The sequence below is a fragment of the Paenibacillus terrisolis genome, from assembly GCF_056171975.1.
This window is the reverse complement of the sequence record NZ_JBKFGG010000029.1, coordinates 1-57,671: the sequence shown is the minus strand read 5'-3', so window position 1 is coordinate 57,671 and position 57,671 is coordinate 1. Positions and strand designations below refer to the sequence as shown.

At 52.8% G+C, this 57,671-nt stretch carries 54 protein-coding genes and 1 riboswitch (1 of these 55 running past the window's edge); of the genes, 41 read left to right on the top strand and 13 right to left on the bottom strand.

What is annotated here, in order from left to right; all coding sequences use genetic code 11:
* From ACI48K_RS20125 to ACI48K_RS20115, 3 genes are all read left to right on the top strand, one after another.
* On the top strand, nt 1–1,920 hold the 3' portion of the coding sequence (locus ACI48K_RS20125; protein WP_475029414.1) for a molybdopterin-containing oxidoreductase family protein. 153 nt of this gene lie to the left of the window's left edge; only the last 1,920 of its 2,073 coding nucleotides appear in the window; its start codon lies off the left edge, out of view; it ends in the stop codon at nt 1,918–1,920.
* Between the two features lie 182 nt (nt 1,921–2,102).
* Nucleotides 2,103–3,332, top strand: coding sequence for an MFS transporter (locus ACI48K_RS20120; RefSeq protein ID WP_475029413.1), 1,230 nt, complete (start codon nt 2,103–2,105; stop codon nt 3,330–3,332).
* Between the two features lie 54 nt (nt 3,333–3,386).
* Nucleotides 3,387–3,872 carry an N-acetyltransferase family protein gene (locus ACI48K_RS20115; RefSeq protein ID WP_475029412.1) on the top strand — a complete coding sequence of 162 codons (486 nt, stop codon included), beginning with the start codon at nt 3,387–3,389 and terminating at the stop codon, nt 3,870–3,872.
* Nucleotides 3,873–3,904: 32 nt separating this feature from the next.
* Here the strand turns inward: ACI48K_RS20115 and ACI48K_RS20110 are convergent, their stop codons facing one another.
* Nucleotides 3,905–4,165 (bottom strand): DUF2164 domain-containing protein, encoded by a 261-nt coding sequence (locus tag ACI48K_RS20110; protein WP_475029411.1) that lies wholly within the window; start codon nt 4,163–4,165, stop codon nt 3,905–3,907.
* Between the two features lie 435 nt (nt 4,166–4,600).
* Between ACI48K_RS20110 and ACI48K_RS20105 the strand changes: the two genes are divergently transcribed.
* Entirely contained in the window at nt 4,601–6,271 is a 1,671-nt protein-coding gene (locus ACI48K_RS20105; RefSeq protein WP_475029435.1) for a glutamine--tRNA ligase/YqeY domain fusion protein, read from the top strand.
* 472 nt (nt 6,272–6,743) lie between these two features.
* On the opposite strand, the gene ACI48K_RS20100 is transcribed toward ACI48K_RS20105, so the two are convergent.
* Together ACI48K_RS20100 and ACI48K_RS20095 are read right to left on the bottom strand one after the other, a co-directional pair.
* The gene (locus ACI48K_RS20100; RefSeq protein WP_475029410.1) at nt 6,744–7,721 is read right to left on the bottom strand and encodes a LacI family DNA-binding transcriptional regulator; all 978 of its coding nucleotides are present in this window, start codon (nt 7,719–7,721) and stop codon (nt 6,744–6,746) included.
* 156 nt (nt 7,722–7,877) lie between these two features.
* Nucleotides 7,878–9,104, bottom strand: coding sequence for an MFS transporter (locus ACI48K_RS20095; RefSeq protein WP_475029409.1), 1,227 nt, complete (start codon nt 9,102–9,104; stop codon nt 7,878–7,880).
* A gap of 134 nt (nt 9,105–9,238) precedes the next feature.
* Between ACI48K_RS20095 and mobA the strand changes: the two genes are divergently transcribed.
* Entirely contained in the window at nt 9,239–9,871 is a 633-nt protein-coding gene (mobA, locus tag ACI48K_RS20090) for a molybdenum cofactor guanylyltransferase (protein ID WP_475029408.1), read from the top strand.
* A 7-nt stretch (nt 9,872–9,878) separates the two neighbouring features.
* Here the strand turns inward: mobA and moaA are convergent, their stop codons facing one another.
* On the bottom strand, nt 9,879–10,886 hold the full coding sequence (moaA, locus tag ACI48K_RS20085) for a GTP 3',8-cyclase MoaA (RefSeq protein WP_475029407.1): 1,008 nt from the start codon (nt 10,884–10,886) through the stop codon (nt 9,879–9,881).
* A 324-nt stretch (nt 10,887–11,210) separates the two neighbouring features.
* On the opposite strand from moaA, the gene ACI48K_RS20080 reads away from it, so the two are divergent.
* Entirely contained in the window at nt 11,211–11,909 is a 699-nt protein-coding gene (locus tag ACI48K_RS20080; protein ID WP_475029406.1) for a TorD/DmsD family molecular chaperone, read from the top strand.
* Nucleotides 11,910–12,014: 105 nt separating this feature from the next.
* Here the strand turns inward: ACI48K_RS20080 and ACI48K_RS20075 are convergent, their stop codons facing one another.
* Both ACI48K_RS20075 and ACI48K_RS20070 read right to left on the bottom strand, forming a co-directional pair.
* Complete coding sequence (locus tag ACI48K_RS20075) at nt 12,015–15,167, bottom strand: efflux RND transporter permease subunit (protein WP_475029405.1); 3,153 nt, start codon at nt 15,165–15,167, stop codon at nt 12,015–12,017.
* A 38-nt stretch (nt 15,168–15,205) separates the two neighbouring features.
* Entirely contained in the window at nt 15,206–16,108 is a 903-nt protein-coding gene (locus ACI48K_RS20070) for a TetR/AcrR family transcriptional regulator (RefSeq protein ID WP_475029404.1), read from the bottom strand.
* A 179-nt stretch (nt 16,109–16,287) separates the two neighbouring features.
* On the opposite strand from ACI48K_RS20070, the gene cls reads away from it, so the two are divergent.
* From cls to ychF, 7 genes are all read left to right on the top strand, one after another.
* Nucleotides 16,288–17,796, top strand: a complete 1,509-nt coding sequence (gene cls, locus ACI48K_RS20065; protein WP_475029403.1) for a cardiolipin synthase — start codon at nt 16,288–16,290, stop codon at nt 17,794–17,796.
* 33 nt (nt 17,797–17,829) lie between these two features.
* Entirely contained in the window at nt 17,830–18,858 is a 1,029-nt protein-coding gene (gene fni / locus ACI48K_RS20060) for a type 2 isopentenyl-diphosphate Delta-isomerase (protein WP_475029402.1), read from the top strand.
* A gap of 217 nt (nt 18,859–19,075) precedes the next feature.
* On the top strand, nt 19,076–19,636 hold the full coding sequence (locus ACI48K_RS20055; RefSeq protein WP_475029401.1) for an ECF-type riboflavin transporter substrate-binding protein: 561 nt from the start codon (nt 19,076–19,078) through the stop codon (nt 19,634–19,636).
* Nucleotides 19,637–19,652: 16 nt separating this feature from the next.
* On the top strand, nt 19,653–21,422 hold the full coding sequence (locus ACI48K_RS20050; protein WP_475029400.1) for an ABC transporter ATP-binding protein: 1,770 nt from the start codon (nt 19,653–19,655) through the stop codon (nt 21,420–21,422).
* Entirely contained in the window at nt 21,419–22,246 is an 828-nt protein-coding gene (locus tag ACI48K_RS20045) for an energy-coupling factor transporter transmembrane component T family protein (RefSeq protein WP_475029399.1), read from the top strand. Before ACI48K_RS20050 ends, ACI48K_RS20045 begins: the two co-directional genes overlap by 4 nt.
* Before the next feature lie 625 nt (nt 22,247–22,871).
* Nucleotides 22,872–23,342, top strand: coding sequence for a GNAT family N-acetyltransferase (locus ACI48K_RS20040; protein ID WP_475029398.1), 471 nt, complete (start codon nt 22,872–22,874; stop codon nt 23,340–23,342).
* A 167-nt stretch (nt 23,343–23,509) separates the two neighbouring features.
* Nucleotides 23,510–24,610: a redox-regulated ATPase YchF gene (gene ychF / locus ACI48K_RS20035; protein ID WP_475029397.1), complete on the top strand. Its 1,101-nt coding sequence runs from the start codon at nt 23,510–23,512 to the stop codon at nt 24,608–24,610.
* 95 nt (nt 24,611–24,705) lie between these two features.
* Here the strand turns inward: ychF and ACI48K_RS20030 are convergent, their stop codons facing one another.
* The 6 genes from ACI48K_RS20030 to ACI48K_RS20005 form a co-directional block, all read right to left on the bottom strand.
* Complete coding sequence (locus tag ACI48K_RS20030; RefSeq protein WP_475029396.1) at nt 24,706–26,034, bottom strand: MFS transporter; 1,329 nt, start codon at nt 26,032–26,034, stop codon at nt 24,706–24,708.
* A gap of 98 nt (nt 26,035–26,132) precedes the next feature.
* Entirely contained in the window at nt 26,133–26,885 is a 753-nt protein-coding gene (locus ACI48K_RS20025; protein ID WP_475029395.1) for an isochorismatase family protein, read from the bottom strand.
* Between the two features lie 30 nt (nt 26,886–26,915).
* Nucleotides 26,916–27,971 (bottom strand): ABC transporter substrate-binding protein, encoded by a 1,056-nt coding sequence (locus ACI48K_RS20020; protein WP_475029394.1) that lies wholly within the window; start codon nt 27,969–27,971, stop codon nt 26,916–26,918.
* 39 nt (nt 27,972–28,010) lie between these two features.
* Nucleotides 28,011–28,880 (bottom strand): ABC transporter permease, encoded by an 870-nt coding sequence (locus ACI48K_RS20015; protein WP_475029393.1) that lies wholly within the window; start codon nt 28,878–28,880, stop codon nt 28,011–28,013.
* 32 nt (nt 28,881–28,912) lie between these two features.
* Nucleotides 28,913–29,710, bottom strand: a complete 798-nt coding sequence (locus ACI48K_RS20010; protein ID WP_475029392.1) for an ABC transporter ATP-binding protein — start codon at nt 29,708–29,710, stop codon at nt 28,913–28,915.
* A gap of 119 nt (nt 29,711–29,829) precedes the next feature.
* The gene (locus tag ACI48K_RS20005; protein ID WP_475029434.1) at nt 29,830–30,747 is read right to left on the bottom strand and encodes a LysR family transcriptional regulator; all 918 of its coding nucleotides are present in this window, start codon (nt 30,745–30,747) and stop codon (nt 29,830–29,832) included.
* A 272-nt stretch (nt 30,748–31,019) separates the two neighbouring features.
* Here ACI48K_RS20005 and ACI48K_RS20000 point away from each other — a divergent pair, with 272 nt between their 5' ends.
* From ACI48K_RS20000 to spoIIR, 7 genes are all read left to right on the top strand, one after another.
* Nucleotides 31,020–31,364 (top strand): TM2 domain-containing protein, encoded by a 345-nt coding sequence (locus ACI48K_RS20000; RefSeq protein ID WP_475029433.1) that lies wholly within the window; start codon nt 31,020–31,022, stop codon nt 31,362–31,364.
* 5 nt (nt 31,365–31,369) lie between these two features.
* On the top strand, nt 31,370–31,783 hold the full coding sequence (locus ACI48K_RS19995; RefSeq protein ID WP_475029391.1) for a TM2 domain-containing protein: 414 nt from the start codon (nt 31,370–31,372) through the stop codon (nt 31,781–31,783).
* A gap of 568 nt (nt 31,784–32,351) precedes the next feature.
* The gene (gene prfA / locus ACI48K_RS19990; protein ID WP_475029390.1) at nt 32,352–33,419 is read left to right on the top strand and encodes a peptide chain release factor 1; all 1,068 of its coding nucleotides are present in this window, start codon (nt 32,352–32,354) and stop codon (nt 33,417–33,419) included.
* A 4-nt stretch (nt 33,420–33,423) separates the two neighbouring features.
* Nucleotides 33,424–34,320 (top strand): peptide chain release factor N(5)-glutamine methyltransferase, encoded by an 897-nt coding sequence (prmC, locus tag ACI48K_RS19985; RefSeq protein ID WP_475029389.1) that lies wholly within the window; start codon nt 33,424–33,426, stop codon nt 34,318–34,320.
* 127 nt (nt 34,321–34,447) lie between these two features.
* Entirely contained in the window at nt 34,448–34,723 is a 276-nt protein-coding gene (locus ACI48K_RS19980; protein WP_475029388.1) for a hypothetical protein, read from the top strand.
* Nucleotides 34,724–34,921: 198 nt separating this feature from the next.
* Nucleotides 34,922–36,106 carry an FtsW/RodA/SpoVE family cell cycle protein gene (locus ACI48K_RS19975; RefSeq protein WP_475029387.1) on the top strand — a complete coding sequence of 395 codons (1,185 nt, stop codon included), beginning with the start codon at nt 34,922–34,924 and terminating at the stop codon, nt 36,104–36,106.
* 219 nt (nt 36,107–36,325) lie between these two features.
* Complete coding sequence (gene spoIIR / locus ACI48K_RS19970; protein WP_475029386.1) at nt 36,326–37,006, top strand: stage II sporulation protein R; 681 nt, start codon at nt 36,326–36,328, stop codon at nt 37,004–37,006.
* A gap of 404 nt (nt 37,007–37,410) precedes the next feature.
* On the opposite strand, the gene ACI48K_RS19965 is transcribed toward spoIIR, so the two are convergent.
* A complete protein-coding gene (locus ACI48K_RS19965) occupies nt 37,411–37,836 on the bottom strand; it encodes a transposase (RefSeq protein WP_475029432.1) in 426 nt (141 codons plus the stop codon).
* A 631-nt stretch (nt 37,837–38,467) separates the two neighbouring features.
* On the opposite strand from ACI48K_RS19965, the gene ACI48K_RS19960 reads away from it, so the two are divergent.
* The 21 genes from ACI48K_RS19960 to ACI48K_RS19860 all read left to right on the top strand — a co-directional run.
* Nucleotides 38,468–39,661, top strand: a complete 1,194-nt coding sequence (locus tag ACI48K_RS19960; protein WP_475029385.1) for an L-threonylcarbamoyladenylate synthase — start codon at nt 38,468–38,470, stop codon at nt 39,659–39,661.
* A gap of 20 nt (nt 39,662–39,681) precedes the next feature.
* Entirely contained in the window at nt 39,682–40,554 is an 873-nt protein-coding gene (locus ACI48K_RS19955) for a DUF72 domain-containing protein (protein WP_475029384.1), read from the top strand.
* An 80-nt stretch (nt 40,555–40,634) separates the two neighbouring features.
* The gene (locus ACI48K_RS19950; protein WP_475029383.1) at nt 40,635–41,195 is read left to right on the top strand and encodes a manganese efflux pump MntP; all 561 of its coding nucleotides are present in this window, start codon (nt 40,635–40,637) and stop codon (nt 41,193–41,195) included.
* A gap of 90 nt (nt 41,196–41,285) precedes the next feature.
* Entirely contained in the window at nt 41,286–41,876 is a 591-nt protein-coding gene (locus ACI48K_RS19945) for a low molecular weight protein arginine phosphatase (RefSeq protein ID WP_475029382.1), read from the top strand.
* A gap of 106 nt (nt 41,877–41,982) precedes the next feature.
* A riboswitch (ZMP/ZTP riboswitch) is annotated at nt 41,983–42,065 on the top strand.
* A 229-nt stretch (nt 42,066–42,294) separates the two neighbouring features.
* Complete coding sequence (locus tag ACI48K_RS19940; protein ID WP_475029381.1) at nt 42,295–42,879, top strand: TIGR01440 family protein; 585 nt, start codon at nt 42,295–42,297, stop codon at nt 42,877–42,879.
* A 42-nt stretch (nt 42,880–42,921) separates the two neighbouring features.
* Nucleotides 42,922–44,169, top strand: a complete 1,248-nt coding sequence (locus ACI48K_RS19935; RefSeq protein WP_475029380.1) for a serine hydroxymethyltransferase — start codon at nt 42,922–42,924, stop codon at nt 44,167–44,169.
* A gap of 242 nt (nt 44,170–44,411) precedes the next feature.
* Entirely contained in the window at nt 44,412–45,041 is a 630-nt protein-coding gene (gene upp, locus ACI48K_RS19930) for a uracil phosphoribosyltransferase (protein ID WP_475029379.1), read from the top strand.
* 51 nt (nt 45,042–45,092) lie between these two features.
* The gene (wecB, locus tag ACI48K_RS19925; RefSeq protein ID WP_475029378.1) at nt 45,093–46,253 is read left to right on the top strand and encodes a non-hydrolyzing UDP-N-acetylglucosamine 2-epimerase; all 1,161 of its coding nucleotides are present in this window, start codon (nt 45,093–45,095) and stop codon (nt 46,251–46,253) included.
* A gap of 187 nt (nt 46,254–46,440) precedes the next feature.
* On the top strand, nt 46,441–46,695 hold the full coding sequence (locus ACI48K_RS19920; protein WP_475029377.1) for an AtpZ/AtpI family protein: 255 nt from the start codon (nt 46,441–46,443) through the stop codon (nt 46,693–46,695).
* Nucleotides 46,688–47,107: an ATP synthase subunit I gene (locus tag ACI48K_RS19915; protein ID WP_475029376.1), complete on the top strand. Its 420-nt coding sequence runs from the start codon at nt 46,688–46,690 to the stop codon at nt 47,105–47,107. Before ACI48K_RS19920 ends, ACI48K_RS19915 begins: the two co-directional genes overlap by 8 nt.
* Before the next feature lie 49 nt (nt 47,108–47,156).
* On the top strand, nt 47,157–47,993 hold the full coding sequence (atpB, locus tag ACI48K_RS19910) for a F0F1 ATP synthase subunit A (protein ID WP_475029431.1): 837 nt from the start codon (nt 47,157–47,159) through the stop codon (nt 47,991–47,993).
* A gap of 120 nt (nt 47,994–48,113) precedes the next feature.
* On the top strand, nt 48,114–48,338 hold the full coding sequence (atpE, locus tag ACI48K_RS19905) for a F0F1 ATP synthase subunit C (protein ID WP_475029375.1): 225 nt from the start codon (nt 48,114–48,116) through the stop codon (nt 48,336–48,338).
* Between the two features lie 127 nt (nt 48,339–48,465).
* Nucleotides 48,466–48,954, top strand: a complete 489-nt coding sequence (atpF, locus tag ACI48K_RS19900) for a F0F1 ATP synthase subunit B (RefSeq protein ID WP_475029374.1) — start codon at nt 48,466–48,468, stop codon at nt 48,952–48,954.
* Complete coding sequence (locus tag ACI48K_RS19895) at nt 48,951–49,499, top strand: F0F1 ATP synthase subunit delta (RefSeq protein WP_475029373.1); 549 nt, start codon at nt 48,951–48,953, stop codon at nt 49,497–49,499. Before atpF ends, ACI48K_RS19895 begins: the two co-directional genes overlap by 4 nt.
* 15 nt (nt 49,500–49,514) lie before the next feature.
* Nucleotides 49,515–51,029, top strand: a complete 1,515-nt coding sequence (gene atpA / locus ACI48K_RS19890) for a F0F1 ATP synthase subunit alpha (RefSeq protein ID WP_475029372.1) — start codon at nt 49,515–49,517, stop codon at nt 51,027–51,029.
* A 305-nt stretch (nt 51,030–51,334) separates the two neighbouring features.
* Entirely contained in the window at nt 51,335–52,198 is an 864-nt protein-coding gene (gene atpG, locus ACI48K_RS19885) for an ATP synthase F1 subunit gamma (RefSeq protein ID WP_475029371.1), read from the top strand.
* Nucleotides 52,199–52,309: 111 nt separating this feature from the next.
* Nucleotides 52,310–53,704: a F0F1 ATP synthase subunit beta gene (atpD, locus tag ACI48K_RS19880; protein ID WP_475029370.1), complete on the top strand. Its 1,395-nt coding sequence runs from the start codon at nt 52,310–52,312 to the stop codon at nt 53,702–53,704.
* 60 nt (nt 53,705–53,764) lie between these two features.
* Nucleotides 53,765–54,178 carry a F0F1 ATP synthase subunit epsilon gene (locus ACI48K_RS19875; protein ID WP_475029369.1) on the top strand — a complete coding sequence of 138 codons (414 nt, stop codon included), beginning with the start codon at nt 53,765–53,767 and terminating at the stop codon, nt 54,176–54,178.
* 339 nt (nt 54,179–54,517) lie between these two features.
* Entirely contained in the window at nt 54,518–54,769 is a 252-nt protein-coding gene (locus ACI48K_RS19870; RefSeq protein WP_475029368.1) for a DUF1146 family protein, read from the top strand.
* Nucleotides 54,770–55,050: 281 nt separating this feature from the next.
* The gene (gene murA / locus ACI48K_RS19865) at nt 55,051–56,400 is read left to right on the top strand and encodes a UDP-N-acetylglucosamine 1-carboxyvinyltransferase (protein ID WP_475029430.1); all 1,350 of its coding nucleotides are present in this window, start codon (nt 55,051–55,053) and stop codon (nt 56,398–56,400) included.
* Between the two features lie 468 nt (nt 56,401–56,868).
* The coding region (locus ACI48K_RS19860; RefSeq protein WP_475029367.1) for a hypothetical protein at nt 56,869–57,671 on the top strand (803 nt) is incomplete at its 3' end.

Sequence of the window (57,671 nt, the reverse complement as noted above, 5' to 3'; positions counted from 1 at the left end):
GTACGAAATATGGCGGAACGCGTGTATCACCCCGAACGGGTCATGCATCCGCTAAGACGAGTTGGCGCCAAAGGGGCCGGCGAATTCGAACGCATCTCCTGGGAAGAAGCGATTGCGGAAATCGCCGGGCGGTTTAAAGAGATTGTATCCGAGTCTGGACCGGAATCGATTTTGCCGTACAGCTTCTACGGAAATATGGGGATTCTCAGCGTTGACGGCATGGACCGGCGGTTTTTCAACCGGCTTGGTTCATCGCGTTTGCAGCAGGGAATCTGCAACTCCGCCGGCAATACCGGCTGGAAATATACGATGGGTTTTGGCGGAGGCACAAGCCCGGAGGAAACGGTTCAGGCGAAGCTGATCATGGTCTGGGGCGGCAATCTGGTCAGCACCAACATGCATCAGATCGCATTGATCGAAAAGGCCCGCAAGCAAGGGGCGCAGCTTATAGTGATCGATGTTCACCGCAACCGTACCGGCCAGCGGGCCGATTGGTTCATTCCGCTGTATCCGGGAACGGACGGCGCGCTTGCTTTGGGGCTGATGCACGTGCTGTTTGCGCGCGGTCTGGTGGACGAAACGTTTCTGGAGCGGTACACCGTAGGGCATGAGGAGCTTCGCGAGCATGTGAAGCAGTACACGCCCGAACGGGTTTCCGTGATCACCGGAGTTCCGGAGGAAGACATTGTCAAGCTGGCTATGATGTACGGCGAAACCTCGCCGGCTTACATCCATATCGGCAACGGCTTGCAGCATCACGACAACGGCGGCATGACCGTCCGCTCCATCTGCTGCTTGCCTGCGTTGACCGGCCAGTGGCTTGTCCCCGGCGGCGGAGCCTTCAAATCGAACGGCGCCTACGGCAAGATGGATTCCAGGGCGCTCGAACGCCCGGACTTGCGGAAGAATCAGTACGCCCGCACGGTGAGCATGAATCAGATCGGAGAGGCGCTGCTGACGCTGGACCCGCCGCTTCACGCCCTGTTCGTGTACTGCGCCAATCCGGCGGTCGTCGCTCCGGACACTGTTAAGGTGGAGCAGGGGTTGGCGCGCGAGGATCTGTTTACGGTCGTTCACGACCTGTTCCTGACGGATACGGCCAAATACGCCGACATCGTTCTGCCGGCGACCACGACCTTTGAGAACACCGACCTCTACGGTTCGTATTGGCATCATTTTATCCAGCTTCAGGAGCCGGTCATTCCGGCCCGGGGCGAGAGCAAAAGCAATGTGGAGCTGTTCAAGCTGCTGGCGGAAGCTATGGGCTTTGAGGAAGAAGCGTTCCGCGATACCGAGGAAGACATGATCCACCAGGCGCTGGATCATCCGTCCAATCCGTATTTGCGGGGAGTTTCCCTGGAAGGACTCAAGGAGCGCCGCTTCGTGAAGCTGAATATGGAACATCGCAAGCATTATCTGGAAGAGCTGCGGACGCCTTCCGGCAAAATCGAGCTCTACTCGGACGCGTTGAAACGGGCCGGACTACCGCCCTTGCCGACCTACATGCCGCTGCAAGAAGGATATGACGGCGAACGACGGCCAGGAGCGAATGCGCTCTACCCGCTGATGTTCATCTCGCCGCCGAATCACAGCTTTTTGAATTCAACGTTTGGCAATGTGGAGAAACTGGCAGCGCTGGAGAAAAATCCGCAGCTGCAGATCCATCCGGACGATGCCTCTGCGCGCGGGATTTCCGACGGAGACGACGTCGAGGTATGGAACGATCGCGGCCGCTACGAGCTTAAGGCATCCGTTACCGATAAAATGCTGCCGGGAACCGTGGTCAGCCAAGGCCTCTGGTGGAAGGGGGGCGGCAGGAAACGGCGTACCAGGGCCAATGCCCTAACTCCGGACAGGCTTGCGGATATGGGCGGGGGAGCCGTGTTTTTTTCGACCACCGTTAATGTAAAGCGTCAATAAATGTACTTGCCGGGGCTGCGCTTTTAAGCGATACTAGTGTAATCTGGGCAGGAAACGTAAAGCCGTTTTTCGCCGTTTATCGCGGTGCTAGTCGGAGAGCCCCTGCGGGCTCTCCTTTTCGTTGATTTACAAAAAGTTTACTTCAGATGTCATGAACTGCGGGCTAAGGGGGAGAGATCAAAATGAAATGGTTGCAATCATATCCGCGCGAAGTCAAAGTATTTCTGGTCGCCAGCTTGATCAATTCCGCCGGCGGCTCTCTGATGTGGCCGCTGATCACGATGTTCGTGTTCAAGGTGCTCGGGCGAACGGTGACGGATGCCGGTCTGGTGATCCTGGTCATGTCGGTTGGCGGCATTGCCGGACAACTTCTGGGCGGTTCCTTGTACCACCGTCTGGGCGTGAAATGGCTGATTGTCGGCGGACTTGGGATGAATGCGCTGTTTTTGCTCCTCTTGCCCTACGGCAGCCATAACTGGCATCTGTTTATGTTCCTGATGGCGATGGTCGGGTTTTTCAATGCGATGTCGATGCCGGCAATTCAAGCCTTTATCGGGTTCCGCTTTTCGGAACGAAGAGGGGAACTGTTTAACGTTATTTATGTAGCGAACAATATCGGCGTTGCCCTCGGCACGGCGCTCAGCGGCTTTTTGGCGCAGATCTCCTATGATATCAGCTTTGTGGCGAACGGAGTGGCTTCTCTGGCGTTTGCGATTTTTTTCTGGATATATTTGAACAAGGTTCAAAAAGGCCAGGGCGAGCTGCATCTGGAAAAACGCAAGTCGGTTCAGGAAGGCCAAAGCCCTTGGAAATTGATGGGGTATTATCGGATCTATTTGTTCATGGGCATCGGATCGTTTTTTCTGTGGCTTGGCAACTGCGTCTGGAACAATGGCGTGTCTCCGTTCACCATCTCGCGGGGGATGCCGGAATGGAATTACAGCATATTGTGGACGCTGAACGGACTGCTGATTTTTGTCGGCCAGCCGTTTACGTTATGGGTGAAGCGGACTTTTGCCGGGACGGCGGAATCGCAGATGACGGCCAGCGCGATATTTTATATGCTGGGATACGTCACAATTCTGAGCTTTCACACTTATCCAAGCATGGTGCTGGCGATGGTGCTGACCACGTTTGGGGAGATGCTGATTTCGCCGGCGATTCCTTCATTTATTTCGGACCGTTCGGGAAAAGGGGCGCCTTTCTACCTGGGGCTTGTCGGCGGCATGGGGGCGGCCGGAAGGGTGGTTGGCCCGTATGCCATGGGCGTGCTTTTTGACTGGAACGGCCTCATCCCGGTGGCCTGGCTGGCGGTGATCATTGCGGTTCTGGCAATCGGATCTTTCCTGCTGCATGCGATTTTGAATCGGGAAGTTAAAGGCGAATGGTCGCGTACAAGCGGACTGATGTAAGAATAGGTATAATAAGAAGAAATAAGCTCATCGACTGTAAGGAGGTCAGGCGCGATGATAAACCCGGTTACGATCCGGCTGTCGGAGATGCGGGACGCGGGGGTGCTGATGGAGCTCGACTCGCTCGTATGGGACGAGCTGACCACGCCGGCAAGGATCCATTGGGATTCTCGGGAGCATTATTTGCAGAAATGCCCGCCGGGTAGCCAACTCGTTGCCATTATTGACGATCGCATTTGCGGCTATCTCGGTTTTGGGGCGCCGACGCCGCTTCCGAGCAACCGTCATGTCTACGAAATTAATATTGCGATCCATCCCGACTATCACCGGCAGGGCATCGGCAGGAAGCTGATGGACAAGGCCAAAGAGCTCGCTGCCGAGCAGGGAGTACACAAATTATCCCTGCGCGTGCTCGCGACCAATCCCAAGGCCGTGGCATTTTATCGGAGCTGCGGCTTTGTCGAGCAGGGAAGGCTCGTGGAGGAGTTTTATCTGAACGGGCGATATGTGGACGATATTCTAATGAGGTACAAGGTGTAGAGGTTCGCTCCGCATCTTGTACCGTTTTTCCATTATCTCGTCCGTTTGGGCTTGACCTCAAGCGCGTAAATGTCTTCTTCCAGCGACATCATCCGTTGGCTCAGAACCTGACGGCAATCGCTAAGCGCCTGATTGTACACATAAGGTCCGATGCTGCTCAGAAAAAAATCCAGCGTTCCGTCCGCCGCAAGTTCGCCGATCGTTTCGCCTCGTTCCTCTTCAAAATACTGCTGGATCAGGGCAATGACGGTCTCCCGCTGTTCTTTGGTTAATTTGATGGGTTTGATGGGCATGAGGTTCTCTCCTTTTGGTTAGGGGAATGAAAAGTATGGTGCGTTGGGGACGCCGGGTGAGTTTCGGACTTCCGATCGCTGTTGCCGCTGGATTGTCTTTATTTTTTACTTCTCAAGGGTTACAATCCACCGGCAAAGGCGAACGCTTCCGCTTCTCCAGTTCCGAATCTCCCCCTTTGTCCCTTCACCATACTTTTAGGTGGTGCAGCAATGCTCCGCCGGATATTTCCTTTATCCGGTATCTAAGGGCGACTGAAAATCAAACGGCATAGAGTGTCACCACATCTCCCCTATCATATCAAAAATCGTTCTTCGAAGGCGCAACGATGCATAGGGGACTTCAGGCATTGAACTATTGGCGAGATATCGGTATATTTAGAAGAAGAAAAATCGGGAAAACTAAGCAGATATTCAAGAACGAAAGGTTTGATAACCGTGGTGAACAACAGCACCCCTCCCAATTTTATTAAAAATATCATTACCGAAGACTTGAAAAACGGCAAAGTTCAGAACGTTGTCACGCGGTTTCCTCCGGAGCCTAACGGATACTTGCACATCGGACACGCCAAGGCGATCTGGATTAACTTCACGCTGGCCGACGAGTTCGGCGGACGGACGCACTTGCGTTTTGACGATACGAACCCGGTGAAGGAAGACGTCGAATATGTCAACTCGATCAAAGAAGACGTGAAGTGGCTCGGATTTGATTGGGAAGAGCTGCACTTTGCTTCGGATTATTTCGAAGAAATGTACAATCGCGCCATTTTGCTGATCAAAAAGGGCAAAGCCTATGTGGACGATCTCAGCGCCGACCAGATCCGCGAGCTTCGCGGCACGTTGACCGAACCGGGTAAGAACAGCCCTTTCCGCGATCGTACGATTGAAGAGAACCTGGATCTGTTCGAGCGCATGCGTGCTGGGGAATTCCAGGACGGGGAAAAGGTGCTGCGCGCCAAAATCGACATGGCTTCGCCGAACATCAACCTTCGCGACCCGGTCATTTACCGCATTGTGCATGCCAGCCATCATAATACCGGTGATAAGTGGTGCATCTATCCGATGTACACTTTCGCTCACCCGCTCGAGGACGCCATTGAAGGCGTAACGCATTCGCTTTGCTCGACCGAGTTCGAAGATCAACGTCCTTTTTATGATTGGACGATCGCCGAAACCGAAATGCCCAACGTATCGCATCAATATGAGTTTGGCCGCCTTAACCTGACACAAACGGTCACCAGCAAGCGGAAGCTGAAAAAGCTGGTGGACGAAGGCATTGTTGACGGTTGGGACGACCCGCGCATGCCTACGATTTCGGGGCTTCGCCGCCGCGGATTTACTTCGGAAGCGATCCGGTCTTTTATCTTTGAGACCGGCATTTCCAAAGCCTTCGGCACCGTCGATCCGAAGATGCTGGAGCATTTCATTCGCGAGGATCTGAAGCTGAAAGCCCCGCGGACGATGGCTGTGCTGGATCCGCTTAAGGTGATCATCACCAATTATCCGGAAGGGCAAACCGAGATGCTGGAGGCCGAGAACAACAGCGAAAATCCGGAGATGGGCAGCCGCCAAATTCCGTTCTCGCGCGAGATTTACATCGAACGCGACGATTTCATGGAAGACCCGCCAAGCAAATATTTCCGCTTGTTCCCTGGCAATGAAGTCCGCTTAAAAAACGCCTACTTCATCAAATGCAACGACGTGATCAAGGACGCGGAAGGCAATGTGACGGAAATTCACTGCACGTACGACCCGGAAACGAAAAGCGGCAGCGGGTTTACCGGGCGTAAAGTGAAGGGTACGATCCACTGGGTGGAAGCGAGTCAAGCGGTGCCGGCCGAATTCCGGCTGTATGAACCGCTGATTCTGGACGAGGAAGCGGAAGAGGACGCTATCGAGGAAAAGACGTTCATGGACTATATCAATCCGAACTCGCTCAAGGTAGCCCAAGGCTTTATCGAACCGGGCATGAAGGAAGCGAAGCCGCAAGACAAGTTCCAATTTTTCCGCCATGGCTATTTCAATGTAGACACGAAGTATTCGACTCCCGGAAATCCGGTGTTTAACCTGGTTGTTTCCCTTAAGAGTTCGTTTCAACTGCCGAAATAAGCCGGATCATTTATTGAACGACACGCCCCAAGCGGTATAACGGCGGGGATAGTCATACACAAAAAGACTGCATATATGCAGTCTTTTTGCTTATCTATAAGTTTGTTCCAGGCCATCAGCTGCTCCAATATGGCCGCACTCAAAGCAATTGTTGCATTGAATACAACATTTTCAACCAATCCGCTCGGTAGTAGTCCGTTAGTTGCATAAAGTGCAACAAAAAGGCAGCAAAAGGCTCAAAAATGGCTGTTTAGCCCCAAAATGTTGCAGCTAATGCAACATTCCAACCGTATCGCTTACTCCAAGTGCCGATTTATTGCACAGAATACAACATTTCTGCTTTTAAGCCGCAAACAGGCCGGCGATTGCAGACGGAATCGAATCACTTAGTCCGTAATCCCTCTTATATGCTGGCAAGGATGAAACTCGTGGAGAGCGGATTTCAACCTACGCCGTCCGTGTTCTCTCCCGTTCACACCGTGCTCCGCTCGATCAGCCGGAAACCGAATTCTTCGGTGACCGGACCGCTGCTCTCTCCGGCAACCTGATCATAGACGATGCGGAAGGCGCGGGCGGCGATATCGGCCAGTCGATTATCGATCGTCGTGATGCCGAGAACTTCGGAAATCGGCTGATTGTCGAACCCGATCACGGAGAAATCGCCGGGAATTTGCAGCCCTCGCTTGCGGGCTTCGAGAATGAAGCCGGCCGCTACTTGATCTCCCGTGATGAGCAGGGCTCCGGGACGTTCTTTCATGGCAAGAAGCCGGTCTACGAGTTCAACACCGTCCTCGATATCGTAACAGGCGTTCAAGATCCAATCCTCACGAGGCGTTCCGCCGAGTTCAAGCAGCGTATCCCGATACGCCTTTGTCCGGGTCAGCCCGCTTGGACTATTCCGCCGGCTCATCGTAAATCCGATTTGGCGATGTCCTTTGTCCCATAAATAGCGAACCGCTTTATGGAAGCAAACATACTGGTCAAAGTAAACCGATGACAAAGGCCGGTTCTCCACAAACTCGCAAAGAACAATGGGGCCGTATTCCGCATACTTCTCCACCTCATCCAAGGAGAGCGACCGGGAGCAAATCACCACTCCGTCTACCTGTTTATCGCGCAGTAAATCCAGCACCTTCAATTCCTCTTCCTTGCGGTAATCCGTTTGGCAGAGTATCAGCTGGTAATTGTGAAGCAGAGCTTCCTTCGCAATGCCCTCCACCTGCAGGGCAAAGTAGAAGTGATTGATATGCGGTAAAATGACGGCAATGGTTTGAGTCATGCCTTTGATCAAATGCACCGCGTTCATATTGCGCGAATAATTGAGCTTTTCGATGGCTTTTTCAACGGATCTCCGCTTCTCGTCGCTGACGTAAGGGTGATTATTCAGCACGCGGGAAACCGTGGCGACGGACACGCCCGCCGCAGCGGCGATTTGTTTGATGTTCGGCAACGGACACTCCTCCCCGCCATTTGTGAAATGTTAGAAAAAAGCTTGCGCTGAAATGCATTTCATATTATACACTGGGACTGTAACAAGAAAACAGTTTTCCCCTTCGGCGTAACCTTCATGAGGGCGCAACGGACGGCGGAAAACTGTTTTCTTGGTTCATTGCGATTCGCCGGGCGGCGACCCGGCTCCGGGCACCTGCCCGTTTCGGTAAAAACGGTACCATAAGACCGCAAAACCCAGCGCTCCGAAAAACGATAGAGTCACTCCGAACTTGTACATGATGACGCCGCCGAAGTTTTGGAACAACCATCCCCCGAGCAGCCCGGCCAAAATGCCGGATACGCCGCTGAGAAAAAAAGCGAATAGGGCTTGTCCCGAGGCCCGTAAGGGACGGGGCAGAAACCAGCCGATCAACTGGGTGCCTACATAGAAGAAACCGCCGAAGGTGACGGAGTGCAGCAGTTGGATAAACATGATTTGCACGGGTCCCGTAGCATCGGACATCAGGTCCCAGCGCAGCACGAACAGCAGGCTTACGATCGTGATGCAGCCAAGCAAATACGCGATATTGCGTTTTAGATAGCGGTGAAGCAGCAGAAATGCGAGCGCCTCGAAGGCGGTGGATAAGAAAACCGCCCCGCCGACCTGAAGCCGGGAGCCGCCCAGATCGCTGATGAACAGAGGCAAAAATATCCCGTTAATCGAATTGGGCAGTGCCACAAGAAAGCCGAAAATCACGAAGGCAATGAAATATTTGTTCTGAAGCGTACGAAAAATATCGGAAGGATTCAGCCATGGCGTAATGGTCGCTTGACGAATCGACGGAAGAATAAGAGCGGAAGCGATAGCCAGCATCAGCGTAATGCTGAAGAGCAGCGAAATGCCGTAATGCCCGATAGCATCGATAATCGGCCCCGCCGCCAAGGCGATGATTGACCAGCCTAAGGATCCCCACAAACGGTAAGAACGGAATTTATGGTGGGAGAACTCAGTGTAACCCAAGGTCAACGTATTGGTTTGAGAAAACAGCGGACTTTGGAAAAAATAGAGCAGCACCATCGAGAGATACAGCATATGAAACGTGTTGGCTCTAAAAACAAGATGTCCCATGACCAAAAGTCCGATCATCATGACCAACAGAACGGCTCTTGGATTTTGGCGCTGGTCGCTGAGGGATCTCCAGAGCGGATGGGCGAGCAGGGAGATGAACGGCCCGATAGCCATCAGGCTGCCGATTTCCAGCTTGTCCATGCCGATATCTTGCAAATATAATTGAAAAAAGGCAGTAAAAATAACCATTGTTCCGTAGATGAAAAAGTTAAGCAATCCCAAGGGAAACAACGAAGGAGACGTATTTTTTGTATTGTCCCGCAAGCGCGCCATTCCTTTCTATCCGGATCCGTTTGGCCACTCCAGGATCAAGTGACTATGTTCTCAATGTAACACAGAGATAAAAGCGGATACAAACCATCTTTTTTTTAATTTTCCAATATTTGTGGACAGGGGAGGATAAACTGATGGAGGTTACGGCAATCATTATCGCGGGAGGCCGCTCCAGCCGGATGGGAACCGATAAGGCTCTGCTGCGGTTTGGCGGAATTCCGGTAGTAAAACGGCTGATATTGGAATTGGAGACGGCGGCCTCCAGAATCGTTGTCGCCGCCGGAGGCCGGCCTGAAGCCTACGGGGAGTTTGGCAAAGAAACGGTGCCCGACCGCTTCGAAGATGCCGGGCCGCTTGCCGGCTTGCACGCCGGTCTTATCGCATCGAAAACGGAATGGAATATTGCGGTTGCTTGCGACATGCCGTTTGTATCCGGCGACCTATTCCGCTTTATGATCGAAAGAGCACTGTCCGCCGAGGAAAATGCGAAAACCCGCGGCGAACAGCCGCCGGAGGCCATTATTGCCCGCACCTTCGGCAGAGCCCATCCTCTGCTTGCCATGTACCGTCGCAGCGTGCTGCCGGATTTGGAGCAGGCGCTGCGAGAGGGCCGCTTGAAAATGACCGCCTGGACCGCCGGCTTGAGGGCGGAGTACATCGATGAAAATGAACTTGCGGCTGCCGGTCTCCCTCCGGAACGGATCGACTTCAACATGAACAGGCCAGCTGACTATGAGCTGGCCCGACAGTGGATAGAGAAACCGTAAATAAACATTACCCGCCGATTTGCGACATCCGGCGCGCGGTTGGAGTGTGGCTTTGCACTTTTTTCTCCAATGCGAACGCCATTTCATGATTTTTGGGCTTCCCGTCCAGCGCCTTAAGAAACAGACTCCGAATGCCGTTTCGATCGCCTGCCGCGGCCAGCGGACGAACGTGAAGCTCGTCGGACCAATACAGACAGGCTTTGATGTAGCCGTCGGCGGTCAGGCGGAGCCGGTTGCAATTATCGCAGAAATGCTCGCTTACCGGATGAATCAGGCCAAACGTGCCTGGAGCGCCAATGATCCGCCGGCTCTCTGCCGGTCCGTTCCCTTTAGGCAGTCCGGCCGCTTCCGTCTCCCATCCGGCTTCCCGGCAGGTGTCCTCGACTACGGATAAAGGCAGATAAGTCTTACGCCAAGAATCCGTGGCGCTGCCGATCGGCATGTATTCAATAAACCGGACATGCAGGGCTTTTTCCAGCGTTAAAGAGATGAAATCCCGGATTTCGTCGTCATTCACGCCCCGCATCAGGACAACATTCAGTTTGATCGGATCAAGCCCGGCTTCCATAGCCGCATCAACGCCTTCGAGCACTTTGCGGACGTCCCCGCCCCGGGTGATCATCGCGAACCGGTCCGGGCGCAGCGAGTCCAGACTGATATTAACCCGGTTTAGGCCCGCTTCCTTAAGAAGTCCGGCCTTAGCTCCAAGAAACATACCGTTGGTCGTCATGGCGATATCTTCAATGCCGTCGATCGACGACAGCATGGCGATCAGCTTTTCCAAATCCTTGCGGACCAGCGGCTCTCCTCCGGTAATCCGGATTTTGCGGAGTCCCATGGGAGCGAGCGCGGAAACGGTCTCGGCAATTTCCTCGTAGCGCATAATTTCTTCGTGAGGCTGGAATACCATGCCCTCTTCCGGCATGCAGTATACGCAGCGGAGATTGCACCGGTCGGTTACCGAGATCCGAAGATAGTCGTGAATTCGTCCAAATGAGTCGACGAGCTGCTCCATTCGGAAGCCTCCTTTATCTTGGGATTCCTCAAATTTTATCTATGTTTTCCCGCTCCGTCAATACAAAAGTCACATTTCCCTCATGCATAATTGCACAATTTGTACGATAAAATGATACTATATAACTGTAAAAAAGATCACATAAAGCGCTTACATTTGGATATATAATGAAATTAAGCGATACGTGATCCCCCTTAATCATGTGTCGGGTATATGTTTTTAGATGATTTCCGCACATCATTAAGGAAGTCATCTTTTTTTTGAAAGTGTCTCATGTCGGGCCGGTTTATATGTCAAATGGTACAAAATAGGGAGATGACTAAGATGACCATGCTGTTCAAGGATCCTGTCAATCATGACAAGGAACATGTCCGCTGGCTGGAATACCGGGGTTATGCCTATCAGCTGCTCCTGGATTTCCTGAGCCGTCCGCCGCGGATGTCCCTGATCGCGCAATGGCGCCAGAGGGTCGAACTATCCGGAACCATCCCTTCAAGCCGCAGCGGCAGCAAATTGAAGCAATATCTGGAGAGCATTCCGGAGGAGGACTTCCGCAAGGTATGCTATCAGGAAGCCGAAGAATACGAACGGCTCTTTATGGGGAGCGAGGCGGTTCTGCCTTCCTGCGAAAGCGTATTCCGCGCCCGGTCTGAGGGTTCCGACGCTTTTGCCTGCATCTCGGAAATCCGGAAAATCTATGCCGACAATGGCGTCGTCTTTAATAAATTGAACGGGGAACGGGACGATCATATCGCCATGGAGCTGGAATTTATGGCGGTGCTGGCGGAAGGAATGCTGCGAAAGGAAAGTCTGGCCCGAAGCTGTCTGGAGCTGGTCGATACGCAAACGATGTTTCTGGAGTCTCATCTGCTTAAGTGGGTCCCTGAATTTTCGAAAGATCTTGCAGCGGCAACGTCCAGTCCCCTCTACAGAGGACTTGCCGAGCTGATGGAGGAGCTGCTTGTGCAGGATTTGGCGCAGCTTCGTGTTTGGCAAAGCAGCCTGAGGGAAACGGCACAATAACGCGAACGAGGAACACTTCTCTTTCATATATAAAATCAAAAGGGCCTTGCGAAGGATTTGAATATCCCTCGGCAAGGCCCTTATCGTTTAATGAAACATAGGCGATTAATCCAATTCTTCTTGCAGGGCTCCGCGGCGGCGGAATTTCATCAGGAACTCGTATACCACCGGCACGATAACCAGAGTCAGCAGCGTGGAGCTGATCAGACCCCCGATAACGGTAATGCCCAGGCCGCGCGAGATAATCCCTGCGCTTTGCTCCCAGCCGAATACGAGCGGCAGCAGTGCGCCAATCGTCGCCAGGGCCGTCATCAGGATCGGACGAAGCCGGGTTGCGCCCGCTTCCAGCAAAGCTTCACGGGTAGACAAGCCTTCGCGTTCCTTATGAATAACGCGGTCGATGAGCACGATGGCGTTGGTGACGACAATCCCGATCAGCATCAGAACGCCCATCAGTGCGGATACGTTCAGCGTTTCTCCGCCGATCAGCAGCGCGATCATCGCGCCGATGACGATAAACGGCAGGGAGAACAGGATTGCGAATGGCGCCAAACCGCCGCCGAACGTAACGACGAGTACGAAATAGACGATGGCTACGGCAGCGGCCATAGCGATACCGAGTTGACCAAACGTATCGTTGATCTGCTCGGTTACGCCGCCGAATTTCACGGTTACGCCGTCCGGAAGCTCCATTTTGTCGATTTTGTCCTGCAGGTTGGACGATGCTTTTTGCACGTCGGTAGCCGTAATGTTCGCGCTGACTTCAACGACCATCTTGCCGTCCATGCGCATGACGGAATCCGGAGAACTTCCTTTTTCCACCGTGGCTACGTCTTTGATTGGCACCTGCATCCCCAGCGGCGAGGCGAGGGTTTCATTCTCGATATCCTCGATGCTGCCGTAGGTTTTATCGTCCGTTTCGATGTAGACCTTGTAATCTTTGCCGTCGACTTCCACTTCGGTAAGCACCGGACGTTCACGCACCGGGCTAAGCTTCATGGCGATTTGACCGGCGGTGAGTCCAAGCGAACTCAGCTTTTGCTGATCCGCAACGAGCGTGTATTGCTCGTAAGCGGTGGAAAGGCTTGTTTTACCCTTTTCAAAGTTTTTCGCGTCGTTCTGAACCCATCCCAGGATCTGGTCGGAAACCGGTTTGATCTGTTCCAGATCGTCCCCGAAGATGTTAACGCTGAGCGTGCTGCCTCCCAGGCCGCCGCCCATCATCGCGGACTGGTCGCCCCAGTCGCCCTTCGGTACTTCCTTCTTCAGGTTGTTCACCAGATCTTCCTTCACCTGGTCAAAATCTTTGGTGTCCGTGTTGTATTCGATATAGAACAAGGCCGAATTGGAGGAGCCGAAGCCCAGCGGATTGCCGCCTCCGACAGAGTATTGCATTTTCTCCACGCCGGGTCTGTCTAAAATGTACTTCTCGGCGATGAGCATATCTTTTTGTACGTCTTCAAGACGTTCCCCAGGAGCTGGAGAATAAGTAATTGTCGCATTTTTTTGCTCTTGCTCCGGCAGGAAGCTGACGCCGACAAGCGGGAACAGGAACAAGCTGCCGACCAGCAGCACAACGGCCAGACCGAAAGTGATCAGCTTATGGGAAAGCGACCAGTTCAAGCCGCGTTGGTAAGCCCGGGCAATGCCTGTCGGTTTGCCTTCTTCGTGATGCTGCTTTTTGAGGCCGTTACGGAACAGCGTATGCGCAAGCGCCGGAACGAGCGTGATCGCCACCAGAAGGGAAGCGAGCAGCGAGAAGACGATTGTGAGCGCAAACGGTTTGAACAATTCGCCGACCATCCCGCTGACGAAAGCGAGCGGCAGGAACACGGCAATCGTTACGATCGTAGAGGACATGATCGGAATGAACATTTCCCGGGTTGCCTCGACGATCAGTTTGCCGCCCTTCAGTTGTTCGCCGGTCATGGATAACCTGCGGTAGATATTCTCGATGACGACGATCGAGTCGTCGACAACCCGCCCGATGGCGACCGTCATGGCTCCCAGTGTCATCATATTGAGCGTAATATCCATCTGCTTGAGAGCCAGAATCGCGATCAGCAGCGACAGCGGAATGGATATGATGGAAATAATCGTAGAGCGGAGGTTCCGCAGGAAGATCAGAATGATCAGGACGGCGAACAAGGCGCCGAACAACGCTTTGGACAACATCGTATCGACGGAGTCCGTAATAGGTTGCCCTTGATCCAGCAGGACGGTAAAATCAATGTTTTTATATTGCTTTTTCAATTCGTCCGCTTTGTCTTTTACAAGATTAACGACGTCAACGGTATTGGCGTCATTCGATTTCACGATTTGAACGCCGATCGAATCCTTGCCGTTCGTACGGGAGATCGATTCCGCTTTCCCGATTGTTTCGATTTGGGCGATGTCGCCCAGCTTGACGGTTGGGATTCCTACAGGAATATTCCCCAAGGCTCCCGCGCCTGCGGCGCTGCTTGGCGCCCCGGCCTGATTGGCTCCCGCGGCATTACCGGCGGCTCCGCTTGGAATGGCCGGAATCGCAAGGTTTTTCAGATCGTCTACGGTCGTCACATTGCCGTCAACGACAATGGCTTTTTCGGCGTCCTCCATATCGAACAAACCGAGCGGAGCGCGCAGCGCCGAAGCTTGCACAATACCCTTGACCGTATCTTCGCTAAGTCCCAGCTCTTTCATCTTCGCTTGGTCGAATTTCAGATTGACCTCGCGGGTATACTGCCCGGAAACCTGAACGGACGCAACGCCGTCAAGGTCTTCCAGGGCCGGGGTGATATCGTTCTCCACCGTTTTGGTCAAAGATTCGAGATCCCCGGACTGGTTGTCCGACAAGCTCAGCGAAATGACCGGCAAAGAGTTCAGGCTGAACCGGGTGATTTGCGGCTTTTGAGCACCGTCGGGAAGCTGCACGTCGTTCAGCGCTTCGCGGACGGCCGCCGTCCCGTTGTCGAGATCCGTTCCGTACTCGAATTCGATAATGAGCGATGCCGCGTTTTCCATCGAGGTGGAGGTTAAAGTCTTAACCCCGTCGATATTCCGCAGCCGCTGCTCGAGCGGTTTGGTAATATCCTGCACGACACCTTCAGGGGCTGCGCCGGGATAAACCGCGGTGACGCTCAGATAAGGAACGTCGATGTTCGGGATGCTCTCCTGTTTCATCGTCAATCCGCTGTACAAACCCACGGCCGTAACAATGATAGTCAGCAGCCATACCGCGAATTTGTTGCGCAGCGAAAATTGAATAATACTTTTCATCAGCTGGTTTCACTCCTCTTTCTTGTCTGTCTCCTAGACTATACGTTTGCTTGGACTAACGGTTTCAACTCGTTCAGCTCGTTTTCGAGCTCCGAAATGCTTGCCAAATTTGCCAGCATCCCCTGGACGATTGCCCGGCGCGGCCGCAGTTCGAGAATTTCAGTCTCGAGAATCAGCAAGGATTCCAAAGCTTGCTCCCGGATCACCGGATCAAGCGCCAGCTCGCCGAGAGAATCCTTCAATGCTTTGATCACAAGCAAGGGATGACGTCCGGTTTTAGGCGCCGCTTCGTGGCAATTTCCGGACCACTCGTCGATCAGATCCACGGGGATCAGCGGCTCCGGCCGTTTGCGAAGCAGGCTGTCCGCTTCGACGTCGAGCAGATTCATGAGATGATCGGCCATTCGCCGGGTCGGAATGTTAAGCCGGGCGTCAAAAACCAGGCGAACATATATGCCGACCATTCCGTTGGCGATCAGAATCAGATCTCCCGTATAAGGCTTGATCTCCTGACCGTAGACGTCCTCGAGCTTTTCCTTGCCGTAGCGAAGCAGCTTGGCCGTATGCGTCTTGACGACCTCCGGCTCCATGTACCCGTTTCCGCTGCGGACCCAATCCTTGAACTGCATCAGCAGGAACTCCCGGAGCTCCAGCACCAGCTCGAGCATCACCTCGATTTGCCGGCACAGCTTCTCTCTGGGCTTGAGTTCGGGCTGAAGCTCCGCTTGCATCAAGTGATCCTGGAGCATTTGAAAACAATAATCGTACAAGCTGCTCTCCAGCTCCTCCTTGGATTTGAACTGCAAATACAGGCTTCCCTTGGACATGCCGCAGGCTTCGGCGATTTGCTGCATGGAGGTGGCCGAAGAACCGTTTGCGGCGAACAACTGCATTGTGGCCCGCAGGATCTGCGTTTTTTTATCCGAAGCATGGGTAGGCATAAACTTGACCCTCCTTTCCGACCGGCGAGTTCTCATTCTGACTCATGAGTCAACATGATTATAGTACAATTGAAATCCGGTTACAAATCTGTGGTATTTTCAAAATTTGAAATAGCTAGGAAGAAAGCCGCGGTTCATGTAAAATATAGTCATGCATCACAGTGAAAAGGAGTACCGCGATGAGACGGGGATTACAAATCATATTAATCGCAGCTATTTTATTCGCCTTCTATTATTTCGGATTCGGCGTCTTCGGGAAATTCGGGGGTACCCTGGTCAGCATATTCCAAACCTTGACGGTCATCACGATCGGACTTGCCATATTTATGGAGAACCGTAATCCGTCGAGTACGGTAGCCTGGATTTTGGTACTTGCCCTTTTGCCTGTCGTCGGACTGGCCCTTTATTTTTTGCTGGGGCAAAATTACTTCAAGCGCCGCAAATTCGATAAAAAGGCGGAGCAGGACCGGCTCAGCTATGAACGAATCGACAACAACGGCCATATGCTGCCTCGCGATTTGTCGCAGTTTACTCCCGGACAGCAGCGTCTGCTGCACATGTCCCAGCGTATTGCCCGCACTCCGTACTCGATGGCGACCCAAACGAGGGTGCTTACGAACGGAGAAGAAACCTTCTCTACGCTTTTACGAGAGCTGAAGCAGGCCAAACATCACATACATATGGAATACTACATTTACCGGGCCGACGATATCGGAAGAGAGATTCAGAAAACGCTGGTCGAAAAAGCCCGCGCCGGAGTGGAAGTCCGATTTATGTTTGATGCGGTCGGAAGCATCGGCTTGTCCCAATCCTTCATCCGTGAGCTTCGCGAAGCGGGGGTCAAGGTCGGTATTTACGGCGAGGTGCGCTTTCTGGCGCTGTCGAGCCGGGTGAACTACCGCAACCACCGCAAGATTGTCGTCATCGACGGAAATGTGGGGCTGATCGGAGGCCTTAACGTAGGGGACGAGTATCTCAGCCGGAGCAAAACGTACGGCTTTTGGCGCGATACCCATATGCTTGTCAGGGGGGAGGCCGTCAGGTCGCTTCAGGTTATTTTTTTGCAGGACTGGCATTACATCACCGGCGAAAAAATCATGGATCAGGCGTATTTGTCGCCCGAGCTTGTGCAAGGCTGCAGCGGAGCGATACAAATCGTTCCGAGCGGGCCGGATAACGAGAGCCGGACGCTCAAGCATATCTTTTTCGCCATGATTACCTCGGCCAAAAAGTCCGTGTGGCTCGCGACTCCGTATTTCATACCCGACGAGGATATCCTGACCGCCCTGCGAGTGGCGGCGATGTCGGGGGTCGACGTACGCATCCTGTTTCCCGCCAAGCCGGACAAATGGCTACCTTTTCTCGCGTCCCATTCTTATTTTCCTTCGCTCCTTGACGTGGGCGTGAAGATTTACGAATACGAGAAAGGCTTCCTGCATTCGAAGCTGCTGATCGTGGACCGGGAAGTGGCCACCGTAGGGACGGCGAATATGGATATGCGCAGCTTCCATCTGAATTTCGAAGTGAACGCGCTGCTTGTGCAGAGCGACAGCGTCGGCAAGATCGTGAAGGATTTTGAGCGGGATCTGCTGTCTACGAAAATGATCGAGAAGAAAACGTTCATGAAGAAAAAAGTATTTGTGCGCTTTATGGAATCGGCGGCCCGGCTGATGTCGCCGCTGCTGTAATTAACCGGTTTGCGAAAAAGGAGGCCATCCGCCATGGAAAACACATCCGGCCGAAAAAATGAGCATATACGCCTTTGCTTGGAAGAACAGGTCAATGGAGAAGGCGTTCGTACGGGGTTCGAAAAATATGCCTTCCGGCACAACGCTTTGCCTGAGCTGGATTTCGCGAAAATCAACCTCGACACGACGTTTCTCGGAGCGCCGATCCGGAAGCCGCTGCTGATCAGTTCGATGACGGGGGGCAGCGAACTCGCGGGCCGCATCAACGAACGTCTGGCGGAAGCCGCCGAGCGGCGCGGCTGGTCGATGGGCGTCGGTTCGGTCCGTGCGGCCGTGGAACAAAAGGAACTGGCCCCGACGTTCAACATCCGGCGTTGGGCCCCGACGATTCCGATCATCGCCAATTTGGGCGCGGTGCAGCTCAACTACGGTTTCACCGCTGACGATTGCCTTCGGGCTGTAGAAATTGCGGGCGCGGACATGCTGGTGCTGCATCTGAACAGCCTCCAGGAGGCGTTCCAGCCGGAGGGGAACACCGCTTTCGGCGGGTTGCTGGCCCGGATCGAGGAGGTTTGCCTGACCGTTTCGGTGCCTGTCGGCGTCAAGGAAGTCGGCTGGGGCATTGACGGCGTCATCGCCAAGCGGCTGCATGAGGCCGGCGTTGCGTTCATCGATGTAGCCGGCGCCGGGGGAACCTCGTGGAGCCAGGTCGAGAAGTTCCGCGGCAGCGATCCGGTGCGCCGCGCGGCCGCGGAAGCATTCGCGGACTGGGGCATCCCCACCGCCGAATGCATCCGCGAAGTGCGGGCGGCGGTGCCGGACGCCGCCCTGATTGGCAGCGGGGGCCTGAACACCGGCGTGGACGCGGCCAAAGCGCTGGCGCTTGGCGCGGACCTGGCCGGGTTCGGCCGGGCGCTGCTCGAACCGGCGGTGCATTCGGAGGAGCGGCTCGACGCGCTTCTGGAGCGCGTTGAGCTGGAGCTGCGCACCGCCATGTTCGGGATCGGCGCCGGAAGCATCCCGGCGCTGCGAAATACGCCGCGACTTGTGCGGCGTGAATAGGGACGGCCTATCAGGCCGTCCTTATTCATTAATTCAAATAATTCCAACTGGAATACATAGTTTTTCGTTGCCTTTTTGAAGATAACCCATTATATTGAAGTGAAAAGCTGAATTTGCCGCAGGGCAGCAGGTATTCACCCAGGAAATGGCAATTTGGCACTTGACATTGTTCAGGGCGGCATAAGAGCTTTTGAACAACTTTAAGGGGGAGAGTCCAATGAAACCATCACTGTGGAAATGGAGTACCCGGACCGTGGTAACGATCGGGATCGGTGCAGCGTTATACGGGGCGACCAGTTGGATCGGCATACCAATTGGGCCGGATACGCAGCTTCGTCCGGCTATTGCGCTGCTGACGATTTTCGGAGCGCTTTTTGGTCCGGTGGTCGGCTTTATCGCCGGGTTTATCGGGCATGTGATCAATGACTTTATTACGAGCGGAACCGTTTGGTGGGGCTGGGCTTTAGGCTCGGGGATCACAGCGGCGTTTATGGGGCTCATTTATTTGTCGAAGGACTTCAACCCGCAGGAAGGACAAATGAAAAGAAGCCATGTAGTCCGTTTGATCGTTTTTGGCGTGATCGGTATTTTCGTTTCCCTGGCGTTCTCGGGACTGTTCGACATCGTTGTGATGGGTGAACCAAACGACAAAATCGTGATTCAGGTCGTATCCGCGGGTCTTGCCAACGTCGCCGTGTTTCTCATTCTGGGCCTGCCGGCGGTATGGGCGTACGCCAAGCGGAATCGTTCCAATACTAATTTAAGCGTGGACAGATAAGGAGCTCCAAATGCCGATGCAGCATGTAATCTCATTCCGCAATTTCAGCTTCCGCTATAAAAGCCAGGCCGAGCCAACGATTCGAAACATCAACCTCGACATCAGGCGCGGGGAGAAAATATGGATTGCCGGGCCGAGCGGTTCCGGAAAATCGACATTAGCCCATTGCATCAATGGGCTAATTCCCTTTTCATACAGCGGCGAGGTGTCCGGAGAACTTTATATCGACGGCAAGGAGGCCGTAGCTTCAAGCATATTTGAACGCAGTCGCCGGATCGGAACGATCCTGCAAAATCCGGACTCCCAGTTCGTCGGACAAACCGTTGGGGAAGACGTGGCCTTTCAGATGGAGAATGAAGCCGCCCCCCAGGCGGAAATGAAGGCTGCGGTCATCTCGTCGCTGGATCTGGTCGGCATGCTGGGTTACGAGGAACAAGGACCTCATGACTTGTCCGGCGGCCAAAAGCAGAACGTTTCTCTCGCCGGGGTATTATCGACCAAAGCCGATGTGCTGCTGTTTGACGAGCCGCTAGCGAATCTGGATCCGGCCAGCGGCGCCAGAGCGATGAAGCTGATTGACGAGATTCACCGAAAAGAAGGGAAAACCGTAATTCTCATCGAACACCGGGTCGAGGATGTCCTGCAGGAGCGGGTTGACCGAATCGTCGTGATGAACGATGGGGAAATCGCCGCGATTGGCACGCCGGAAGAGCTGCTTGCCGCCGGAGTGCTTCCGGATTACGGCCTGCGTCAGCCGCTGTATCTGGAGGCGCTCGCATACGCAGGGGTTCCGTTGAACGTGCTGCCGGAACTCGCGTCACCCGAGGGGACCCTGCCAACGGGGCATAACAACGGCGAAGAAGCCGCGGGACGGGAAAAAGGAGGACGCGCCGGGATCGGCGAACGGGAAATCGGCGATCGGCTGGAGGCCTGGATAAGCTCGGTGAAGCCGATGAATCCCCGCGAAGCCGGCAAAACCCTGCTTGAGCTCAAGGAGGTGTCCTTTGCTTACGAAGCGGGCCGGGACGTCGTACGACAGGTAACGATGAATATTGCCGAAGGGGAAACCGTAGCTCTGCTCGGCAGCAACGGGGCGGGGAAATCGACGCTCTCCGGACTCATCACCGGACTGCTCAAGCCGCGCTTGGGTGAAATTCGGCTGAGGGGGGAGCTCATGAATAACTGGTCGATCCGCCGCAGAGGGGAAGAGATTGGCTATGTAATGCAAAACCCCAGCCATATGCTGACCCAGCACATGATCCGGGAAGAAATGGGGCTTGGCCTCGCCGCACGCGGCGTGCCGCCTACTGAGTGGGATGAACGAGTCGAAGAGACGCTGCGCATTTGCGGTCTATACCCTTTCCGCAACTGGCCGGTTTCCGCGCTCAGCTTCGGGCAGAAAAAGCGGCTTAGCATCGCCGCCATCCTCGTTCTTCAGCCGAAATTGATGATCCTTGACGAACCGACCGCAGGCCAGGATTACCGTCATTATACGGAATTTATGGATTTTATCGATCGTTTGGCGGCTCAGGGAATGGCCTTTTTGTTCATCACGCATGATATGCATTTGGCGCTGGAGTACGCGGACCGCGCTGCCGTGATGGCAAATGGACAAATTATCGCCGTAGACTCGGTGGCAAACGTCCTGTCTGACCCCGAAACGGCGGCTCATGCCAATCTGAGGGAAACGAGTTTATCCCGTTTTGCAAGAATCTGGGGGTTGTCATCCCCTTCCAGGTTTGTTCAGGCTTTTATCGATGCAGAGAAAAAGGGGAAATTGTCATGAATCAAACGGGCAGCCTCTATGTCCGCGGAGAGTCTTTCTTCCATAGGATGGACGGCGCGGTCAAGCTGGTGATGCTGCTGATCTGGACCGTTGTGACCTTTCTGTTCATGGATATGCGCGTTTTCGCTTTTTTGCTGCTCCTCGGGGCGGCCATGCTCGGTTTAGCCAGGATTCCGGCAAAACGCATGGCTCTTCTGTTTTGGGTGCTTATCGTATTTACCTTCATTAACAGCATCTTGATCCTCATCATAACGCCCCGTTACGGGAGTCGCTTAACGGGAAGCAGCACGCCGCTCATCCCGCTTGGTTACGACACAATCGACGCGGAAACCTTATTTTACGTACTCACGTTGTCCCTGAAATATTTAACGCTGCTGCCGATCACGATGCTGTTTATTTTCACGACGCATCCGAGCCGCTTTGCCGCAAGCTTGAACAAGCTGGGCGTGCCTTACAAATTGGCTTACGCGGTTAACATTGCGCTCCGCTATATTCCCGATCTGACCCAGGAGTTCCGCAACATCGTGAATTCCCTGCAGATGCGCGGGTTAGGCATATCGCGGGGGGATGGAAGCTTATTTCGGCGGATGCGAAATCTTTCCCTGACCGTCGTTCCGCTATTGATATCTTCGCTTGAGCATATCGAATCGGTAACCAATGCGATGGATTTACGTGGTTTCGGAACAAATCCGCAGCGCACATGGTACATGGGAACCTCCATGTCCCGCAGCGACAAGGCCGTGGTGCTGTTGTTCATCCTCCTCCTCGTCGGGGCCATTCTGCTTAAACTTCGCATGTTCCAGCAATTTTGGTATCCTTTCTAAAAAGGGCTGGGATTTGACTCATTTAACAGACTCATTCAACAGACTTACGCAACAGACTTATGCAACAGATTCATTCAACAGGCTTACGCTACAGAGTCACCCAACAGTGTCACACTACAGAAATTGTTGGAATGTTGCATATTGTGCAAAATTTTAACCGCGCTGGCTGGCTTGCAGCTCGTTTTGTTGCATAAAGAACATAATGGAGCTAATCGGCTCAAAATTGGACGGTAGAGGTCAATAATGTTGCAAGAAATACAACATCTTTGCTGGATTGCGGCTTCATGCTCCAATTTGTTGTACTAGATACAACATTTCCTGACCTGCTGCTCACCCGATATTCCGTCTCTAATCCTGCAAAAGCATAGCCCCCGGAATTGCGGGTGAGGCTTAAATACACCACGGCCATGGCTGAAATCAAGCGGCCTATTTGGCTCGAACCGATATCAAACGGAAGTGAACCAGACTCGCTTTTGAACAAGGCGTCGGCGAGGTATCCCCAGTAAGGGGATAAATTAATTAGAAAAGTTGGTTTGCAGAGCCGCTTCCTTCCGCGTCATATGCATTCAGTATACGAATTTCATATAATCAAAATGATTAGAAAGTGCGAAGAGGAGAGGATACAATGGTCAAACTGGTGCCGATGACCGACAAAGAGTACCGCGCGTTTTGGGAACGGTCGGTTCGGGATTACGCGGTGGAGAAAGTGACTTCGGGGACATGGGAGGAATCGGAAGCGCCGGCCCTTTCGGAGGCCGCTTTTCGGAGACTCCTTCCGGAGGGGAAGGATACGCCGGACGCTTACTTGTTCACCGTATTGGACGCAGAGGGCAGGACGCCCGTAGGCCATATCTGGTTTAATCTGAGCGAGGATAAAACCGGCCGTTCCGCGTTCATTTACGACATTCTGATTTACGAGGAATTTCAAGGCAAAGGTTACGGTCAGGCCACGATGTCCGCGCTGGATGAGGAAGCGCGCGGTTTGGGAGCGGGCAAGATTTCCCTCCACGTGTTTGGTCATAACCAGCGAGCATTCCGCTTGTATCAAAAGATGAGCTACGAAATCACCGACATCGTAATGACCAAAAAACTGTAAGTTCAGCCGGAACCGTCACGCAATATTTTAACGGCAATCCTTGAAATATGTCCGCCAGATAGGTACTATGGTTGAAGAAGATGCGAAAGCCGCATCATCGCTAACGAAAGTTCCGAGCGTCATCTTTCGAAATCATGAACTAAACGAATGAGGAGTTGTCATAAAATATGGCTTTAAAAGCAGGCATCGTGGGCCTTCCGAACGTTGGAAAATCCACATTGTTTAATGCGATAACCCAAGCGGGGGCGGAATCCGCCAACTACCCGTTTTGCACCATCGATCCAAACGTCGGCGTCGTTGAAGTGCCAGACGAGCGTCTCGATAAGTTGACCGAGCTGGTTGTTCCGAACCGGACGGTTCCTACCGCGTTTGAATTCGTCGACATTGCGGGACTGGTGCGCGGGGCCAGCAAAGGCGAGGGTCTGGGCAACAAGTTTCTGGCCCATATCCGCGAGGTGGATGCCATCGTGCATGTGGTCCGTTGTTTTGAAGACGAGAACATCACCCATGTGGACGGCAAAATCAATCCGATCAGCGATATCCAGACGATTAACCTAGAGCTGATTTTGGCGGACGTGGAGAGTGTAGAGAAACGAATCGAACGCTCCCGGAAAAATATGAAAGGCGGCAATAAGCAATACGCCCAGGAAGTCGAGGTACTGGAACGAATCAAGGAGGCGCTCTATAACGATCAGCCGGCGCGCAGCGTGGAGCTGAACGATGAGGAGAAGCTGATCGTGCGCGATCTGCATTTGCTTACCTTGAAGCCGGTGCTGTATGCCGCTAACGTCAGCGAGGACGGCGTGTCCGATGCGGACAGCAATCCGTTCGTGCAGCAGGTTAAGGATTTTGCCGCCGCGGAAGGAGCGGAAGTTGTGCCGATCAGCGCCAAGGTGGAAGCGGAAATCGCCGAGCTCGAAGGCGAGGACAAAGCGATGTTCCTCGAAGAGCTGGGTCTTCAAGCCTCAGGTCTCGACCGCCTGATTCAAGCGGCATATCGCTTGCTTGGCTTGTACACCTACTTTACCGCCGGGGTACAAGAGGTGCGTGCCTGGACGATCCGCAAAGGCACCAAAGCGCCGGGAGCGGCCGGCGTTATTCACACAGACTTTGAGCGCGGCTTTATCCGGGCGGAAGTTGTCTCTTACGGCGATCTCGTCTCGGCAGGCTCGATGAACGTTGCCAAAGAGCGCGGACAACTGCGCCTCGAAGGCAAAGACTACGTGGTACAGGATGGAGACATCATGCACTTCCGGTTTAACGTATAAGATCGAAATATCGATTTGTTGGAATCGTGCATTCGATGACAAAACGGCCTGCCGATTTACGGCGGGCCGTTTTTCTATAACGAACGCGGCGTTTCTCAACCGAAATGCCGGGATTCGCGGCTGTTTTCAAGAACCTTTCCGGGAGCGGCCTCGTTTTCCGAGGTAATATACAAGTGAACGGTGAAGGCGCAGCATAAGAGCAGCAAAGCGCCGACGAGCAGAAAAGCCGAGTGCAGGCTGGTAAATGCGGTGAAAATACCAAAAAGCAGCGGATCCATCAATTGGGCGGCCCGGTTGGACATCAGCCTGAGACCGATTCCGAGCCCCCGTTCCTCCGGTTCCGTAGAGCCGGCGATCATAGAAAGCGTCATCGGCTGGTTGATGCCCAGCGCGAGCCCGGTTACAAAAACAAGGGCCACAAGCAGATAGTAATTGGACAGCAGCGGAGCGGCAAACAGCAGAAGCAGCGAGACCGCGTAGGTCAAAATCAGCAGCCACCGGAACCTGAGCTTCGCCATTAGCCAAGGATAAACGGGACGGACGAACAACGCGGAAAGCGCTCCTATGGAGACAAGCAGGCCTACCTTTGTGTTCGATATCCCCTGCGATTCCAACTGGATTGGGAGATAGGCGGTTCGAACATCGACAATAAACAAAGAGATAAAGGTGGTCAATAAGATTGCGCCGAATTTCCGGTCCCGAATCAGTTTAATGCACTGCCGAAAGACGTGCTGTATTTTGCCTGCTTCCAAAATCCCCGATGGGCGGAACGAACGTTGGCGAACGCTGGATTCGGAAGGTACGCGGCGAAATGAAGCGGCCTCATCCGGCATAGCTGAAACGGGGCTCTCCGACTCTTCGCGGCACTGCCAGGAGGTCAATATTAAGGCCATGCTGCTTACGGTATATCCGAGGAAAACCATCTTATATCCGAACTGGTCCGACAGATAACCGGAAAGGAGCGGGGCAATCATTTGGCCGATGGCCATGTATAGGGAAAAGGTGGCGAATCGTCCTTCACTCCCTTGCTTCGGCCCCTCGGTGATGAGCACCTGAACCGCGAGCCAGACCGACATTTGTCCCAGGCCGGCCAGCAGTTGGGCCATAGACAGCACCCAGGGGCCGGAAGAGATCAGGTACAAAAATCCGCTGACCAGCATCATCAAGGAGCCGGCACGCAATACGAGGGTGCGGCCCAGCCTGTCGGCGACGAATCCGCCGGGGATTGCGGCCAGCATCGGCAGCAGTGCATATACCGCCAAAACAATACCGATGCCGACGCCTTGGATGCCTAAAGAAGCGGCATACAGCGAAATCATGGGTCTGGTTAGGGAAAAGGCGAACCAGTATAATCCGCAGGACAAGGAAATCCAGACCGGATTGCTGCGATTGGAGGGGGAGAGGGATATGGAAGGTCTCGACATGTCTGTATCACCTCGATCAAGTTTTTAGCTGTGTCAAAGAAACGGAGCCCCCAAGGGAGACGGGGGCTCCGTTTTTTGTTTGACCTCTTTACCCTTTTTTACACCGTGGCGCTGGGGCTGACAGAGGAGAAGTCGATTTTTCCGTCGTGGAGGCCTTTTTCGGTTTGAGAAATATAACCGATTGCTTCTTCCGTGCTGATGACGTCTGCGTATTTGGCGTTCATGTCGAAAAGGTTGATCGCATGAGAGGCCTGGCCGCGGTCGAAGGTGCATTCCTCAACAACGCCGACGAAGAAATTATAGGAGAAGGCGTCGATGACGCTGGCTCGTACACAGCCGCCCGTAGTAGTTCCGCAAATAAGCAGGGTGTCGATGCCTAGATCGGTAAGGTATCCGACCAGCGGAGTGCCGTGAAACGGAGACGGTTTGAGCTTCTCAATCACGATATCGCTGGCCAGCGGAGCGATTTCGCGAACGATTTCGTTGCCGCCGTAGCCGGGAACCTCTTTCTTTTCTCCGGACCGGCTGTTTTTTCGTCTCCAGCCTCCGGCGTCGAAACCGTCGGCCCGGCGGTCGATTCCCGTGGAATAAAAGACGGGAATGCGCTGCTCCCGGGCGGCACTAAGCAGCTGCTGAATATACGGGATTGCTTCCCAGGCCACTTCGCCGCAGCTGTTGCGCCAGGTTTTTACCGACTCCAGAATGGGTTCCTTCTTATGTCCGCAAAAGGCATAGTTGACATCAACCACCAGGATGGCCGGGCGTTTCCCGAAACCTGCCTTTACGTCATATCCGGCACTTCCGAACACCTGCTTGTCGCGATCCGTCAAAAATTCATCCCATACTCTCATGTGAATAAACCTCCTTAAATTTGGTTTCGGTTATTTAACAAACTGAGTATCTACAATGTCTTTGTAGCCGATGGAGTCGTCCTTCAACAACCCGGCGGCGCGAACGACGGCCAAGCCAGTCTTCACGGAATCTTCAGTAATTTGGCCGGAATATTCCCATAATTCGTCCGCGTATGACCGATTAAGCGTTGCTTTTAACAGGTCGTCCGACATGCTGGGGAACTCCTGCTTGGCAATTTCCATGCTTTCCTCTTTGTTATCGCGCAGGAATTCCAGTCCCTTTTGAATCCCTTGGACGAATTTTTCCACAACTTCCGGTTCGCCTGTAATGTTGCTTTCCTTGATGTTGATCGTCGAGTAGGCGTACGGCCCAAGCTCTTTCGGAACATTGTAGAAAGGTTCTTTCCAAATCCCCTCTTCAATGCCTTGAGTCAGTACAGGCTCGGTCACCACGGCCACATCGGCCTGTTTCTGCTTGACAACGGCCGGAATCGCTCCGTTATCGACTTCCTTCAAAATCAGATCCTTATCGAGCTCATACCCCCATTGGTCGGCCAAATAACGGATGATGGAGTTGGGAGTTCCGCCGTATTGGGAGACGGCGACGGTTTTGCCTTTCATGAAAGCGGCGATGTCCGTTCCGGGTTCCAGATCGGATCTGGCGACTAGATACACATTCCCACGGTTGACGATATTAACGATGGCCCGCAGATCCTCGCCCTTCGCTTTGGCGTAGGCATTATGCTCGGGGCCGCCGATGAAGCCGAAGGCTTGGTCGGTCAGCACGGCGTTGGTATGCGCGCTTCCGCCTGAAAGCGTCACGGCTTTTACGGACAGGCCGTCGAAGAGTCCTTTTCGGATGGCGACATATAGCGGTAGGTAACCTGTGCTGTGAACCGGTTCGGCTATGACCAATTCTTTGACGGATTTGGAGCCTCCGTCGTTATCCGACGCTGCCGACGCCGGATCGGCGGCAGCCTTTTCTTGGGGAGACGCCCCTCCGCAGCCGGCTATCAGCATGACGATGATCAAGACTGCAATAAATACCACCGATCTTGAAAATGGTAGAGATCTGGCTTTGCTCATGATGGTTTTCCTCCCTCGATTCTCCAAGTTTCTCTTTATTTATTTTTGATGCGTAAATCCTTTCAGCAGGTAAGCCTCCAATCTCCCGACAAGGATGTAGAGCAGCATGGAGAGAATGGATAAATTGAAAATGTTGGCCCAGATAAGACTGATCTCATAAGTTTGGCCTGCGTAGAAAATCATGCGACCCAGCCCGTGTTCGGAGCCGATGTATTCCCCTACGATCGCACCGGTCAGAGCAAGCCCGATGTTGATGCGAAGCGCCGATATCATCGCCGGAATCGCGGTCGGAACGATCACTTTGTTAAATACTTGAAGTCTGGAGGCGCCCAGGGAATAGACCATCCGTACCAAATCCTTGTCGACGCTGCGCACGCCGTTGTATGTGGTCAATGTGGTGATAACGACGGTGATGGCGAAACCCATGGCGATTTTGGAGCCGATGCCGATCCCGAAGACCAGCACGATGATCGGCGCCAGCGCCAATTTGGGCATGGCTTCGAACATAATGATGAAGGGCTCGAAGATGCGTGCGTAATATTTGGACCACCAGAAGGAGAGGCCCATAATCGTTCCGCCCGCCGTACCAAGCAAAAAGCCGATAACGGTGGAACGAAAGGTATAAAGCGTGTCTTGCCAGACGGCTCCGGATTGGACGCTGCTCCACCAAGTTCGTGCAATCTCCGCGGGTTGGCTCCAAAAGAAGGGATTGATGATCCCCGTACGCGCTCCTATTTCCCACAGCAGCAAAATGACAAGAAACAAAACGAACCGTCCCACATTGACCAGCCCGGTTTTGGGCGTTCCCATTTCATATTTCAAACCGTTGGCTTTGGGCCGGTGAGGCGCTGTACGTCCGATTTTCCCCAACTTGCCGCCGTTTTCTAATACATCCGTCTCGCTTTGCATAGCTCTCACTCCTCTCTTTGGTTATATAAGCGTTACACCGCCGCTTCTTCTTTGTAGGCCTTCATCGTTTCTTCGGACAAGGTGCGAAGCGCTTCTTCCTTTAGTTCAATAAAGTGCGGAGACGTGATAATTTGCGGTTTTCGCGGTCTCGCCAGGTCGATGGTGAGATGGCGTTTGATCGTTCCCGGTCTGGAGGTCATGATATAAACCTCGTCGGACAGATAAATCGCCTCCTCCATGTCATGCGTGACGAACAGAATCGTCTTCTGAAAATCGTCCCACAGGTCGAGAAGCCATTCCTGCATCATCGCCCGGGTCTGAGCGTCCAACGCTCCGAAAGGTTCGTCGAGAAGAATAATGTCGCGATCGTACATAATGGTCCGCAGTAGGGCAGCACGCTGCCGCATCCCACCGGACAGTTGGGCCGGATAATGGTGTTCAAATCCTTTAAGACCGTATTTGTGCAGCAGGGGCAGCGCTTTGGCCTTTGCTTCTTTTTTGGGAACCTTTTGAATTTCCAATCCCAAAATGACGTTGTCCAGAATGGTGCGCCATGGCAGCAGCAAATCCTTTTGCAGCATGTAGCCCGTAATTCCGGTCAGCCCGTCAACGCGATTGCCGTCTACATAGATGGCTCCTTCGGAGGTTTCGACCAACCCGGAAATAATATTGAACAATGTTGATTTCCCGCAGCCGCTGGGTCCAACGATGCTGATGAAACGATGGTTGGGAATTTGCATTTCCACCGGCCCGAGCGCTTGGACAGTGGTGCCGTTTGCAGTCAAATATGCTTTACTTACGTTTTCCAGCTCCATTTTGTACGGGGTCATCTCAGCCACCTCCTTTGTGTTAAGTAAATAGTAATATATGTGACATCAAGGGAGTAATAAAGAGATTTTATATCATCGATGTAAGGTAAACTAACACGAATGACGGCGAGCGACTGATTTTAACGGGATAAATCGTTGTTTCGGAACTCAGCGACTTGTTCTTTAATGCTGGCTTGAAGCTGAGGCAGCAGCAGCTTTATGTTATCGGAAACGGAGAGAGAGTGAAGGCAGTAGAAGCTTTGTTTAAGGTGAATTTCCTGGAGCGGGATTTTTTCGATGGACGCGTCGTTTCCGGTCGGCCATAAAGAGGACAGGGGCAATACGGAGCAGCCGCTCCCTTGCGCAACCATTTGACGGATGAGATGAGAGGTGTCCACCTCGATGGTTTTTTGGGGATGAAGCCGCAAGGGGGTGAATAACTTGTCCTCCAAGAGCTCGCGCAGCGGCATATGCCGCTTGAGCAGAATGAACGGTATCTCCTGCAAATAAGTGGAGAGGCTTTGGAATCTGGGGAAATTGGGCTGCTTGGGACCGATGAAAACGAGCGGCTCCTCGAACAGCTTTACGGCCTGGATTTGAGGCAGCGGGGAAAAGAACTGGTTGACGAAGGAGATATCCAGTTCTCCGGAAGCGGTCCGCAAGGCCAGCTCAAGCGACTGGCCCGTATTGATCTTCCATTCGGCGCCCGGAACCTGCTCCTTCATGGAGCGGATGACGGAAGGCAGCATGATGTGGGTTAACGACTCGACAATGCCGATCCTCAGTTTGGGTTCCTCCGGGTCCTCCGACAGCTTGCGGACCGTCTCTTTGCCCGCTTCGAGGGCGCTGAGCGCATATTGGGCGTAAAAGTAAAATTTTCGTCCGGCGTCGGTCAGAAATGCTCCGGAACGGGTTCTGTGGAACAGAGGGATCCCTAGCTCGGACTCCAGACCGGCGACGCGAAAACTGACGGCCGGCTGGGTTAAAGCGACGTAATGGGCGGCTTTGCTCATGCTTTGACTTTCGGCCACGGCAAGAAACACTTTGAGATCCAGCATATCCACGCGGTTCCCTCCTCATGTCTGACGGCAATGATGTTTATGTAAGATTATTTTACATAAAAACTTTTGAAAAGGAATAAAAATTTTCAATAAGACGGAAAGCTCGCATAAAATGTGATCGGGTGTGGATGTCGGGGCGGAGGCGGATCAAACCGGGTGCGGCTCAAGAATTTGGCAAAGTTGCGAAGTATCATATTGCTTTTGGATAGCTCCTCTCCGTATACTGATTTCAAGCTTCGCCAATTTTAGCAAGGAGGAATGTTATGAGTATGGATTATGCGTTGTCCAGGAAAAGCCAACTGGACACCCGGGAATTGCTGTTGCTCGAGTCCGAAGTGAAGAGGCAAGGAAAAAACATGGTAGTTGCGTACGTCCTGTGGTATTTTCTCGGCGTTTTCGGCGGACACCGGTTTTACATGGGGAAAACGGGCACGGCCGTGACGCAGTTGGTATTGTCGATCACGCTCGTCGGTTTCATCGTAACCGGCATTTGGTGGATCGTTGACGCGTTTCTCGTCCATGTTTGGGTAAGAGAACATAATGCGGCTTTGGAGAACCGCTTGATCGATCAGATTTTCTTCGATCGCGGCAGATCTCCCGAGTACCCGATCTAATGGTCATGAACAAAAGTGATTTGTCGACCCGGGAACTGCTGCTGCTGAGTTCGGAAATGAGTAAAAGGGAAAAATCGCTTGGCCTGGCTTATATGATGCTTCTGGCCGGCCATTTGGGCGTACATCGGTTTTATCTGAAAAAGATCGGTACGGGTGTCGCTCAGCTTTGCTTGTTTGTACTGGCCATTATTTTTTACTTCGTGTTTATTGTCGCGGCCGGCATGGAGACGCCAAATTCTCCGGAGAGCGTCGGATTTTTGCTTTATTTGATCCCCGTAGCCCTTTTTGGGATTTCCTTAACGGTTTGGGTCATTGTCGACGCGTGCTTGCTGCCGGGGATGATCCGGAACTGGAACTCCGAGCTCGAACAGAAACTTATCACTCAAATCGCCGCTATTCGTTCGGGAATACATAACTAAAGCAAGAAAAGATGCGAATTTGAAAAGCAAGAAGAGGGAAAGCCGCGGTCCGGCCAAGAGGTCGGAGCTGCGGTTTTTTGATTCCGTAACCCCGGTGGAGCTGAGAGCGGAAACAACGTGGTTCATACGTTGGCATATCTCTATTGCTAATAATGCTTCATAAAATAGCGGAACGTTAGGGTCTTATTTTCCGAATCCAAGCGTGTTCTTCAACAATAGGGGAGTTAATTGGTCTTATTTCCCAACGATCGGTACAAAAAGCGGCCATTTCTCGGCGATTCGGGAAAATAGCGCCATCCATATCCTCTATTTCACGCAAAATGAAGGATATCGCCCAAATAGAGGTATTTCTGTCCCTAATATCTTATTCCGAGATTATCAACAGGGTAATTAGGGCCGTTTATCCAACCCGGAAATCCCTTCTCCAGCCCATATTATTTCGGTAAGCCTTGACTAGTCATTTTCTGCTTCATATGATATAATAAAAAGTCGTTTATCCTTGTTGATTGTGGCATTGATGGACGGCTTTTTTTAAAGGATAACTTGGATAAAAGAGAGGTGAAATTCCTTGTTGGACCGACTGCAATCCCTGGCTGACCGTTACGAGAAGCTGAGCGAGCTGCTTTGCGACCCGGACGTAGCGAACGATACGAAGAAACTGCGGGATTACTCCAAAGAACAATCGGATTTACAGCCGGCTTATGAGGCGTACACCGAATATAGAAATGTCGTTGAAGAGCTTGAGGCCGCTAAAGTGATGCAGGCCGAGAAGCTGGACGATGAAATGCGCGAAATGGTCAAGATGGAAATCGAAGATCTATCCGCACGCCAGCAGGAATTGGAAGATAAAATTCGCGTTCTGCTGCTGCCGAAGGATCCGAATGACGATAAGAACGTAATCGTGGAAATCCGCGGCGCGGCCGGCGGCGACGAAGCGGCGCTGTTTGCCGCCGACTTGTACCGGATGTATACCCGTTACGCGGACACGCAAGGCTGGCGTATCGATTTGATGGATATGAATGAAAGCGACCTCGGCGGATTCAAAGAAGTGATCTTTATGATTAACGGGCGGGGCGCATACAGCAAGATGAAGTATGAGAGCGGCGCGCACCGCGTGCAGCGGATTCCATCGACGGAATCCGGCGGACGGATTCACACGTCGACCTCGACGGTGGCGGTGCTGCCGGAAGCCGAAGAAGTCGATATCGAAATTCTGGATAAGGATATTCGCGTGGATACGTTTTGTTCAAGCGGTGCCGGCGGCCAGTCCGTCAACACGACGAAATCGGCCGTGCGGGTTACGCATATTCCGACGGGAATCGTGGCAACGTGCCAGGACGGCAAATCGCAAAACTCGAATAAGGAAAAAGCCCTCCAGGTACTTCGCGCCCGTATCTCCGACATGATGCGCCAGGAAGAGGAAGCGAAATACGCCGGCGAACGGAAGAGCAAGGTAGGCACCGGCGACCGCAGCGAGCGGATCCGGACTTATAATTTCCCGCAAAGCCGCGTCACTGACCATCGCATCGGCCTGACCCTGCACAAGCTGGATCAGGTGATGAACGGCGAGATCGAAGAGATCGTGTCCGCGCTGACGATTGCGGAGCAAGCCGATTTGATGGATAAAGGAGAATAAAATTTTGAACAGTGAAGGATACCGGTTATCCGGAACGTTGACCATTTGGGAAGCCCGCAAAGAGGCTTCTTCTTTTTTAGCCGCCGCGGGCGTGAGCGAGCCGGATTCGAATGCGGAGCTGCTGATCCGCCACGTGTTGGGGGTTTCGGGCGCCGCGTATTTGGCGGCGCTGCGCGATCCCTTCCCGGCGGACCGGATGGCCGCTTGGGAAGAAGCCATCCGCCGCAAAGCGGCGGGCGAGCCGGCGCAGTATATCACCGGGGAACAGGAATTTTACGGCTTGACCTTTCAGGTCACGCCGGCGGTGCTGATCCCCCGTCCTGAAACGGAGCTGCTCGTTGAGCAAATCGCTAACTGGGGCGATTTGCTGTGGCCCGGCGGAGCGCCGCTTGCCGCCGACATCGGGACCGGCAGCGGCGCCATCGCCGCCGCGCTGGCCCATTTGCGCCCGTCGTGGCGCATCGCGGCGAGCGATATCTCGCCGGAAGCGCTGGCGGTGGCGGGCGCGAATGTCCGGCGGCTCGGCCTTGACGTTGCGTTCAAGCAGGGGAACCTGCTTGAGCCTTTTGCCGGCGATCCGCTGGACATCGTGATTTCGAATCCGCCGTACATTCCGGCGGAGGAGATCGCGCGCCTTCAGCCGGAGGTGCGCGATCACGAGCCGCGCGGCGCGCTGGACGGCGGCCCGGACGGGCTCGCGCCCTACCGGGCCATGATGGCGCAGCTCGCGCTGCTCCCGAAGCCGCCCCGTCTGATCGGCTTCGAGCTGGGGATGGGACAAGCCGGCGATGTGGCAGGAATGCTTCGCGCCGCGGGATACTGGTCGCGGATTATCACGATACCGGACTACGCCGGGATCGACCGGCACGTCATCGGCATCGGCGAAGAACCGGTATTTTAATCCGCCTGCTTTCGTTATTGGCCCGGACGAATCTAAAAATGGATGAATCTCCTCTATCATATGTCGCTGTCCAAGAAGGTTCAGCCTCATAGATTATAGTATTAACAAAAGGGAGGAGATTTCAGTCATGGCAATAACATTGACGTTTCCTTATACTCAAGCGGCGGGTGTGGGCCAAGGCTATTTTGTCGAAGCCGATCCGCCGGGAGCCGTCGGAATTGCGACCGTTGCCAGCACTACGGGCAATGTGGAGCTGCGCATAACCCGATATAACGCACCGCCTTTCACGGTGACGGTTCCGTCGGGAACTACCTTTGCGGTAGGCATTTCCGCGATTCAAACGATTGGTATTTTCGCACTGCAGAATGCCACGGGTACCCTGACGTTTACGACGAACATCTGATTTTTTGCGGGTTTCGGCTTCGAGAGGCAAGACGAGCGCTGACTTTCTAAGGTCAGGGCTCTTTTTTTGCTATGAATCCATATATGGAAGCAAGTCCTGGAAATTGGTCTTTCGATTTCGATTTGCCGCTTTTTAAAGTATAATTAAAGGAAAATGGAATAGAAATTGGCTCCAACCATTCAGGAAAAGAGGATTACCGTGCTGAGCAAACTCAAAAAAATCGACTACGCGATCGTGTTTATCCTGCTGCTGCTTATGGTCATCAGTATCGTGGTATTGTACAGCGCTACTAGGAATACGGAGTTCAGGGGAGATCATCTCAGGATGCTCGCCAATTATGCGCTGGGGTTTGTCGCGTTTTTTGCGGTTTCCCTATTCGATTACCGGCTTATCGTCAAACATGCGACTTATTTATATCTGTTTGGTTTTATGCTGCTCGTCTTGGTTATGTTCGTCGGCAATACGTATCATAACGCCACGGGATGGATGACGATCCCTGTGATTAACCAAAGCTTTCAGCCGGCGGAATTTTTCAAGCTGATGCTGGTTATTTTCCTGGCCTTTTTGCTGATCCGCAAGCGTAAGCCCCGGCTGTTGTTCTGGCGGGATGTTTTGCCGATCTGCTTGCTTACGTTCATCCCTTTCGTCGCCGTTATGGCGCAAAACGACCTTGGCAACGCGCTCAGCTACATCATTATCCTTGCCGCGATGCTCTGGATCGGGAACCTGAAGTACATGCACGCGCTCATCGCTGTCGTCATTTTCGCCGGTTCCGTTTTTGGGGGAATCAGCGCCTATAAGGCATATCACGATCAGATTCAGGCCTTTTTCGTGGAGATCGGTCGGGAGCACTGGATCAACCGGATCGATCCGTGGCTGATGCCGGAGAAAGCCAGCGACGACGCGGCTTACCATACGAGAAACGCCAAGCTTGCGATCGCTTCCGGCGGGATGACCGGGGAAGGCTACATGAAAGGAGCGCTCGTGCAATCGGAGCGGGTTCCGTATACGTATTCCGATTCGATTTTCGTCGTGATTGCCGAAGAGTTCGGGTTTATCGGGAGTTCGGCGCTGCTGCTGCTTTATTTTGTGCTGATCCATCGGCTGATCCTCGTTTCGCTGGAATGCCGTGAGCGAAGCGGGCCGTATTTGATCGTCGGCATCGTCGCGATGCTGCTCTATCAAATATTTGAAAACGTCGGCATGTTCATCGGGCTTATGCCGCTTACCGGGATCACATTGCCCTTCATCAGCTACGGAGGTACCTCGTTGCTTATCAATATGATCAGTATCGGCGTGGCCATGAGCATCCGCATTCACGGGCATGAAACGGAAGAGGAGAAAAATGTGGCCTCACCCCGTTATAGCACGCTGAAAAACTAATTAGACTGAAGTGTTGGGCGAGAGTGAGGGATATTTCCTGAAAAACGGCAGCGGCCGCCCTTGGAGGCGGAAAAACAAGTCACGCGGCTGACCTCCACGTCCGAACCTTGGTTCAACATATTTTTAATTTTCATAGATTTCAAAGATTAATAGGTTTACAACTCTCCCGGCGGGACATACTGATAGACATCCGAGATTTGCGAGGGGAGAGCGCAGGCGATGAAGTCGAATCGGCGTATGGCACTTATCTTTTTTTGTTTTTTGATCTTGCTCATGTCCTGGGAAGGACAAATGATTGATACCGCTTCGGCATCCGGCAGCAGCGGGGTGATCCCGAAGGATTCCATCCGGCTGCGCATTCTGGCGAACTCCGACGGAGTCGCCGATCAGGCGGTAAAACGCCGCGTTCGCGACGCGGTTGTCAAACAAATGAACAGCTGGGTAAGCCAGCTTGATAATCCGCAAAGCCTTGAAGAGGCGAGAAACGTCATCCGCGAGAACTTGGGAGCGGTAGAGGCGCAAGTGGCAGAGACGTTGAAGGAGAGCGGAAAAAGCTACGGGTATAAAGTGGAACTTGGCGTAGTTCCTTTTCCGACGAAGATGTACGGCGGAGCGGTATATCCCGCGGGCAACTATGAAGCGCTTCGCGTAACGCTCGGCGAAGGCAAGGGGAAGAACTGGTGGTGCGTGCTGTTTCCGCCGTTATGTTTCGTCGACGCCGGCAGCGGCGACGCGGTTGCCCAGAACGGTGCGGTGGTAAAAACAGCCTCTGCCAGCGCCGACGGCTCAGATAAGGAATCCGGCGCCGTCCAGGCAAGTCCGGAAAAAACGGAGGTCAGATTCTTTATTTGGGACATGCTGGTCCGGCTGTGGGATTGGATTTCGGGATGGTTTGCTTAAGTGTTGGGAGCACCTGAGGGTGAATAGAGCAGAGCACTGAACAGAACTTCCGAACAGCAGACCAGGCGGAGCACTGAACAGAGCACTTAGCGGGGAACTTAGTAGAGCGCTGAATGGAGAACTGAACAAAGTACTGAACAAAGTACTGAACAAAGTACTGAATAGCGCTCCGAGTAGCCACCGAACAGGTTACTGAGTAGCACAACGAGCCGAACAGAGTACTGAATAGAACACTGAATAGAACACTGAATAGCCTCGCCAAGCAGCCCTTGTTTCGGCATGTTTATCTTCTGCAGATACGTTTTCGTTAGTCCTGCTTATCAGTTAGTTGTATTTACTGCAGTTAATTAATGCGGCATGAGTCCATTCTCCGTGAATAGTTGTATTTGTTGCAGGCCTGTTGATTAACCGATATTAGGGAATGAGATTGCGTTCAACAAATACGCTTTCCACTCAACAGGTAATTCCTGCACCTTAAATAGGCGGTCGAATTGGGCAAACGATAACGGAGCGGAAACGTGGACGCATGAGTTTCCCTGTTCAAACCAAAACTTAAGTAACACATAGATAAGCAACGCCGTATACAACTGGCCGTGCATCGCATTAGGCGTTGTCCCAAACAGTTTAGTGACATTCAGATGCTGTTTGATCCAGCGAACAAGATCTTCAATTTGCCATCGGGTCTTGTAAATCATCTCCAGGCGTTGAACCTGTTCACCTTGCCTCGATCGCGTAGTTCCTAGAAGACTTGAAAGACGGGGAGAGCTGGAAGTTACTAAAAAACTGCAAAAATACATCTTTTTCTTCTCACAACGCCGATAGGACTGCAATTCCTGCAAAAGTGCATCTTTTCACGCCTTAATCGTTTGCATAGATGTCTGTACCCGCTAAATTCCTGCACTTTGGCAGGCTTTTCTATCAAATCGGCACATTTCACTGAAAAAACCTGTATTTTTGCAGGAATTGGACTCAGACACTGTAGCTTGGCTTGTAACTGTTTGCTAGTTTCGAATCGGCGTTCTTTTTCCTACCTTTTTTTGGCTAATCAACGGGCCTATATTTGTAGCAGTTAATTTAGCTATTATGAGCTCAATTCTCCGATTTTGGGGATTTTAATTGCAGTTTATGCAATTATTTAGGGGAAATATGAAATAACCTATGAAAATAACTGCAACTTGTGCAACTAAACAAAGGACATGGTGCACAGTACTTGGGGTTCAAAGAGCCAAGGGTTCGAACCCGGAGCAATCTCCCGATGTGACTATGCCTCCTGTGACTATCCTGCCCCCGTGACCATGCTCCCGAATGACCATGTTCTCTTCAATGTCCGCCCGACTGTTCGGGAGGGCATTTTTTGTCCTCGCCGCGTGCTTTCGCTTCCTAATGGGTCGGTTAACTTGCCGGGATCGGTTATAATAGATAAGAATGTTGGACTTGTAGACTACAAAGTGAAAGTTTGGGATGACTCACATGAATAACGAACAAGTTGAAAATGATAGAGTGAACGGGATAACGCATCACGGCGAAAACGGGAAATTTGGCTCCTTAGGTGCGGCGACGCCCGGGGCGGAAGCCCGGGAGACGCGCCGGTGGGATTTGACCGGCGCCGGCGGCCATGATCGTGAGTTGGCCGAAGCCGCCCGTATTTTGGCGGGCGGCGGCACTGTGGCTTTTCCGACCGAGACGGTGTACGGTCTCGGGGCGGATGCCCGGAACACGGCAGCGGTGGAAGCGATTTTCGCCGCCAAAGGGCGGCCGTCGGACAATCCGCTGATCGTGCATATTGCGGACATGAGCCAATTGGAAGGACTCGTTACGGAAGTGAACGAGACCGAGCGGAAGCTCATGGAAGCGTTTTGGCCCGGGCCGCTGACGCTGGTCCTGCCGTCGGCGCCCGGCGCCGTCTCGCCCCGCGTGACGGCGGGCCTGTCCACCGTGGCCGTGCGCATGCCGGCCCACGACGTGGCGCTGCGGCTCATCGCCGCAGCGGGATGCCCGGTGGCGGCGCCCAGCGCCAACCGGTCGGGGCGGCCGAGCCCTACGCTGGCGAGCCACGTGGGCGAGGATTTGACCGGCCGCATTGACGGCATCGTCGACGGCGGGCCCACGGGCGTGGGCGTGGAGTCGACGGTCGTGGAAGTCGGCCGGGACGGCGTGGTCACCGTGCTCCGCCCCGGCGGGATCACGGCCGAGCAACTCGCCCGCGTGGCGCGCGCGGGCGTGCGGCTGGACGCCGCCCTCCGCAAAGCGGACGGCGAGCGCGCAGCCGACATCCCGGCGCCGCGCTCGCCGGGCATGAAATATACGCATTACGCGCCGCAGGGCGATTTGCGCATCGTGCGCGGGGCCGCCTGGGACAAGGTAGCGGCCCGCATTCAGGCCGAGCTTGACGCGGCGTCCGCGCGCGGGGAGAAGACGGGCGTGCTCGCCTTCGACGAGCATCTCCCGCACTACCGCGCGGACCTCGTGCTTTCGCTCGGCAGCGAAAGCGAGCTTGCGGCGGCGGCGCACCGCCTTTACGCCGCGCTCCGCCGCTTCGACGACAGCGGCGTCACCTTCATTCTGGCCGAGTCCTGCCCCGAAGAGGGCCTCGGCCAGGCCGTAATGAACCGCCTGCTCAAAGCGGCGGGACACCAGGTCATTGACGCGGATTGACCCATGAAAGGGGGGAGGATATGATCGCCGTCGGACTTAGCGGCTGGGGGGATCATGACGATCTGTACCCCAAAGGAACGTCGGCCAAAAGTAAGCTGGCCCTCTACGCCCGGCATTTTCCCGTGGTGGAAGTGGACAGTTCCTTTTATGCCGTGTTGAAGGAAGACATCTATCGACGCTGGCTGGCGGAGACGCCGCCGGATTTTGCGTTCATTATAAAAGCGTATCAAGGGATGACCGGTCATGCCCGGGGGAAGACGCCTTTCTCCGGTCCGGGCGAAATGTTCCAGGCTTATCTGGACTCGATTCGTCCCGTTGTGGAATCGGGCCGTTTGAAGGCCGTCATGTTTCAGTTCCCGCCCTGGTTCGATTGCATCCCGGATCATGTTCGTCAGCTGCGTGCGATCCGCAAATGGATGAACGGCTTGCCGCTGGCGCTGGAATTTCGCCATCAAAGCTGGTTCGCTCCGGAGACCCGGGAACGGACGCTTGAGTTCATGCGGGAAGAAGGCTGGATTCATATTGTGTGCGATGAGCCTCAAGTTGGGCTGGCCTCGGTTCCGACGGTGCTTGAACCGACGGACGAAGCGTTAACGATCGTTCGCATGCACGGCCGGAATGCCGGAGGCTGGAGCCAAAGCGGAGCGCCGAACTGGCGCGAAATCCGCACGCTTTACCGCTACAGCCGAGACGAGCTGCTGGAATGGCGGGATAAGCTGATCCTGCTTCATTCCAAAGGGACGCGGGAACTTTGCGTCATTTTCAATAATAACTCCGGCGGAGACGCGGCCGGCAACGCCAAGGAAATGATGGAGCTCCTGGGTTTGAAATCGGCCGAATTGCCGCCGAAGCAGCTGGATCTTTTTGGAGAAAGCCAGAGTAGAATAGAATAAGGCGTCCGTCCCCCGAAGTCATGAAGTTTTGTCTTCCGGCATATGGTTGTACAAAGACTCGGACATGGAGGATTGGCGTTATGATGACGGCTTATGAGTGGCTGGGAGAATTAATGACGATCGTTTTGATGGCGATCGCGCTGGGAATGGACGCGTTCTCCTTGGGGATCGGCGTAGGAATGAGGGGAGTTCTGCGGCGCGATGCGATTCGGATCGGAGCGGCGGTCTCCCTTTTTCACGTGCTGATGCCGCTGCTTGGAATCTATGCGGGCCAGTATGTAGGAGTACTGCTTGGTCACTTGGCCAAATATGTTTCCGGCGGTTTGCTGCTTCTCCTGGGAGCCCATATGATTGCCGGGTCGATCAAAGGAAGCGGCGTTAAACCGGTGAATTACCACTCTTTTATCGGCATCATATTGTTTGCGTTAAGCGTGAGCATCGACTCTTTCTCCGTTGGCGTGTCGCTGGGGATGTTTCGGGGGGATTTACTGCTGACCGTATTGGCTTTCGGCTTTTTCGGCGGATTGATGTCGGTGATGGGGCTGGCGATGGGCAGGGGAATGGGCCGGACCCTGGGCGAATACGGCGAGGCGGCGGGAGGAGCGATTCTGCTGACGTTTGGACTGTTGTTTATCTTTTGATACAATAATGATATAAAGTCACATTGTAAGTATAGTTTCCCTTGTTCCATTTGTTTTGCTGCCTAATATCCGGCGTGGAGGTGAAACAGCATGCGAGTTTTGTTTGTGTGCACAGGAAATACATGCCGCAGTCCGATGGCGGAGGGGCTATTGCGCAAGCTGGCGCGCGAACGGGGAATTGACATTGAGGTGCGTTCCGCGGGAGTGTCTGCCTTGTCAGGGGCGTCCATGTCCCGGCATGCGGAAGCCGTCCTCAAGGACCAAGGAATCAGAGAAAGATTCATTTCGACTCCGCTTCACGCGGATTTGACGGAATGGGCGGATCTGGTCCTGACCTTGACGCACGGGCACAAACGCCAAGTCATTCATACTTACCCCGCGGCTGCGGAAAGAATATATACCCTAAAAGAATACGTCGAGGACGACAGGGCCGTATTGGCGGAGCGCGAGGAGCTGCAGCAGCTGATCGCCGATCTGGAGATCGGAAGGGCGATGGGCCAAAGCTTTCCGGACGACCGGCGCCGACGCTTGAATCAACTGAGCGAACGGATGCCGAATTATGATATCTCCGATCCTTTTGGCGGTTCGCGGGAGGATTACGACCGGACCGCGGCGGAAATTCGTGCGGCACTCGATAAACTGCTTGATAAGCTGGGGCGGGAAGGATTCTTCAATTCTTGATAAGTTCGAAAAATCGTTAAATTATCGGCTTGTTTCCGAGACAACGGCGGTTGAAATTTAAGTTGCTTTTGTTCCGTTCATGTTTTATTCTAAGATCATGAAAGCTTGGATCCGGTGTAACTGGCGACAAAAGTGGATGAAACCACGATGGAGCATCGGATAATACGGCCGGTCGCCTGGGCAAAGAGCAAGACGCATGAAGTTGCGTCCTGCTCTTTTTTCTTTGTCGTCTTTATCCTGTTCCCGGCTTTTGCCGGAATATTTCGCTTTTTGCCCAATTGCATTTCTTTGGCTCGGACTTATATAGGCGGGTCCCGTCCCCGAAGTTATCGTCACGCTCGCCGGCTGTTTTAGGTATAATAAGGACAGACTTTGACGAAAAGGGTTCGATTTCTTCGGGCAGAAAGGGGTTCTTAAGTTGGAGACGGAAGATCTCGGGATTATTCGGGAACAGGTAGCCGGAATCGTTGAGGAATTGGCCGCCGCCGCGAATCTCGGCCCAGGCCGCCTTTTGGTCGTTGGAGCAAGCACCAGCGAAGTGGCGGGACAACGGATCGGCACGGGCGGAGCGGAAAATATAGCCGCGGAACTGTATGCGGGGATCGACCAAGTTCGGACCCAATACGGTTTTGACGTCGCGTTCCAATGCTGCGAGCATTTAAACCGTTCGCTTGTCGTAGAACGCGCGGTTTTGGAACGGATGGGCTTGACTGAAGTCGGCGCCGTTCCCGTACCCAAAGCAGGGGGATCCATGGCGGCGGTCGCTTATCGGAATCTGCAAGAGCCATGTTTGGCGGAAAGCCTGGAGGCCCACGCCGGAATTGATATCGGCGAGACGCTGATCGGCATGCATTTGCGCCGCGTCGCCGTTCCGTTCCGCCCTTCGGTCAGAGCGGTCGGCCAGGCCCGTGTCACCGCGGCTTGGACCCGTCCGAAGCTCATTGGCGGGGAGCGGGCGGTTTATAAGCTCCCGGAGGTTCAGGATTCGGGGGCGTGCAAGTAACCAATCTGCAAACGAGATAATGAATGGGAGGATGGTTGAACGATGGAACAATTGAGAAAACAGGATCCGGCGGTGCTGGAAGCCATGAATTTGGAGCTGGGACGCCAGCGGAACAATATTGAACTGATCGCTTCCGAGAATATCGTCAGCGAAGCGGTTATGGAGGCGATGGGTTCCGTCCTGACGAACAAATATGCCGAAGGTTATCCGGGCAAGCGCTATTATGGCGGCTGCGAACATGTCGATATCGTAGAAGATATCGCCCGCGACCGGGCCAAGGAATTGTTTGGCGCCGAGCACGCCAACGTTCAGCCTCACTCCGGAGCGCAGGCGAACCTTGCGGTCTATCTGGCCGCGCTTAAGACCGGCGATACCGTGCTCGGCATGAATTTGGCCCATGGCGGCCACTTGACCCATGGCAGCCCGGTGAACGCATCCGGTTTGTTCTATAATTTTGTAGCCTACGGCGTTCAGGAAGACACATTCCTGATCGATTACGAAGAAGTCCGCAAAGCTGCGTTTAAGCATCGCCCCCGGTTGATTGTCGCCGGAGCGAGCGCATATCCGCGGATCATCGATTTCGAAAAGCTGGGAGCGATCGCAAACGACGTTGGCGCCCTGTTTATGGTCGATATGGCGCATATTGCGGGTCTGGTTGCCGCCGGCCTGCATCCAAGTCCGGTTCCTCACGCTCATTTCGTTACGACGACAACGCATAAAACGCTGCGCGGACCTCGCGGCGGGATGATATTGTGTCGTCAGCCTTGGGCCGCGGCCATTGACAAAGCCGTGTTCCCGGGAACACAAGGCGGACCGCTGATGCATGTTATCGCCTCCAAAGCGGTTGCTTTGGGCGAAGCGCTGCAGCCTTCCTTCAACACATATGCGCAAAACGTAGTGAAAAACGCTCAAGTCTTGGCCGAGACTTTGGTTGCCGAAGGGCTTAACCTGGTTTCCGGCGGTACGGATAACCACTTGATGCTCATCGATACGCGTAACCTGAATATTACCGGGAAAGAGGCCGAGCATGTGCTGGACTCCGTCGGCATTACGGTCAACAAGAACGCCATTCCATTCGACCCGACCAGTCCGTTTGTCACAAGCGGCATTCGGATCGGAACGCCGGCGGCGACTTCACGCGGGATGGATGCCGAAGCGATGAAGGAGATCGCCCAAATTATCGCGACGACGCTCAAATCTCCTAAGGACGAAGGCGTGCTGGAAAAAGCGCGTAAACAAGTTTCCGCGTTGACAGACCGCTTTCCGCTGTATCCGACTCTTAAATATTAATAATCTTGTTTGAACCTGTTATGCCGGAAGTTACCGCTTCCGGCATATTTGTTAAGCATAGAAGTAAGCGATTCCAAAGAAGCGCTAGATAAAAATATAATCATTTTTGACGTCTTTTCAACATGTTTGGACAAAGGTGAAAATGCTGAACCGTAGTGATATAATAAACAAGATTTGTGGACGTCCGAAGAATGGGAATCGTCCCGCAAGTAAAGACTTAGCATTAATCGGAGGTACGAACTATGGCAAAATTGGTGGTATGCGATCACCCCTTGATCCAACACAAACTGACTTTTATCCGCGACATGCGCACGAACACGAAGGATTTCCGCGAATTGGTGGATGAAGTCGCAACGTTAATGGCCTACGAAATTACGAGAGATATTCCGCTCGAATCGATCAAGGTGCAGACGCCGGTCGCAGAGGCCGAATCGCAAGTGATTTCGGGACGGATGCTTGGGCTTATTCCGATTCTTCGCGCCGGGCTTGGGATGCTCGATGGAGTGCTTAAGCTGCTCCCTGCCGCAAAAGTAGGCCATGTCGGTCTTTTTCGCGATCCGGAAACGCTGATGCCCGTGGAGTATTACATTAAACTGCCGACGGACGTACAAGAGCGCGAACTGATCGTTATCGATCCGATGCTGGCTACCGGGGGTTCGGCTATCGCCGCGATTGATGCGCTGAAAAAACGCGGTTGTACGCAGATCAAAATGATGAACCTGATCGCTGCTCCGGAAGGAGTTAAAGCCGTTCACGACGCTCATCCGGATGTCGACATTTATGTAGCCGCCATGGACGATCATTTGAACGATCACGGATATATCGTACCGGGCTTGGGCGATGCCGGCGACCGTCTCTATGGCACGAAATAATCTGGCTCCATCTATTAAAAGCGAGATGCTATTTTAAGGAAGGAAACCGTTATGTCTAAGATTAAGGTAATGACCATTTTTGGAGTCAGACCGGAAGCTATCAAAATGGCTCCTCTAATTCTGGAATTGCAGAAACACAGAGATTATATCGAATCGGTCGTTTGCGTGACGGCGCAGCATCGCGAGATGTTGGATCAAGTGCTGGACGTATTCAAGATTACGCCGGACTACGACCTGAATGTCATGAAACCCAATCAAAGCCTGAACGAAATCACCATTCGCGTTCTTCAAGGCTTGGAATCGGTGCTTTGCGAAGCGAAGCCGGACATCGTGCTTGTTCACGGGGATACATTGACCACGTTCCTGGCCAGCTATGCGGCTTTCTTGCAGCAGATCAAGGTGGGGCATGTCGAAGCCGGTTTGCGCACCTGGAACAAGTTATCTCCATATCCGGAAGAAATGAACAGGCAGCTCACCGGAGTGCTTGCCGACCTGCATTTTTCTCCGACGGATTGGTCCGCCGGGAATCTGCGGAAGGAGAATAAGCCGGAGTCAGCTATATATGTCACAGGCAACACGGTAACAGATGTGTTTCAATATACAGTAAAGTCTGATTACAACAATTCTGTGCTGGAATGGGCCGATGGAAAACGGCTTATTCTGATGACAGCTCACCGCCGCGAATCGCAAGGGGAGCCGCATATGAACATATTCCGCGCCGTTCGAAGAATCGCTGATGAGTTCGACGACGTGGCCATTGTTTATCCGGTTCATCCGAGTCCGGCGGTAAGGGAACCGGCCTATGAAACTTTGGGCAATCATCCTCGTATTAAACTTATTGAGCCTCTCGATGTGGTGGATCTGCATAATTTCTATCCGCATACCCATCTCATATTAACGGACTCTGGCGGTTTGCAGGAAGAAGCGCCTTCTTTTGGTGTTCCTGTACTGGTACTGCGGGATACGACGGAACGTCCGGAAGGAATCGAGGCAGGTACTCTCGAGCTTGTCGGCACAAATGAGGAGATGGTGTATGAGCGGACAAAGGCGTTGCTATCGGATCAGGAAGTATACAATTCAATGAGCCGTGCGGCAAATCCTTACGGAGATGGGCGGGCATCAGAGAGAATTGTCAATGCGATTTATCACCATTTCGGGATTATAAAAGATCGTCCTGAGGAATTTCACAGAAAGTTCACAAATGAAAACTAAACAAAGTTTTTAAGGAAAATCGTACAGCATACAGTTAGACTGTACGGTTTTCTAAGGTTTTAAAAAAATGAAAATGAAAATGAAGTTTCAAATGCTTTCCGACAGGCATTTGCACAAGTTTCACTCAATTGACAAAGTTTATTTTGAATTAGTAAAATGAACTAGAATTCCGAGGGTGGGACAGAAAATGGACAAACCTGAAAATTCTGAAAAATCCGAAAAACGGGTTGAATCTGCTTGGAAAATGGCAAGTACGGTAAGCGTAATTGGCATTGATTTCGCTGTGTTCACAATGGCCGGTTTTTATCTCGGTTCTTGGGTCGGCGGCGAGTGGGGAAACCGGGGAGTCGGAGTGGCCATAGGCGTTGTTGTCGGAATGGCCGCGGGAATTTTGGGGGCTGCCCAGGTAATCAAAAAAATAATGAGGGAAAGCGATGAATGAACTGTCCAAATTTCGGATAGCGTTAATCAGAGTGGTTATATCTCTGGCTGCTTTTTGTCTGATTGTCTCCGTTGCTTTACCCGCGCATCGGACGATTGCCCACGGCCTTATTTTGGGTTCCGCCGTCAGTTGTATCAACGTGCTGTATATGTCGTACAAGATTCGAAAGATCGGCGAAGCGGCGGCAGCGATTGGCGAAGGCAAGAAACTCAGGGGTGGAGTTGGCCTCGGATTTGGTTTCAGGTTGGCGACATCGGTACTGGCTATCATTTTACCGCTCGAATTCCCGCATTATTTTGATGAAGTTGCTGTTCTGGCCAGTCTGGTCTTAGCTCATTTTCTGCTTCTTGTATTAGGCATTATTTTTTCTATAAAAGAACAGAATCAAATGGATCGAGATCGAAAGGCTTGAAAAGAAAAGCAATTCAAAATTAGAATTCTGGACTGGGAAAGGGGTGAGAATTGTGCATAAGTCACCGATTATCGAATGGTATGGCCTGCACATCGATTTATCCGTAATTCTGATGCTGGTCGTCTCCTGCACCGTCGTGTTCCTGATCGCTTTTTTGGCGACAAGAAACTTGTCGGTGGAGAACCCGAGCAAGCTTCAGAATTTTATGGAATGGGTCGTTGATTTCGTGAAGGGGCTCATCTCGAGCAATATGGACATGGAAAAAGGAAGACCGTTCCTGTCCCTTGGGATGACGCTGATCATGTTTATCTTTGTGAGCAATATGCTTGGCTTGCCGTTCGGGATTGTTACGGATTACCACGATAAGAATGACGCTCATATTTTCGGTAAGCCGATTATCTCGGTTACGCAGGAGTTTGATAAGCTTGAGGCTGATCAAGCCGCTAGCGGAGATAAGGAAGAAATTGAAGTTGGCGTTGCTTGGTGGAAATCGCCTACCGCTGATGCCGGTGTATCCATGGGCCTGGCCATTATGGTTTTCTTGATGGTTCACTTCCTGGGCATGACGCGTAATACGAAAAACTATTTCAAGCATTATTTTCAGCCATATCCGTTTTTCTTTCCAATCAACTTGATAGAACAGTTCTCAAAATTGCTGACGCACGGGATGCGGCTTTACGGCAATATTTTTGCGGGTGAAGTATTGATAACCGTGTTGCTGAAGCTGACGGCTCTTGGGTTTGTGGGATATATTTTCTCCGCTGCAGGGCTAGTGGTTTGGCAGGGTTTCAGTATTTTCGTCGGCTCTATTCAGGCGTTCGTGTTTACGATCCTGACTTTCGTATACATTTCTCAAGCGCTTGAGACGCATCACGAGGAACATTGATTTCAGCATCATATTTTGCATTAATTCGGTTTTAAGGTTAAGGATGAAGCTGCTATCGGCAGTCATGCTTAGCTTGCAAATATTACGACAAAATCACATTTTTTGAGGAGGATTTTTGAAATGGGAGTAATGGCATATTTGGCCGCTGCAATCGCGGTAGGCTTGGGCGCACTTGGCGCAGGTATCGGTAACGGCTTGATCGTAAGTAAAACGGTAGAAGGTATCGCTCGTCAACCGGAAGCAAGATCCGTACTTCAAACAACGATGTTTATCGGTGTCGGTCTGGTCGAAGCCCTTCCTATCATCGGTGTCGTACTTGCGTTCATTTTCTACACTGCTGCTTAAGAGAACAGAATGAGAGGTATGGCGAGGAAGGCACGGCCTACCCAGCCATACCTTTTTACCTGAATCCAACGCTTCGTGTTCGAATGGAAGCAGAATGAACCGATGAACCGGAAAGGAGTGACTGAGATTGGAACTGAACTGGGAATCCCTGGTGGTTGCTTTGATTGCGTTTCTGATTCTCTATTTCTTGCTTAACAAATATGCTTTCGGTCCCCTTTTCTCCGTTATGGAAAAACGCCGTCAGCTTGTTCTTCAACAAGTAGAGGAAGCAAAGCAGACCCGCGAACAAGCAAGTGTATACGTGGATGAGCAAAAGCAAGCTTTGCAGCAAGCCCGCAAAGAAGCTTACGATATTATTGAACAGTCCAAGCAAACCAGCAGCAAACAGGCTGTCCAAATTATCGATCTGGCGAAAAACGAAGCTACACGTCTTAAAGACGAAGCCGTCCGCGATATCGAAAACGAGAAGAACAAGGCGGTCGAGCAGCTTCGCACCGAAGTTGGCGCCGTGTCCGTGAAGATCGCTTCCAAGCTGATCGAAAAAGAAGTCAGCGAAGATAAGGTGCAAGGCGAACTGGTCGACCAGTATCTTAAAGAGGTCGGTGGCCGCTCATGAGCCGCGAGACCGTAGCAGCCAAACGGTACGCCAAAGCGTTGTATGAAATTGCGGCGCAGGAAGACCGGACGCTGGAAGTGGAGAGCGAACTGAAAACCCTCGAAGCCGCTTTGCGGGACGGGAATGAGATCGCCCACTTCATTTCATCGCCGAAGATTTCCGAAGGCGAAAAATGGGAGGTTATTTCCCGCGCAATAGAGGGCAAATTGTCCAAACCTGTCGTTTCGCTCACCAAACTGTTGATCGAACGGGGAAGAATCGATATTTTGCCGGAACTGCTGGACGGATATGTGAAAATTTCCGGGGATGCGCTTGGTATCGCAAATGCGATTGTGTATTCCACATATGAGCTCAGCGATGCGGAAAAGGAACAGGTAGCCGCTGAATTCGGCGCGCTGGTGAACAAGAAGGTTCGCGTGGAAAACGTGATCGACAAATCCTTGCTCGGCGGCGTAAAAGTCAGAATCGGCGATACCTTGTACGATGGAAGCTTGGCCGGCAAGTTGGATCGGCTTGAAAAGTCTTTTCGAAGACAAGCACTGTAGATAGGGGTGAAACACTTGAGTATCAGACCTGAAGAGATCAGCACACTGATTAAAAGTCAGATCGAACAATACAAATCGGAAATTGAAGTGGCCGAAGTCGGCACCGTTATTCAAGTTGGTGACGGTATCGCCCGTGTCCACGGACTTGAGAACGCCATGGCAAACGAACTGCTTGAGTTTGAAAACGGCGTTTTTGGTCTTGCGCTCAATCTGGAAGAAAGCAATGTCGGTGTCGTTATCTTGGGCCCGTACAGCGAAATTCGCGAAGGCAACCAAGTTAAACGCACCGGACAAATCATGCAAGTGCCTGTAGGCGACGCCCTGCTCGGACGCGTCGTGAATCCGCTCGGCCAGCCGGTTGACGGCAAAGGTCCTGTGGCAACGACGGAATTCCGCCCGGTTGAAAACAACGCCCCAGGCGTTATCGAACGGAAATCGGTTCATGAGCCGATGCAGACTGGCATCAAGGCAATCGATTCGATGGTTCCGATCGGCCGCGGTCAACGCGAGCTCGTCATCGGTGACCGCCAAACCGGTAAAACGGCGATTGCGATCGACACGATCATCAACCAAAAAGGCAACGGCGTGAAATGTATTTATGTCGCTATCGGACAAAAGCAATCCACCGTTGTAAACGTAGTTGAAACCCTGCGTCGTCACGGTGCTCTTGATTACACCATCGTCGTTACGGCTGCCGCTTCGGAACCGTCGCCGCTGCTGTACATCGCTCCTTATGCCGGCGTAGCTATGGCAGAGTACTTCATGTACAAAGGCGAGCACGTCCTGATTATCTATGACGACTTGTCCAAACAAGCTGCCGCTTACCGCGAATTGTCCCTGCTGCTCCGTCGTCCTCCAGGCCGCGAAGCATTCCCTGGTGATGTATTCTACCTTCACTCCCGTCTCTTGGAACGTGCGGCCAAGCTGAGCGACGAACTCGGCGGCGGATCGATTACGGCGCTTCCGTTCATCGAAACGCAGGCTTCCGACGTATCGGCATATATCCCGACCAACGTAATCTCGATTACGGACGGCCAGATCTTCCTGGAATCCGACTTGTTCTATTCCGGTCAACGTCCGGCAATTAACGTCGGTATCTCCGTATCCCGGGTAGGGGGCTCCGCTCAAATCAAAGCGATGAAGAAGGTTGCCGGCACGCTCCGTCTGGATCTTGCCCAATACCGCGAACTTCAAGCGTTCTCCCAATTCGGTTCAGATCTGGATAAATCGACGCAAGCTCGGTTGACACGCGGTTCCCGGATGATGGAAATCCTGAAGCAAGGCGTGAACCAACCGCTTGCCGTTGAACAACAAGTTGTCAGCTTGTATACGGCCGTAAAAGGTTACCTTGACGATATTCCGCTCGGTGACGTTCGCCGCTTCGAATCGGAATTCCTGTCGTTCATTTCGAACCAGCATGATGAAGTGCTGCAATCGATCCGCGACACGAAGGATTTGACCGCCGACAACGAAAACAAGCTCAAAGAAGTTATCGAGCAGTTCAAACGCGGCTTCGCAACGACGGCTTAACCAAGAATCAGAGCATAAACCGGCTTTGGCTCCCGAGCGAAACGCCGGTTTGTGGCTGTGTGCTTTATAAAATAACTTTGGCTATGCCAAAGTGGATTTCGATCAAATGAATCTTTAAGCAAAAGTTTGAAATGATTCTGAAGAAGCGTAAGCGGTCGCCTTTGTGATCGGATTTCTACCTTTGATAAATTTATTAATACGAGAAATCTGAGAACAACAGCGATCATAAGAACATTTCAAAATTGCAGCGAACTGATTCATTTAAAGCAGCTTTGGCCCCGCCAAAGTTTTAAGGTGGTGAAATCATGGCAAAAGGGATTCGCGAGATTAAGCGTCAGATCAAGAGCATTCAAAACACCCGTCAGATTACCAAAGCAATGGAGATGGTCGCTTCCGCCAAGCTAAGAAAAGCGCAGGAGAAAGCCCAAGCTTCGCGGCCTTACGCCGAAAAGCTGAAAGAGGTTGTCACCAGCATTGCGGCCGGCTCGCTGGGGATCAACCATCCCATGCTCGTATCGCGCCCGGTGAAGAAGACCGCTTATATTGTGATCACCTCTGACGGCGGACTCGTTGGCGGCTATAACGCCAATATTCTCCGTAAAGTGTCGGAGCTCATCCGGGCCAATCATTCCTCTGCGGAGGAATACGGCTTGTTCGTGATGGGGCGCAAGGGCCGGGATTATTTCAAACGCCGGAATATGCCGATTGTTGAAGAAGTAACCGAGCTGTCCGATACGCCAAAATTCGCGGACATCAAATCGCTGTCGTATGCGGCGGTGAAGAGCTTCGAAGATGAGCAATATGACGAGGTGTATATCTGTTATAACCGGTTCGTCAACGCGATCACCCAACTGCCAACCGTGGATCGTTTGCTCCCTTTCGAAAAAGTTGAATCAGCCGAAGGCGTGAAAGCAAGCTACGAATATGAGCCATCCGCGGAAGGCGTGCTGGAAGTGCTCTTGCCCAAATATGCGGAAACATTGATCTTCAGCGCATTGCTGGACGGAAAAGCCAGTGAACTCGGCGCCAAGATGACGGCAATGGGCAGCGCGACGAAAAACGCTACGAAAATGATTAATGAACTGACCTTGACCTACAACCGTGCTCGTCAAGCGGCAATCACCCAGGAAATCACGGAAATTGTCGCCGGCGCGAATGCGCAAAACTGATAGTTTAACTGTCAGCGGCCAAGATCATTTGAGCTCGGATACGAACATAGTTTGCGGGTAATGCGGTTTAGGTTTTTTCGCTCCGCAATACTTTTAGGAGGGAAACAAAAGATGAACAAAGGACGCGTTGTCAGCGTAATGGGTCCGGTTGTTGACGTCGAATTTGGACGCGGACAACTGCCGGAAATCTTCAACGCAATTAAAATTGAGAAGCGGGAAGGGCAATCGCACGACCTGATTCTGGAAGCATCCAATCATCTGGGCGACAACCTGGTTCGCTGCATCGCCATGTCCTCGACGGACGGCCTGGTGCGCGGCACGGAAGCTCTGGATTTGGGAGCGCCGATCTCCGTTCCTGTCGGTGAAGCGACGCTTAGCCGCGTATTCAACGTACTCGGCGAAACGATCGACAACAAAGGCGAAGCGGGAACTGAACTCAGAAATCCGATCCACCGTGAACCGCCTTCTTTCGAACAATTGTCCACGCAATCGGAAATCCTGGAAACCGGAATCAAGGTTATCGACTTGCTGGCCCCTTATGCCAAGGGCGGTAAAATCGGCTTGTTCGGCGGCGCAGGCGTAGGTAAAACCGTTACGATTCAAGAGCTCATCCGCAACATCGCGCAGGAACACGGCGGTATCTCCGTATTTGCCGGCGTTGGCGAACGGACTCGCGAAGGTAACGACTTGTACATGGAAATGACGGAATCCGGCGTTATCGAGAAAACGGCCATGGTGTTCGGACAAATGAACGAACCTCCAGGTGCCCGTCTTCGCGTGGCCTTGACCGGCCTGACAATGGCCGAGTATTTCCGTGACGAACAAGGGCGCGACGTGCTGCTCTTTATCGACAATATTTTCCGGTTCACGCAAGCGGGCTCCGAAGTATCCGCCTTGCTCGGCCGGATGCCATCGGCCGTAGGTTACCAACCTACCTTGGCTACGGAAATGGGTCAATTGCAGGAACGGATTACTTCGACGAAAAAAGGTTCCGTTACATCCATCCAAGCGATCTACGTGCCTGCCGATGACTATACTGACCCGGCTCCGGCTACGACGTTTGCTCACCTTGACGCAACGACTAACCTGGAACGTAAAATTTCCGAAAAAGGGATTTTCCCTGCAGTGGATCCGCTGGCTTCCAGCTCTCGGATTCTGACTCCGGAAATCGTTGGCGAAGAGCACTATAACGTGGCTCAAGGCGTTAAGCAACTTTTGGCTCGTTACAAAGAGCTTCAAGATATCATCGCAATCCTCGGTATGGACGAATTGTCCGAGGACGACAAGATGATCGTGGCGCGCGCCCGGAAGATCGAACGCTTCCTGTCGCAGCCGTTCAACGTAGCCGAACAGTTCACGGGGATTCCGGGCAAATACGTGCCGATTTCCGAGACCGTACGCAGCTTCAAGGAAATTCTGGACGGCAAACACGATGATCTTCCGGAAGCGGCCTTCCTCTTCGTCGGTACGATCGAAGAAGCTGTGGAGAAAGCCAAGACGCTGTAATCGCATCTTAATTAGCGGATGCTTCAGAAATGAACTGTCCCACGAACTGGAGGGATGAAGTTGAGCACCTTTTTATTCGAAATCGTTACGCCGGAGCATGTGGTGTTCTCCGAAGAAGTGGACAGCTTGATTGTCCGCGGCGCGGAGGGGGAGATGGGCATTTTGCATGGCCACGTCCCGCTGGTCACCCCGCTTCAGGTTGCTCCGATCGTAGTGAAAAAAGGCGGCAAGACGACCAATATCGCCGTGCATGGCGGTTTTATCGAAGTGCAGGGCAGTAAGGTGATCGTGCTGGCCGAAAGCGCAGAATTGCCGGGAGAGATCGACGTGGAACGGGCGGTTGCAGCCCGGGAGCGTGCCGAACGCAGACTCGCAGCCCGCAGCAATCAAGACCGGGTCGATCATCGTCGCGCAGAGCTTGCGTTGCAAAGAGCGGTTACCCGGATCAATGTATCCAGCCGCTCCAAGGAATAGAACAGCCGTTAAAGCCGGACACTACGAACAGGGTGTCCGGTTTTTTATTTTGGCCTTTTTGACGGGCTAACGCCCTAAAGCAGGAAAAATAAAACCTGTGAAGAACATAATAGAGATGCCTTTTTTCAATAGTTTGAATTGGAAGCCTTTGCAAGTGAAAGAAGTACTGGATTATTATCACGCTGGCAAGTATGATATATAAGGTCTAGAATTTTACAAGAATTTAACCGATAAAAATAATAGGTCCTTTATAATGGATATTGGGCTTATTTGAGAGGGTATTAACCGTTTTGGGGCAAGTGGCATAAATTATAGAACGTGATGGGGAGGAAGCTGCAAGTGGAGCCGATCGATTCTGTGCCGGTAGCGGTTGGCGTGAGTGGCCTGACGGCTATTCTCGTGTCGCTTTTCTGCATTGCCCTTTCCTTTTGGGCGCTGCAGAACCTGAAGCTGGATTTGATTATCCGCAACCCCAGAGGGCCTCAGGGAAAGCTGCTTCAACTGCTGTTGGCCGTGATACTTGGGCACTTCGTCGCCGCTTTTATTATGGATTACTTGAGTTACACGCAAATGCTTAAGTATATGTTTTAAAGCTTCATGGGGGTAAGGGGTTATTTGTTAGCGGACAGTTCAAAGAAAATGTCGAATAACATCATTTCAATGTGTCAACAATGGTGAATAAGGGATTATAGACACGTTACGATGACCAGGGCTTGCCAATAAGACGATTTTCTCGTCAATCCTTGCCTTTTCGACAGGATCAGAACCTTGTCTGCCTCAAATGACCGATGCTATGATGAAATTTAGGGAATGAGCCGGATATGTTTTTCCAAAATGGGAAAATAGTGAAAATGAACGCGGAGGGAACCATGATGAGCAAATTTATCGTCCGCGGTGGCAATGTTTTGACCGGGAACGTAAAAGTTAGCGGAGCAAAAAATTCAGTGCTGCCGATCATTGCGGCGTCTTTATTGGGTGAGAAAGGTGTCAGCATCATTCGCGATGCGCCTCCCCTGGACGATGTAATGACGATTAATAAAGTTTTGGAATCACTCGGAGCGAAAGTTACATATGACCGGGAAGTGATTACGGTTGATGCGGAACACATCGCTTCTTGTGAGGCACCGTACGAATGGGTGCGGAAAATGCGGGCGTCTTTTCTTGTCATGGGTCCATTGTTGACACGGACCGGATATACTCGAATTTCTTTACCTGGTGGCTGCGCCATCGGAACGAGACCGATCGATCAGCATTTGAAAGGCTTTGAAGCCATGGGAGCGGAAATCAACCTGGGTCAAGGCTTTATTGAAGCGAAAACACAAACCCGCCTGCGCGGGGCTAAAATATATCTGGACGTCGCAAGCGTGGGCGCAACGGAAAACATCATGATGGCAGCTACGCTGGCCGAAGGCACGACGATCATTGAAAATGCGGCCAGAGAGCCGGAAATCGTTGATTTGGCCAACTACTTGAACGGAATGGGCGCTGTTGTTCGCGGCGCAGGGACGGGCGTCATTCGTATTGAAGGCGTTGAGAAGCTGCACGGCGTTGAGCACACGGTAATTCCGGATCGGATTGAAGCGGGAACATTTATGATTGCGGCCGCCATGACCCGCGGCAATGTGTTCGTGGAAGGCGCTATCGCCGACCATTTAGGTCCGGTCATTTCCAAATTGGAAGAAATGGGCGTAACCGTGGAAGCACAGGAAAACGGCGTTCGCGTCATTGCCGATAAACCATTAAAAGCCGTCGACGTCAAAACGCTCCCTTATCCGGGATTCCCTACCGATATGCAGTCGCAAATGATGGCGCTGCTCCTTACCTCCGAAGGAACAAGCGTTGTTACGGAGACCATTTTTGAGAATCGTTTCATGCATGTGGATCAATTCCGTCTGATGAACGCGGAAATCAAAGTAGAAGGACGGAGTTCTATCGTTACGGGCGCCTCCCGACTCAGCGGAGCGAAAGTGTGCGCAACGGACCTGCGTGCGGGAGCTGCGCTGATTATCGCCGGTCTGGCCGCCGATGGCACAACGGAAGTGAGCGGCACTCATCATATTGATCGTGGTTACGTACATCTGGCCGAGAAGCTGTCTGGCCTCGGAGCCGATATTTGGCGGATCTCCATGGAAGAAAAAGAGGCCTCCGTGGAAGCCGGCAAAATTCCGGTATCTGTCAAAGAGGAACGGCCCGTGCTGAATATTCAGCCGTCTTGGGCTTAACTGATTTAACTATCCTGTAGGCAACATAAAATAAGGAAGAAGAAACCATGCTGAAAGAGCATGGTTTTTTTGCGTTTACGGAAAACTAAATGACAAGCGGAAGCAAAGAATTTTGCGTACCCATGCCTGTATTATCCATCTTCATCGTTACATCAAGGTTACGCGATCATCGGAAAGCCTATGACTAGATGCAGCTGATATATGGCTGGGGCTGCGCTTTCCAAACCAATAAATGCTAGAGAGCCAGCAAGGGGAAAGGATGCGGTTGGATCGAGAGCGGCGGGTTGCGCAAAGGCTCCGGCTTTTGATGTCCGCAAGAACCGGGTTCTAGCAGAACGGCGAAACTCATATCTATAAGTATAGCGAGCAAACGATATAGCCGTATAATCGATAGGATCGGTTAATGCGGCCGCCAAATGATCATAAGGGATTTGCTGCAGCACGAATGAGATGGAGGTAGCCTAGAACATGCCAAATCAACCCGGTTCACTCAAAATAAACATGGCCGCACGCCCGGAAAGTCGGGGCAAACCGGAGCAGCGAATGCCGGAGAACCGAGCGATTCAAAGCCAAACGGCTCGAAATCAAGTGATCCCGTTAAAGCAACAGGAGAATGAATCGCAAAACAGCGGGAAAGCGGCAACGATAAGGTCCGAAAGGATTGAGAAGGAGAAAACCGGCAGTGACGACATCAAGAGAGTTCATATCCAGCCGGAGAGAATAGCAGTCACGCCGGAGAATGCCGGAAGGCTTGTGCCGAGAGCAGATCAGAAACTGGGGGCTATGCTCGGGAAGGTTCAAGAAGAGCAATGGAAGGAAACGAGTAGGACGACTCGGCAAGGCGAGCCCGGGAAAGCAAGCGTTTCGGAACAAGTGAAGGAAAGCGATAAAACCAATGCTTTATGGGAAGCGAAAAAGAGAGAAGAAGCGCGCGTAACGGATCAAATCCGGCAGACTGGGAAACAACGTGCAGCGGATCAGTGGATCGAGGCTGAGATACAGCGCGTACCCGATTCGAAGAATGGGATTATGGAACATCCCGCTCCAGATCCGAAGAGGCGGTTTGAAGAACGCCGCGTGTCGCACCCGGCACAAAAAAGTGAGCAGATTAGCGAAGACGGGCAAAAGGTAGAGAGGAACGAGGCGCATGGGGCGGGCACGCCCCATGCGCGGGCCATTGCTTTCCACGTCGCCGCCCGCGCCGCACCCCACGCGCCGCACGTCCGCGTCGACGTGCGGCCCCGCCAACGCGCGCCGCGCTTCCGCAGCGG

What these genes read in the sequence shown, in the direction of transcription:
- ychF (WP_475029397.1), top strand. Translation starts at nt 23,510, where the DNA reads ATGGCTTTAAAAGCAGGCATCGTGGGCCTTCCGAACGTTGGAAAATCC.
- ACI48K_RS19995 (WP_475029391.1), top strand. Translation starts at nt 31,370, where the DNA reads ATGAACAAAAGTGATTTGTCGACCCGGGAACTGCTGCTGCTGAGTTCG.
- ACI48K_RS20120 (WP_475029413.1), top strand. Translation starts at nt 2,103, where the DNA reads ATGAAATGGTTGCAATCATATCCGCGCGAAGTCAAAGTATTTCTGGTC.
- ACI48K_RS19955 (WP_475029384.1), top strand. Translation starts at nt 39,682, where the DNA reads ATGATCGCCGTCGGACTTAGCGGCTGGGGGGATCATGACGATCTGTAC.
- ACI48K_RS19960 (WP_475029385.1), top strand. Translation starts at nt 38,468, where the DNA reads ATGACTCACATGAATAACGAACAAGTTGAAAATGATAGAGTGAACGGG.
- spoIIR (WP_475029386.1), top strand. Translation starts at nt 36,326, where the DNA reads ATGAAGTCGAATCGGCGTATGGCACTTATCTTTTTTTGTTTTTTGATC.
- atpG (WP_475029371.1), top strand. Translation starts at nt 51,335, where the DNA reads ATGGCAAAAGGGATTCGCGAGATTAAGCGTCAGATCAAGAGCATTCAA.
- murA (WP_475029430.1), top strand. Translation starts at nt 55,051, where the DNA reads ATGAGCAAATTTATCGTCCGCGGTGGCAATGTTTTGACCGGGAACGTA.
- ACI48K_RS20015 (WP_475029393.1), bottom strand. Translation starts at nt 28,880, where the DNA reads ATGCAAAGCGAGACGGATGTATTAGAAAACGGCGGCAAGTTGGGGAAA.
- ACI48K_RS20080 (WP_475029406.1), top strand. Translation starts at nt 11,211, where the DNA reads ATGACCATGCTGTTCAAGGATCCTGTCAATCATGACAAGGAACATGTC.
- ACI48K_RS19950 (WP_475029383.1), top strand. Translation starts at nt 40,635, where the DNA reads ATGATGACGGCTTATGAGTGGCTGGGAGAATTAATGACGATCGTTTTG.
- upp (WP_475029379.1), top strand. Translation starts at nt 44,412, where the DNA reads ATGGCAAAATTGGTGGTATGCGATCACCCCTTGATCCAACACAAACTG.
- ACI48K_RS19935 (WP_475029380.1), top strand. Translation starts at nt 42,922, where the DNA reads ATGGAACAATTGAGAAAACAGGATCCGGCGGTGCTGGAAGCCATGAAT.
- ACI48K_RS20095 (WP_475029409.1), bottom strand. Translation starts at nt 9,104, where the DNA reads ATGGCGCGCTTGCGGGACAATACAAAAAATACGTCTCCTTCGTTGTTT.
- ACI48K_RS20045 (WP_475029399.1), top strand. Translation starts at nt 21,419, where the DNA reads ATGAATCAAACGGGCAGCCTCTATGTCCGCGGAGAGTCTTTCTTCCAT.
- ACI48K_RS20005 (WP_475029434.1), bottom strand. Translation starts at nt 30,747, where the DNA reads ATGCTGGATCTCAAAGTGTTTCTTGCCGTGGCCGAAAGTCAAAGCATG.
- ACI48K_RS20000 (WP_475029433.1), top strand. Translation starts at nt 31,020, where the DNA reads ATGGATTATGCGTTGTCCAGGAAAAGCCAACTGGACACCCGGGAATTG.
- ACI48K_RS20020 (WP_475029394.1), bottom strand. Translation starts at nt 27,971, where the DNA reads ATGAGCAAAGCCAGATCTCTACCATTTTCAAGATCGGTGGTATTTATT.
- cls (WP_475029403.1), top strand. Translation starts at nt 16,288, where the DNA reads ATGAGACGGGGATTACAAATCATATTAATCGCAGCTATTTTATTCGCC.
- atpD (WP_475029370.1), top strand. Translation starts at nt 52,310, where the DNA reads ATGAACAAAGGACGCGTTGTCAGCGTAATGGGTCCGGTTGTTGACGTC.
- moaA (WP_475029407.1), bottom strand. Translation starts at nt 10,886, where the DNA reads ATGGAGCAGCTCGTCGACTCATTTGGACGAATTCACGACTATCTTCGG.
- ACI48K_RS20025 (WP_475029395.1), bottom strand. Translation starts at nt 26,885, where the DNA reads ATGAGAGTATGGGATGAATTTTTGACGGATCGCGACAAGCAGGTGTTC.
- ACI48K_RS19915 (WP_475029376.1), top strand. Translation starts at nt 46,688, where the DNA reads ATGAATGAACTGTCCAAATTTCGGATAGCGTTAATCAGAGTGGTTATA.
- ACI48K_RS19980 (WP_475029388.1), top strand. Translation starts at nt 34,448, where the DNA reads ATGGCAATAACATTGACGTTTCCTTATACTCAAGCGGCGGGTGTGGGC.
- ACI48K_RS19945 (WP_475029382.1), top strand. Translation starts at nt 41,286, where the DNA reads ATGCGAGTTTTGTTTGTGTGCACAGGAAATACATGCCGCAGTCCGATG.
- ACI48K_RS20115 (WP_475029412.1), top strand. Translation starts at nt 3,387, where the DNA reads ATGATAAACCCGGTTACGATCCGGCTGTCGGAGATGCGGGACGCGGGG.
- ACI48K_RS20010 (WP_475029392.1), bottom strand. Translation starts at nt 29,710, where the DNA reads ATGACCCCGTACAAAATGGAGCTGGAAAACGTAAGTAAAGCATATTTG.
- wecB (WP_475029378.1), top strand. Translation starts at nt 45,093, where the DNA reads ATGTCTAAGATTAAGGTAATGACCATTTTTGGAGTCAGACCGGAAGCT.
- ACI48K_RS19920 (WP_475029377.1), top strand. Translation starts at nt 46,441, where the DNA reads ATGGACAAACCTGAAAATTCTGAAAAATCCGAAAAACGGGTTGAATCT.
- ACI48K_RS20050 (WP_475029400.1), top strand. Translation starts at nt 19,653, where the DNA reads ATGCAGCATGTAATCTCATTCCGCAATTTCAGCTTCCGCTATAAAAGC.
- ACI48K_RS20055 (WP_475029401.1), top strand. Translation starts at nt 19,076, where the DNA reads ATGAAACCATCACTGTGGAAATGGAGTACCCGGACCGTGGTAACGATC.
- ACI48K_RS20040 (WP_475029398.1), top strand. Translation starts at nt 22,872, where the DNA reads ATGGTCAAACTGGTGCCGATGACCGACAAAGAGTACCGCGCGTTTTGG.
- ACI48K_RS20075 (WP_475029405.1), bottom strand. Translation starts at nt 15,167, where the DNA reads ATGAAAAGTATTATTCAATTTTCGCTGCGCAACAAATTCGCGGTATGG.
- ACI48K_RS20070 (WP_475029404.1), bottom strand. Translation starts at nt 16,108, where the DNA reads ATGCCTACCCATGCTTCGGATAAAAAAACGCAGATCCTGCGGGCCACA.
- ACI48K_RS20110 (WP_475029411.1), bottom strand. Translation starts at nt 4,165, where the DNA reads ATGCCCATCAAACCCATCAAATTAACCAAAGAACAGCGGGAGACCGTC.
- mobA (WP_475029408.1), top strand. Translation starts at nt 9,239, where the DNA reads ATGGAGGTTACGGCAATCATTATCGCGGGAGGCCGCTCCAGCCGGATG.
- atpE (WP_475029375.1), top strand. Translation starts at nt 48,114, where the DNA reads ATGGGAGTAATGGCATATTTGGCCGCTGCAATCGCGGTAGGCTTGGGC.
- fni (WP_475029402.1), top strand. Translation starts at nt 17,830, where the DNA reads ATGGAAAACACATCCGGCCGAAAAAATGAGCATATACGCCTTTGCTTG.
- ACI48K_RS20030 (WP_475029396.1), bottom strand. Translation starts at nt 26,034, where the DNA reads ATGTCGAGACCTTCCATATCCCTCTCCCCCTCCAATCGCAGCAATCCG.
- ACI48K_RS19895 (WP_475029373.1), top strand. Translation starts at nt 48,951, where the DNA reads ATGAGCCGCGAGACCGTAGCAGCCAAACGGTACGCCAAAGCGTTGTAT.